The organism is Allobosea sp. Root483D1, from assembly GCF_001429505.1.
GTDB lineage: Bacteria > Pseudomonadota > Alphaproteobacteria > Rhizobiales > Beijerinckiaceae > Allobosea.
On the sequence record NZ_LMJW01000022.1, the window covers coordinates 1 to 56,388 of the forward strand.

Below are 56,388 nucleotides of genomic sequence, written 5' to 3' on the forward strand. Positions count from 1 at the left end.
TTCGTATTTGTGATCCCAGGAGATGATCGGAATGGACGGCGACGCAGACATTGCCCTCGCCGAGGTTGAAAGTGAGCGAGCCGCTACGCCGAGCGGCTCGCAACAGTTTTCGAGGTTGCGTCTGAACACATCATACTGAGCTGGAAGCCTGCAGTCCGTCTATTTCTTTCAATCGCCCGCGACATAAGTGGCACTCGTCGATGCCACCGGCGCGCCCTGGACACTGCGCGCAGCGCTGGTGAGAGGGTGAATAAGGCCGACTACGCGTCGACATCAGGTCATCATCTAATGCGGCTGTAGTCAGCACAATTTGCGCCAGGTGCGGACGCTGCACATCTGCCGGAAAGCGGACGCCGTTCGCTGTCCACATACTTCATTGGGACAAGCCCCGGACCAGCGCTGGCCCCGGGTATTCTTCGTTAAAATGCCAGACCGCACGCTTGGCGGATGGCGATCTGAACCGGCGATGGTGGTAGCGACGGATCGAACTCATCCCGCGGCAGCAGCGGCGACTGTGCCATGAAACGCGGCTGTTGACCTCGCTGAGACCGGGCTGCGTTGACGCGGAACGAATGGCAGCGATAGACCGTTCCCGCCGCGCCGGTCGCCAGATGGACAGGTCAATCTGCGGTCGTGGCGTAACCCTGGGCGGAGAGCTGGCGGAACGTCGCGCCATTCTCGCCATAGGGCAGCCGCTCTTTGGCGATCACAGCATGCGAGCCTCTCCGGCTTGCGGTTTCTTGTCGAAGCCGGATTGCGGCTTGGAGCATAGGCCGAGCCCGCCGAGGTCCCGCACAACCACAGTGTAGTTCCGCACCAGGTCGGCTGCGGCGCCCACATGTCGCCGCAGCCGTGCAGCAGCACGACAGCCGGCCCTTGGCCGCCGACACGGGTATGGATAATCGTACCGTTGGCCGCGATCTCCTGCGTCTTGAAGGAGGGAGGTCCGCGCCAGATCGACCTTCGCCAGCACAAATAGCCTATAGACTGCCGACTGCGTTTTTTTGCTTGCGGTCGGCGGGCCCCATCGATCCTCATGGTTCGTTCCCTTCCGGCCCGTAGCATCACCCGCAACCCGACTATTCCGAGAACCTCATCGGCAGCCAAAGAGCGATTTCGGGAAAGGCGAGCAGCAGGCCGATCAAGCAGAACATGCTGAGCACGAAGACCAGCGAACCAGCGATGACGTCCTGAATGCTGCCGCGGCCGCGGATCGCCTGGACGACATAGAGGTTGATGCCGACCGGCGGAGTGATCAGCGCCACTTCCAGCAGGATGATCAGGATCACGCCGAACCAAATCGGATCATAGCCGAGCCCGATCACGATTGGCGCGACCAAGGGCGTGATCGTCACCAGCATCGACAACGATTCGAGGAAGCAGCCGAGCACCACGAAGAAGGCGATGATCACCAGCATGGTCTGCAGCGGCGACAGGCCGAGCCCCGAGATGAAGCTGGTGAGCTGCTGCGACAGGCCGATCACCGACAGGACGAAGTTCAGGAAATAGGACGCGAGCACGATCAGCATGATCATCGCGGTGGCCTTCATCGCGCCGATGAAGCACTCATGCAGCAGCGCCAGCGACAGGCGGCCATACCACCAGGCGAGGCCCAACGCGAAGACGAGGCCGAGCGAAGCCGCCTCCGTGGGGGTGGCGAAGCCGGTATAGATCGAGCCGATCACGATCACAAAGAGCAGGATGATCGGGATGAGATCGGCGAGGCTGGCAAAGCGCTGGCGCCAGGTCGCCTTGATCGGCTCGCCGCCATAGCCGGGCTTCGCCAGGCAGATCACGACGATGATCAGCGAGAACAGCGCCGCCAGCAGCAGGCCGGGAATGGTCGCGGCGAGGTAGAGTTTCGGCACCGAGGTGTTGGTAATCATCCCGTAGATGATCAGGTGGATCGAGGGCGGGATCAGGATGCCGAGCGTGCCGCCGGCGGCGAGGCTGCCGAGGAACAGGCGTTCATTGTAGCCCCGGCGGCGGATCTCCGGCAGCGCCACGGTCCCGATCGTCGCCGCGGTCGCGACGCTCGAGCCCGACGTCGCCGAGAACAGGGTGGAGGCACCGATATTGGCGTGCAGCAATCCGCCGGGCAGCCGGTTGAGCCAGAGCGCGACGGCGCCATACATCCGCTCGGCGACGCCCGAGCGCAGCAGGATTTCGCCGAGAAGGACGAAGAGCGGGATGCTGGTCAGCGTGAACTCGGTCGAGACCTTCCAGAAGATTTCCGAGGCCGCGAGGAAGAGCGGCAGCGGCGAATAGACGAAGCTCAGGATCAGCGCGGTGATGATCAGCGTCGCCGCAATCGGCAGGCTGCTGCTGATGAAGAAGGCGAGAAGCAGGGAGGCGTTCGCGAGCATCAGCGCTTCTCCTCGCGCGGGCCGAGGGCTTCCTGCGCTTCCTCGGAGGCCGACATGATCCCGAAGCGGGCAGCAAGCTCACGGTGCCGCCCGGCAGCCAGGGCGATGCATGCCTGCAGCGACGAGACCGCCAGGCCGGCCAGAAAAACCACGATCCCTGCGAACCAGAGCAATTGCGGGATCACCAGCGGCACCTGCAGCACGCTGGCCGAGCGCGAGCTCATGCTCCAGGAACCGGAGACGACGAGCCAGCTGCTGAAGGCGAAGAAGGCGGCGGCAAAGCCCAGCGCCAGGATCGACAGCACGTCCGGAAGCGAGCGCAAGCCCAGCGGGGCCTTCTGGTAGAGGAAGTCGATCCTGACATGGCTGCGGGCGTAGAAGGCCTCGGCCAGCGACCAGGAAATCCCGATCGCGAAGATGTAGCCGGCGATCTCGTCGACGCCGCCGATGTTCTGGCCGATCGCATTGCGCGCGGCGACATCCACCGTGACCAAAAGGCCGAGCAGGAGCAGGCCCCAGCCCGCCGCCAGCAGCATTGCACGCGCGAGCCACCGGAGGGCATCGTCGGCCCGGTCCAGTACGCCGCGGTCTCGCCCTCCGGGGCGGGTCACGGGAACCATGCGTTGTCTTCCTCGTCCTGTGGTGATCTTGCGATGGCGGCCGCCCGGTCAGCGCGCCGCCGTGACGCCTGTAACCTTGCCGACGCTGGCGTTCCATTGCTCGACGCAGGCCTTGTCGCAGCGGGCCGCCCACTTCTTCAGGACGACCTCTTGCAGGATGCGCTTGCGCTCGGCCTCGTCGGCCACCGACGGCTCAGCCAGCGTCATCGTGGCAGGCGCGCCATAGGGGCAGGCGGCGCGGCCGGTATTGCAGTCGAGGCCGGCCTTGTCGTCGGAGGCGGCAAGAGCCCAGAGCTCGGCTTCGAGCGTGCCGACCGCCTTGCGGGTCGCCTCCTGGCGGTCTTTCGGCAGCGCGTCCCACTTGCCCTTGCTGGCGGCGATCAGGGTCAGTCCCCAGCCGAAGCGCATGCCATAGAGGTTCTTGGTCACCTCCGGCCATTTGAACGAATAGCCGGTCAGCGTGCCCGTGATACCGCAATCGACGACGCCGCGCTGCAGCGAGGGCACGACCTCGGCCAGCGGCACGCTGACACCGACGGCCCCCGCAGCCGAGATGAAATCGTTCATGCTGGCGCCGTAGAAGCGGACCTTGCGGCCCTTCAGGTCGGCGAGGCTGTTCACCGGCTCGCGGCAATAGAGCACCTGGCTCGGATTGGGATAGGCACCGAGCAGGACGAGATTGTGCTTCTTCAGCAGCGTCTCGGCGACGGCCGGGCGATAGGCGTCGAGCGCCTTCTGGCCGGTCGGGATGTCCTGGATCAGGGTCGAGAGCTCAAGGCCTTCGATGACCGGGTCGTCCGCCACCGAGTAGCCGACGACGATATGGGCGATGTCGAAGACGCCGAGCTTGGCGAGGCGCAGCAGCTCGACACCGGAAAGCCCGAGCTCGGAATAGGAGGTCACCTGGGCGGTGACCTGCCCGCCGGTGAGCTCGCCGAACGTCTTCGACCAGAAGGGCTGCTCGACCTTGCCATAGGCATTGAGGTTCGACCACGGCGCCACGACCTTGAGGCTGGTCTGCGCTGCGGCGTGGCCGCTGACGGCCACGGCCGCAGTGAGTAAGGCTCCTCCGAGCCAGTTCAGGACGGACATGACACGACCCCTCTTCTTGGTTGAAATCTTCCGAGCTTGGCGGAATACCCTGAATTTCCTGCAGTTTGTTCGTCAAATACCCAGTTCATATGCGATTATCACCCTGCACATATGATGCCGCGGAAAGCGGCGAACCGGCCGCGATTTACGCAGCCAGCCGCGGCCTCAGCGTAATATCGAGCCAGCCGAGCTCGTTGACGCTCAACCTGTCCCCATCATTCAGCACCACGGTCGTGGTCTCCGCCTCGACGATGGCCGGGCCCTCGACCTCGTTGCCCGGCCCCAGAGCCTCGAAGCGGAAGACCGGAACCTCGCGCCACTCGCCGAAGAAGGCGCGACGTGTCCCGCCGGCCTGCGGCGCCTGGTGGGCAACGGCCGTACGCGGCTCGTCGCGTGGCGGCTCGACGACGCCGATCGCCGCGACGCGGGCATTGACCAGCACGACCTCCTGGCCGGGCGAGCAATAGGTGTAGAGTTCCTCATGGCGCCGGTGGAAGCGCTCGACCAGCTCGGTCATCGCGTCCGCATCGTCGAGGTCGAGCCCGTCGAGCGGCACGTCGACCTCGAAGATCTGCTCGCCATAGCGCATCTCGGCTGAGCGCTCGATCCGCAGCGGTCCCTTGAACCAGGCCGTCAGATGCTCCGACGCCTCGCGCTCCAGCGCCTCGAATGCGGCCCGCAGCGTCTTGCCATCGAGCTGCGCCATGTCGCCGAGATGGCTGCGCGTCACCTCGTAGCGCAGGTCGCTGGCGAGCATGCCCCAGGCCGAGAGCACCGAGGCCACAGTCGGCACCACCACCCGGCGCATCTCCATCTCGCGCGCCACCTCGACGGCGTGCAGGCCCGCCGCTCCACCGAAGCTCAGCAGGGTATAGCCGCGCGGATCGACGCCGCGGCGCAGCGTCATCATCCGGATGCCGTCGGCCATCTTCAGGTTGATCAGCCGATAGATGCCAGCGGCACAGTGCATCCGGTCGATGCCGAGCCGGGCGGCGAGCCCATCGACCGCCGCTTCCGCCGCGGCGCTGTCGAGCTTGCGGCGCCCGCCCATGAAGGTCGCGGCCCCGAGATAACCGAGCAGCACGTTGGCATCGGTGACGGTCGGGTCCTGTCCGCCATTGCCATAACAGGCCGGCCCCGGAACCGAGCCGGCGCTGCGCGGGCCCACATGAAAGGTGCCGCCGCCATCGGCATAGGCGATTGAGCCGCCGCCGGCGCCGATGCTGGCGATGTCGAGGCTGCGCAGGGCGATGCGCTGGCCGGCGAGGCCACGCTCGGCCGAAAGCGCGATCTCGCCATCCTCGATCAGCGAGATGTCGGTGCTGGTCCCGCCCATGTCGAAGGGCACGAGATTGCGGGTCGCGATCAGCTCGGCGACGCGGCGCGAACCGGCGATGCCGCCGGCAGGTCCGGAGAGCACCGTCGCGGCGGCAAGGCGCGCAGCCTCCTGCAGCGGCGCCATGCCGCCATGCGAGAGGATGATGAAGAGGGAGCCTGTGAAGCCGGCCTTTTCCAGCCGCGCTTCCAGGCTCTGCAGGTATTTCCGCACAGCCGGCCCGACATAGGCGTTGACCACCGTGGTCGAGACCCGCTCATACTCCTTGATCTGCGGCAGCACCTCGCTCGACAGCGAGACGAAGGCGTCCGGCAGGGCCTCCGCGAGGGCGAGCGCGGTGTCTCGCTCATGCTGTGCATTGCGGTAGGAATGCAGGTAGCAGACTGCCACCGAAATGACGCCTTCCTGCCGCAGGCGCTCGATCTCCGCACTGAGCGAGTCCCGGTCGAGCGGCACCGCGACGCTGCCATCGAAGGCCACGCGCTCCTTGACGCCGCGCCGCAGATGACGCGGCGCCAGCGGCTCCGGCGACGGCAGCAAGAGGTTGTAGCGCTCCGGCTTCAGCCCCTCGCGCATTTCGAGGACGTCGCGGTGACCCTGCGTCGTCAGCAGGCCGACCTTGGCGCCCTTGCCTTCGAGCAGGGCGTTGGTCGCAACCGTGGTGCCGTGGACGATGCGCTCGATCGCCGCCAGGAAGCCCGGCAGGTCGAGGTCGAGCCGGCCAGCCAGATCGGCAAGGCCGTTGAGCACGCCGATCGACTGATCTTCCGGCGTCGAGGGCGATTTGGTGAAGGTGGTGACGCCTTCGCTGTCGATAGCGACGAGATCGGTGAAGGTTCCGCCGACATCGATGCCGACGCGAAAAAGCTTGGTCATGACGCGTGGGCTCCGCTCAGGCGCTCGTGAATTCGGTGTCGATGTCGCGCTGGCGCGCTTGCGCGGAACGCCGCTCCGGCGGGCCCCAGCCACCCCCGCCGGACGAGCGGATTTCGAGCCGGTCGCCGGCAGCGATCGCGATGCCGAACTCCTTGGTCTTCAGGGCGCGGCTGTTGTCGCCAGAGACGATCCTGTAGTCATGCGGCGCGCCGTCCTTGCCGCCGAGCATGCCGGCCGAGCCGTGCCTTGCGCCCTCGCCTGCTGTGTGTGCGTAGGCCGGGACCTCGACGACGAGGTCCATGCTCGACCCCAGCCCGCCGCGATGCTCGCCATCGCCGCCCGAATCGGGCCGGAACTCATGGCTCTCGAAGCGCAGCGGAAAGCGCGCCTCCGCTACCTCGATACTGCCGAACTTGATGCCGCCGACCGAGTGCCACTCGCCGGCGGCCGACCAGCCATCGCCGCGCGGCGAGCCGCCGCCACCCGGCCGGGCATGGAACATGTGCCAGATGAAGCGCTTGCCGGTCCGCGGATTGTCGCCGGTGATCGAGATCCGGAAGCGTCGGCCCCAGCCGCCCATCGCCCGGTCCGGGCAGGCCTGGCTCAGCGCCCGGATCACCGCCTCGACGATCTCGTTGGCCGGATGAGTGGTGCACAACGTCACCGGGACGTTGTCGTCGGCACAGACGATCGTTCCCGGCTTCAGCTTGACCGAAAGCGGCCGAAAGCAGCCCTCGTTCTTCGGGATCTCGGCATCGACGAGATAGGCGAAGGCCATTGCCACCGCCGCCTGGGTGTTGGCATGGGGCGAGTTGGCGAAGCTCTTCGACTGCGGGTCGCTCTCGGTCAGGTCGACCTCGAGATCGCTGCCGCGCTTGGTGACCGTCGCCACTACCTTGATGTCGGTGCGGCCCCTTCCGTCGTCGTCGAGCAGCGCCTCGCCGCGATAGACACCGTCCTTCCAGCCCGCGACGATGGCGCGGGACTGACGCTCGGCGCCGTCGAGAATGGCCTCGATCGCCTCCGACACCTGCTCGACCCCGACATCCGAGAACAGCCGCTCGATCCGCTTCTCGCCGAGATGGGCGGCGCCGATCATCGCGGCGAGATCGCCACGGAAGTCGCGGGCGAAGCGGACGTTCAGCGCCAGCATGTCGAGGATGTCCTCGCGCATGCGCCCGGCTTCCGCCAGGAGGATCGGCGGGATGCGCAGACCTTCCTGCCAGATCTCCGTCGCCTGCGGGTTGTAGGCGCCGTGCGTGGCGCCGCCGATATCGCCCATATGGGCGCGCACCACGCTCCACAGCAGGCGCCGGCCGCTGCCATAGACCGGCACGAAGGCGGTCACGTCAGGCAGATGGCTGCCGCCGCAATAGGGATCGTTGAGCAGATAGACGTCGCCCGGCTTGACGGCGTCGCCGAATTTTTCTTCGACCGCGCGCACCGCCCAGGTCAGGGCACCGACATGGATCGGGATATGGTCGGCCTGAGCAATCAGGCGGCTCTGCGGATCGCAGATGCCGATCGAGAAATCGCGGCTGGCGTTCAGTATCTGCGAGTAGGAGGTGCGGAGCATGGCCTCGCCCATTTCCTCGACGATGGAAATCAGGCGGTGCTGGACGACGGATCGGGTGATCGGATCTACGGAATTGCTCACGCCACGGCCTCTCATCGATGAAGGCGCGCGGATCGATATGATTATCGAGGCAACACCGACGGAATGAGGCTAGTTTGTGGCTCTGACCGCGGTCCAATATCGAGTTTCTATCCTATTATATCAGCGCGTGCATATCGCGCTGGCGGCTCGGGCTCACACTGGCGCCGGGTCGAGGTCGACGGCATGGGTGATGCGCGCCTCGTCGATCACCGCCAGCAACTCCTCGATCAGCACCGAATGCCGGTCCCGCGGCCAAGCCGCGTAGAGCTCGATCAGCGGGGTATCGTCGAGGATCGGGCGGAGCACGACCCGCTCGGGAGTGAGATGCCTCGCCGAGCGCGGCACCAGGGCGACGCCGATGCGTGCCGCGACCAGCGCCAGCATCGTCACCATCTGATGCGCCTCCTGGACGCGCCCGGGAAAGAAGCCGGCGCTCTGGCACAGATGCATGATCAGATCGCGGAAGCCTGGCGCCTCGTCGCGGTCGAAGATCACCAGCGCGGCGCCGTTCAGATCGGCGAGTCGGATCCCGGCTGAGCCCGCCAGCGGGTGATTATCCGGCAGCGCGGCCAGGAAGGGCTCCTGATGCACCAGGCGGATGCCGAGCGTGTCGTCGAGGATCGGCGGGCGGACGAAGCCGAGATGGATCTCGCCCTTCTCAAGCGCCAGGAGCTGAGCCGGCGAGGACATCTCGCGCAGCGACAGCGTCACCTCAGGCCAGCGCTCGTAGAAGGCCTCCAAGATGGGCGGCAGGAACTCGGCCGCCGCCGAACCGGTGACGCCGATGGCGAGGCTGCCTTCCTGGCCCCGGCCGACGCGCTTGGTCATCGCCTGGGCGCGCGACATCTGCTGCAGGATCTGGCGGGCCTCGCGCAGCAGCGTCTTGCCGGCTGGCGTCAACTCGATCGGGCGCACGCTGCGGTCGAACAGCGTGACCTGCAACTCCTCCTCCATCGCCTTGATCTGCTGCGACAGCGGCGGCTGCGCCATGTGCAGGATCTCGGCCGCGCGGCCGAAATGGCGCTGCTCGGCCAGCACGACAAAATAGCGCAGGTGCCTCAGTTCCATGGTTGGTTGATACAGCCCGCGATCCGAGGCGCCAAGCCGTTCAATTCAGCAGGCGCTGGCCGTTCGCTAATGCGCGAATTGCTGACGTTTCGACGTCCGATGCCTCGTTGGATCGCGGCTTCAGCGTGCCCGCTCCGTCACGTACTGCGAATGATGTTGATCAACGCCTGTCGCCTTCCCGATTGATGTCGCCGAACACTGGTTTCCTAGACTGTATCCGGTCGACACAAGAGTCCGTGCATGAGCCGCCCGGTACCTCTGATACGTCGTTTCACTCCCCATCCCGAACCACTATCAAGATACCGATGAACCGGGACCGCCGATAGTCCAGCGCGCCAGGAAGGTAGAACACGCCGGAAGCGTGGACCTCTCCCTCGGGGTTCAGGCGACGCCAGAGGTCCCGCAGCCTGCCCGTCTCGACGAGTTCGACAAACCGCTCCACCAGCGAGCGACCGCGCAACTCGATCTCTGGGAGAAGCAGCACGAAGTGAGCGTGATCGAAGGTGTCGCCAACGTGGCGAGCAAGCGGAGAGCGCTTGCTCGCGCCCTTGTAGCGCGGCTCGTCAACCGCGCCGAGCCCGAGAGGCTGGCGCTCGAAGTGACGGTAATAGCGGCTGCCGAAAAGCTCGCGAAGCAGAAAGCAGTAGAACTGCTCAAGATCGCCAATGAACGCTACCTTCGCATCTGAGGCAGGCATTGCCAGCGCCAGTCCACTGCGAACCTCGTTGCGGCTCGGTGACAAGTTCGTGTCGCTGCCATGAGGCAGGTAGTACTTACGATAGCGATCGAAAACCGGCGTGAGGAATACGAAGCGCCCAGGCTATAAAATTGATGGCTGGCATGCGCTTGCGGGCTACTCTAAAATCCTGACGACGTAGGTCAGACTGAGCGTTCTAGAAGTCGCCGCAGACACGATTGTTTCGTTCTTTCCGTTTGGCCAGTAACGGATCACGCTGCCATCCTCACGTAAAAGATAGGCACACAAGCCCGCACGCTGCGTTTGGTCGATCGCTCTGCGATGGAATTGCTCAAGTCTCTCTTCGATGACGCGGCTCACGTTGCGCTCCAGTGTTTTGTTGAAACGCTAGAGAGATGCAATCCGGCCCAAGGTATGCGGCACAGATCACAGAACGGAATGCGCGGGCCTTCACGCTCGATACCGTCCGTTACATGGCTGTCGGGCGAGGCGTAGCGAGCCTTGATGGGCGCAAGATGCTCCGGCTCTGACGATGACCCGCCGAAACTAAAAAATAAGCCAGTTTCGGCGGCATCCCCGCAGCCGCCCGGATCAGTCAACGCCTGCCCCATCGTTGTCGCTGACAGGCTTTCCGATCGACACAGTCCGACAATCGATCATCGACCGGAACGCACTTGGCAGTGATGCCGTCGATTTGGGAGCGCTCTTCACTCGCCGTCCGACCGCCTTCGTTCCCATCGGCCCCGCCGCAACGGTGAATCGCCTATGTGCGGCACCTCACAGACGAGGTCCCGTCGAGCCGCCACAACGCCGCAACACCGCCCGAGGAGGCGGCGAATAAAGCAATGGAGCGGCACCATGTATGCGCTGAGGGCCGATTTTTTCCATGACATCGATGACCTGACCGACACGCTGCGGCCTCGCACCAAGTCGGTGCTCGACCAGCTGGTCGGACGCATGGCGGTCGGGCAAATCCTCGGGGACCAGTTTCTCTATGAGGTCCACGGCCCCTTCGTCCCGCCTCATCGCAAGCCTGCCCGGCGCCCGCTTACGGCGAGGCTGATCGAGGCGCTGTCGGGACGGCTCCGCAGGATCGCCCTCGGGGTGCAGATCCGCCACGCGGCAAACGCATTGTCGGTTCTCGACGACAGGATGCTGAAGGATATCGGCATCAGCCGTTCGGAGATCGAGTTCAGCGTTCGGCGCGTCGATCTGCGGCCGTGACAGCTCACAGCCCGGCGCGAGGGCCTCCAAGGCGCCATGCCCCCATTCATCCGAGCTTACCGAGCAAACCCGATAAGGAGACACATCCAATGTCCACCATGCTTCAAGCCGCCGCCCCGCAGAAGATCGACCACGAGGCGATCAAGCTCCGCCAGCACGGTGCCTGGTCGTCCGGCGACTACGCCATCGTCGGAACGACGCTGCAGATCGTCGGCGAACGTCTGTGCGAGGCGCTCGATCTGCGCAGCGGCCAGGCCGTGCTCGATGTCGCTGCCGGAAACGGCAATGCCAGTCTCGCGGCGGCTCGCCGCTGGTGCGAGGTCACCAGCACGGACTATGTCGCAGCCTTGCTCGAGCGCGGCCGCGAGCGCGCCGCGGCAGAGCGGCTCGATATCTCCTTCCGCGAAGCCGATGCCGAAGCCTTGCCGTTCGCGGATGGCCATTTCGACGCGGTCATGTCGACCTTCGGGGTCATGTTCACGCCCCATCAGGAGCGCGCGGCCGCAGAGCTGCTGCGGGTCTGCAGGCATGGCGGCAAGATCGGCCTGGCCAATTGGACCCCGGACGGGTTCATCGGTCAGCTCTTCAAGACGATCGGGACATATGTCCCGCCGGCTCCCGGACTGCGTTCGCCCGCGCTCTGGGGCACAGAGGAGCGTTTGGCCGAGCTGTTCGGTTCGGCCGGCGCGTCGATCCAGACGATGCGGCGCGACTTCGTCTTCCGCTATCGCTCGCCGGAGCACTGGCTCCAAGTCTTCAGCAGCTATTATGGACCGGTGCTCAAGGTCTTTGGGGCGCTGGACCTGCCCGCCAAGGCGGTGTTGACACGGGATCTGATGGAGCTGGTGGACCGGTTCAACCGGTCGGGCGATACGACCATGGCGGTGCCCAGCAGCTATCTCGAGATCGTCATCACGCGACGTTGAGGGGTGAACAGACCGGCCCCGTCCTCACCATCCCAGAGCCTCTGACAGATACGCCGTGTCGCAAACGGGCTTCGCGACACGGCCCATGCCGCATGATACAAGGGTGCCGTGCAGGTTGGGCGCTATGCGACCTGCGGCGATGTCGGTCTGAAGGGGAAGGGCCGTGCATTTCATGCCCTGCTTCTTGCGCCAGGCGGCTCGTCTGACCCGGCGCGAGATCATTGCGCTTGGCGCTATCGTGACAGTGCCGCACTCGGTGCATGCGCAGCAAAAAGCCACGCCGGTCATCGGCTATCTCGGCTCGGAATCCCCCGAACCTTATGGCAGTCGCCTCGCCGCCTTTGCCGAGGGCCTCGCCGAAGCAGGCTATGTCGACGGCCGCAATGTCGCGATCGATTTTCGCTGGGCTGAAGGCCAATACAGCCGATTGCCGGCGCTCGCGATGGATCTTGCGGATCGTCAGGTCACCGTCATGGTCGCGCCCGGTGGCGCGGAGGTCGCGCTCGCCGCACGATCCGCGACCAAGACGATCCCGATTGTCTTCGAGTTGGGGGGCGACCCGGTCGCGTTGGGCCTGGTCGCCAGCCTGTCCCGGCCCGGCGGCAATCTCACCGGCGTGACCAGCTTGAGCGTGGAAGTCTCGCTCAAACGGCTGGAATTCATGAGCGACTTGTTTCCGGCCGCCAGGACCTTTGCTGTAGCCGTCAACCCGACAAGCCCGACCTCAGGTTCGCAATCGAGAAACCTGCTGGCCACCGCGAGCAGTCTTGGACTGGAGCTCCGCGTCTTCAATGCCAGCAGCGAGCCCGAACTGGATGCCATGTTCGCGGCCGTATCCCAGACGCAGCTGGCCGGGCTGGTCTTCACCTCCGATCCCTATTTCGCCTATCGAAGCCGGCGTCTCGCCGAGCTGGCGATCCGCTACAATGTGCCCGCCATTACTCAGGCGCGGGATTTCCCGAACGCCGGCGGGCTGATGAGCTATGGCGGCGACTTCCGGCAGTCGCACCGCCATACCGGAATCTATGCCGGGCGGATCATCAAGGGCGAGAAGCCATCCGACCTGCCGGTGCAGCGCGTTACGAAGGTCGAACTGTTCATCAATCTGAAGGCGGCCGGGCAGCTCGGGCTGACCATGCCGCCCTCGCTTCTGAGCAGCGCAGACGTGGTGATCGAATAACTTGGCCGGAAAACCGGCGCATGAGCTGTCACGGTGACTCAATCGCCATCCGCTCCACGGAGCTCGCTCTTCGCGAAGTATTTCATCGCGCTGTTCGCGGCGGTCGTCGTACCCCTTCTCGTTGCCGGTGGCAGCGAAGCCTGGTTTGGCCATCACGACCAGAGGGCCAGGCTGAACGACCTTCTCGAAGCGGAAGCCCGATCCGCCGCTGCGAAAATCCAGGACTTCCTGGATGGGATCCGCGATCAACTGGCGTGGACGGTTCAGCTGCCATGGTCTGACGGCGCCGACGAAAGGCGCAGGCTCGACGCCACTCGCCTGCTGCGCCAGGTACCTGCCGTTGTCAGCCTGACGCTGATTGATGCCAGCGGCCGCGAGCGCCTGTTCGTATCGCGCATCGGGCTCAACAAGATCGAGGGCGGCACGGACCACTCGGCTAGCCCAGCCTTCAAGGGTGTCCGTCCCGGCGCCGCCTGGTATGGCCCCGTTACCTTCCATGCCGGCTCCGAACCCTTCTTGACCATTGCTGTAGCCGGCACCCGCACGGCGGTCGGCGTGGCAGTCGCCGAGGTCAATCTCAAACTGATCTGGGACGTCATATCCGCGATCCGGGTCGGACGAACCGGGGAGGCGTTCGTTCTCGATCAACCAGGGCGCCTCGTCGCTCATCCCGACATCAGCCTCGTTCTGCGAGCCGACCAAACGGCAATACGGCCGCTCCAAGCTCTTAGGGCGAGGATTACGACGCGAAACGGCCAGGCAACCGAGGGACGCGACATCGGCGGGCATATGGTTCTCGCCGCAATGGCGCCGATACCGAGTGTCGACTGGAGTGTCGTCGTCAAGCAACCGGTCACCGAGGCCCTCGAGCCGATCTACACGGCCCTATGGCGTACGGGCGCCTTGCTCATTGGTGGAGCGGGCTTCGCGGCGGCGCTTGCCTACTGGCTCACACAACGCATGATCGAACCGATCCGCCTTCTGGAAGATGGCGTGGCGCGTATCGGGGCTGGGCAATTCGATCACCGGATCGACATTGCCACAGGCGACGAATTCGAGCGGCTCGCGACACGCTTCAACGAGATGGCCGGCGACCTGGCAGTATCGCAGGAACGCTCGGAACGGATTGGCCGGCTCAAGCGGTTTCTCGCACCACAGGTGGCCGAGCTGGTCGACCGGTCCGGCGACGACAGTGTGCTCGACGGTCGGCGCATCGAGGTGGTGGTCGTTTTCGGCGATCTGCGGGGTTTCACCGCCTTTTCGGCGCGCGCCGAGCCCGAAATCGTCATGAGTTTCCTCAGCGAATACTACGATGCTCTGGACAGGGTGGTGATCGACCACGGGGCCACGCTGACGCATTTTTCAGGTGATGGGATGATGGTCCTGATCAACGCCCCGGTGTCCCGTCCGGACCCGGCTTTGTGCGCCATCAATCTGGCGCGGGACATGCAGAAGACCGTCCAATTTCTTTTGCGCGATCGACAGGCGCTGGACCACCGACTTGGCTTCGGGGTCGGGCTCGCGATGGGGCCCGCGACCGTGGGGCGTATCGGCTCCGAAGGCCGGCTCGAATACACCGCGATCGGAACCGTGGTGAATCTCGCATCGCGCCTGTGCGCAAGCGCAGGTAATGCCGAAGTCCTGGTCGACATGGTCGCCGCGGAGGCCGTCGATGGGCGAGCGCCTCTGGTGGAATTGGATGCGCACGTTCTGAAGGGGTTCGACCAACCCGTTCGGGTTTTCGCTGTGGGCGAAGCGGCAGCCGGATAAGCGCTCGAGCTGCCGCAGTGTTTACTCCGCTGCTAGGCGACATCGACTTTTGCCAGGCGCCGCAAATCGTCGATGTCCTGGATCAGCAGTCGTCCTCGTCCCAAGGAAATGACGCCGCTGCGCTTCCAGGACTGGAGGTGGCGGTTGACGGTTTCGCGCGTCACGCCGGTGAGCGATGCCAGCTCCTCCTGAGATGCATGGACGTCCGTGCCGTAGTCGGCGGCGAGCACCAGAATGCGTCGCGCAAGCCGAATTGCGGAGGGAAGAAATGTCGTCTCTTCCAGGCGGCCAATGACATCGCGCAGCCGAGCGCACAGGAGCTCGATCAGTTGCAGCGCGATCGGCGGCTCGCGCTTCAGCAAGCTCAGGAACTCATGTCGCGGCAGGAAGAACATGTCGGTGTCCTCCATCGCCACCGCATCAGCGGTGCGGGATTGTCCGTCAAGCAGCGTGATTTCGCCGAAGACGTCGCCGCCGCCCAAGACATTCATCGTCATCTGCTGGCCGAGAGCATCGACTGACCCGATGCGGATCAGACCGCGGCGAATGGCATAAAGCCCGTCTCCCGGATCGCCCTTGAGGAACAGGATCTCCCGCGCGGCCAGGTGTCGCGGCCTGCAGATTGCCGCGATTTTCTCGAGCGCGTCCTGTTTGAAGCCCGCAAAAAATGGGTTCGTGGTCAGAATACTCACGATGCGACGAGAGGCATCATTCATCGAAAGCCCTCAGAATTTTGACCGGGCCGCCGCAGCTTCAACAGACTGGGGCGGCGCAGAAGCCAAGGCGATAGGCCACTGTATCCGCTTGCGACCAGCGCGGCCGATCGCAAGCGGAGCAAGACAATGTCGAATGGCTTGGTCCGTCACAACACGTTCGTGCGGCTATTAATTCCCACACTCTCGGGTTGACATCGCGCGCGATTTAATATAGGAATAATAACCTATATAGGCCCATAGTCACATGGAGTGCCAATGCCCGCCACGCTGCGCCTAGCTCTCCCGTTTCTGGCCGCCGGGCAGGCGCAGAAGCATGTCACCCATAACGACGCGCTGATGGATCTCGATGCGCTCGTACAGTTGCGGGTCGCGGCTCGCGATGCGCTCTCGCCGCCGCTTGCTCCGGTCGAGGGAGAGATCTGGCTGCTCGGCGCCGTGCCGCTCGGCGACTGGGCGGGGCAGGGCGGGCACCTCGCCGAACGGCGCGACGGCGGCTGGACCTTCCATGCGCCCCGCGCCGGCTGGATTGCCTGGGTCGCGGACGAGCAGGTGCTTCTCATCTTCGACGGCTCTGCCTGGCGCGGCGTTCTCGATGGCGGAGCGTTGGCTTTGCTGACGCGTTTCGGGCTCGGCACCACGCCCGATGCCACCAATCCGTTTGCGGCCAAGCTGAACAAGGCGCTTTGGACAGCGCGCGGGGTGGGCGAGGGCGGCGATGGCGATCTGCGCATCACCCTGAACAAGGAGGCCGCCGGCGGCGTGCTCTCGCTGCTCTTCCAGAGCGGCTATTCCGGGCGCGCCGAAATCGGCCTTGTCGGCGACAACGACCTGCAGTTCCGCGTCTCCGCCGACGGCTCCCTCTGGCAGGAGGGGTTGCGCATCGACGCCGCGACGGGCGCGCTGCGGCTGCGCGCCGGTTCCGCCGCCGCGCCGGCATTGTCTCCGGCTGGCGACAGCAATACCGGGCTGGTCTTCCCGGCGGCCGACACGGTCGCGATCTCGACCGGGGGGAGCGAGAACCTGCGCATCCTGCCGGGCCAGGTCCTGATCGGGACGCAGACCAGCCTAGATCCGAGCCAGGCGCCCTCGGCGCGCTTCCAGGTCGCTGGCACGGCCTCCGGCAATGCTTCGATGGCGCTCGGCCGCTATTCGGCAAATTCCGCCAGCGCCTCCTTCAACTTCGTCAAGTCGCGCGCGGCGCCCGGCGGCCATGCCGCCGTCGCGACTGGCGATCAGCTCGGGGCGATCCATTTCGACGGCGATACCGGGGCGGCCTTCGAGCTTGGCGCACGCATTTCCGCGAGCGCGGACGGGACGCCCGCGGCCGGCAGCATGCCGTCGCGCCTGAGTTTTGCGACGTCGCCGTCGGGCTCCGCGGCGCCGGTCGAGCGGCTGCGGATCGCCGCCGATGGGCGGGTGAGCTTCCCGAGTGTCGCTACCACGGCGGCGGCGGCCAATGCCGTGCTCGACAGCGCCACCGGCAACAGCCTGCTGCGCTCGACCTCGTCGCGCCGCTACAAGCGCGACGTCACGCCGCTCGATCCGGCCGCGGCAGAACGGGTCCTCGACCTCGTCCCGGTCCGCTACCGCTCGGCTGCGCCACAGGATCGCGCCGAATGGAGCTGGTACGGCCTGCTCGCCGAGGATGTGGCGGCGGTCGATCCGCGCCTCGTCCATTGGGGCTACCAGGACGACCAGTACGAGGCTCTGCCGGACGACAGCGCCGAGGCCGGCCGGCGGCGCTTGCTCCCGGATGCGCAGTTGCGGCCCGATGCCGTTCAGTATGACAGGCTGAGTGTTCTGCTGATCGATGTGGTGCGCCGTCAGCGCGCCGCGATCGCCGGGTTGGCGGCGCGCGTCGAGGCGCTGGAGCCGCAGGCTGGCCGCGGTTCCTGAGCGCCGCGACCGGCCTGCCACGCCGTCTCAATCCATGAAGACGACGGCCTTCTTGCCGTTGGGTAGCACGCGGTCCTCCAGATGGTAGCGCACCGCCCGCGCGAGCACGCGCCGCTCGATGTCGCGGCCCTTGCGGACGAGGTCGTCGGGTGTGTCGCGATGGCTGATGCGCTCGACGTCCTGCTCGATGATCGGCCCTTCGTCGAGATCGGAGGTGACATAGTGCGCGGTCGCGCCGATCAGCTTCACCCCGCGCTCATGCGCCTGGTGGTAGGGCTTGGCGCCCTTGAAGCCGGGCAGGAAAGAGTGGTGGATGTTGATGCAGCGCCCGGCGAGCTTGGCCGAGAGCCCGTCCGAGAGGACCTGCATGTAACGGGCGAGCACGACGAGATCGCTCCCAGTCTCCTGGATCAGGCGCCAGAGCTCGGCCTCCTGCTCCATCTTGGTCTGCCGGTTGATCGGCATGTGGTGGAAGGGGAGGTCGCCGAGATCGGTCGAGGCAATGTGCTCGCGGGCATGATTGGAGACGATTGCGGTGATCTCCATCGGCAATTCGCCGATGCGCCAGCGATAGATCAGGTCGGCCAGGCAGTGGTCGAATTTCGAGACCAGCAGCAGGACGCGCTTGCGGGCGGCCGCGTCGCGGAGCGAGACGGTCATCTTGAAGCGCGCCGCCAACTCGTCGACGAGGCCACGGATCTCGGCGGCGCTGCGCGCCCCCTCCAGCCGGTCGAACACGACCCGCATGAAGAAGCGGCCGGTTTCGAGGTCGTCGAATTGCTGCGCGTCGCGGATGTTGCAGCCGGCCTCGGCCAGCAGTGTCGAGACGGCGGCGACGATGCCCGGCCGGTCGGGGCAGGACAAAGCGAGGATCATCGGAGAATCGGACATGTGACGGATCGGCCCGCTCGCGCGGGTCCCTGAAAGACTTGAGGATCGGAAAGGTCGGCGGAAGGGATGGCGCGCAGCGCGCTGCCGTCAACCTCGGCCGGTGGAGCGGTCGATAGAGACCTGGCAGCCGAATTCAGCCGCGGAGGCGGCGAACCAGGACCAGAAGCTTCCTACCATGCTGCGCGCGACCATGATCTCGAACACGGATCCGTCCGGCTCGTCAGTGAGCCGCCAGAGATGCACACCGATATGAGCGATGCTTGTCAAGGCGGTATCGCCGACCGCAAAGGCGGCGGGGTGTAGATCGAGCATCACGCCCTTGGCCAAGGCGTCCCGGATTTGCGGACCGGACAGCCGCACGGCCGCGCGCGCATCGCTCTGCTCGCTGACGGCAGCTTGAACCGACAGCGCCTCCAGAAGTTCGGCGAAGCCGTCGTGCGTAGCGGCGCGCAGCAGCCATTGCTCGGGGCCGGACCAGATCGCGTCATGGGACGCGCCCGAGACGATTGTCGGTGTTGCCGGCAGGGTGATGCCGGTCCGGCTTTCGACGAGGCCCGACAAGGCCGGCGCCCCGCCCGGCGTGGCGATCAGTGTCGCCAGCCCGAAGCCGCCCTGCAAGATCGCGGTGACACCGGCCGGCCCGGCCGCACCGAGCTGGCCAGCCTGCGCGATGTCAGCCCAGGCGCCGTGCTGCGTCCAGGACACCGCTGTCGATGTGGTCGCTGTCTCAGCCATGGAGGCGGGCTCCTTCTGGATCGACGAAGACGGGCGAGCAGATTTCGACGACGACGTCGCCGTTGCGCACCGGGTCATAGGCGCGCACGCGCTCGCCGATGCGGGCGGCGCCGCCCTTGATCAGGCCGAGCCCCATCCAGTGCTTCAGATGCGGGGAGTAGGCGACCGAGGTCATGTAGCCCTCGTCGTTCTCCATCACCGCCTGCTGGCCGGTGCCGATGAAATGCGCGCCGGCGCGCAGGCGCTGGCCGGGCTCGACCGGCCTGAAGCCGACAAGGGCAGGACGCTCCTGCTCGACCAGGGCCTGCCGGCCTGCCATCAGCCGGCCGACAAAATCCTTCTTCGACGACATCATTCTGCCGAGACCGAGATCGCGCGCCGTGGTCTGGCCGTTGAGTTCGTTGCCGGCGACATGGCCCTTCTCGATGCGCATCACGCCGAGCGCCTCGGTGCCGTAGGGTGTGATGCCGAAGGACGCGCCTGCTTGCATCAGCGCCCGCATCATCGCGTCGCCATAGTCGGCCGGAACCGCCAGCTCATAGGCGAGCTCGCCCGAGAAGGAGATGCGGAAGAGCCGCGCCTGGATGCCGCCGCCGACCGTGACGGAGCGCGCCGCGAGATAGGGCAGCGCCTCGTTCGAGAGGACGTACTCGGGATCGACGACGCCGCGCAGGGTCTCGCGCGCCTTTGGCCCGGCGATGGCGACCTGCGCCCATTGCTCGGAGACCGAGACCATGCGGACATCGAGTTCCGGCCACAGCACCTGATGGCAGAATTCGAGATGCTGCATCACCTTGCCGGCATTGGCGGTGGTGGTCGTCATCAGGAAATGGCTGTCGCCGAGGCGCGAGGTCGTGCCGTCGTCCATGACGAAGCCGTCCTCGCGCAGCATCAGCCCGTAGCGCGCCTTGCCGACCGGCAGTGCCTTCCAGCCGTTGATGTAGACTCGCTCCAGGAACTCGGCCGCGTCGGCGCCCTGGATGTCGATCTTGCCGAGCGTCGAGACGTCGCAGATGCCGACGCTGGCGCGCACCGCCTTGACCTCGCGATTGACCGTCGTCAGCCAGTCGGCCTCGCCGGGACGCGGATAGTATTGCGCCCGCAGCCAAGGGCCGGACTCGACAAAGACGGCGCCTTGCTCCTTCGACCAGTCATGGGTCGGGGCGAGCCGGACCGGCCTGAACTCCTTGCCGCGATGATGGCCGGCGAGGGCGCCGATCGCGACCGGCGTATAAGGCGGGCGGAAGGTGGTGGTGCCGGTCTGCGGGATCGTCTTAGCCGTCTGCTCGGCCATGATCGCGAGGCCGGAGAGGTTCGAGGTCTTGCCCTGGTCGGTCGCCATGCCGAGCGTGGTGTAGCGCTTGAGATGCTCCACCGGCCGGAAGCCCTCGCGGGCGGCGAGTTCGACATCCTTGTCGGTGACGTCGTTCTGGTAGTCGACGAAGGCCTTGCCCTTGCCGCCCGATACCCGCCAGACCGGCGAAAGCCCGGTCGTCTCGGGATCGGTCGTCGGTGCCGGCTCGCTGGCCGTCGCGGCAAGGCCTGCCTCGGTGGCTGCCTGGCGTCCGAGTCTGGCACCGTCCTCCAACGCCTGCGCCAGCGTGAAGCGCCCGGCGGCGCTGCCCGCGACCGCAAGGTCGGCCGGCAAACTGCCGGGCACGAAGCACTGCAGCGTCTCATCCCAGGCCGGTTTGCCGTTCTGGTGCGAGGTCAGGTGCAGCGTCGGGTTCCAGCCATTCGAGACGGCGAGCAGGTCGCAGGAAAGCTCGGTCACCACTCCCGAGGCATCGCGGATCGTGACGCCGCTGAGCTGCCGCCCGCCGCGCGCGCCCATCACGGCGCCACCGGCGAAGAGCCGCGCACCGAGCTTGTCGGCGAGTGCCTTGCGCGCCGGATCGGCGGGTCGGGAATCGACGATCGCGGCGATCTTGCCGCCCGCCGCGGCGATGTCGCGGGCTGTCGTCCAGCCATCGTCGCCGGCGGTGAACAGCACGCTCTCGCGGCCGGGCAGGACGCCATGGCGGTTGACATAAGCCCGTACCGCCCCGGCCAGCATGACGCCCGGCCGGTCATTGCCCGCAAAGACGATCGGCCGCTCGAGCGCACCGGCGGCGAGGATCGCCCGCTTTGCGTGGATGCGCCAGCCGCGCTGGCGTGGCTGATGCGCCGGCGGCTCCGGCAGATGGTCGGCAACCCGCTCGACGGCGCCGTAGATGCCGTGGTCGTAGAGGCCGAACACGGTGGTGCGCGGCACGATCCGTACCTCCGGCAGGCTTTCCAGCTCGGCCAGGGTCGCGGCGAGCCATTCGGAGGCCGGCTTGCCGCCGATCTCGCGCTTCTCCGCCAGAAGCCGCCCGCCGAGCCGGAAATCCTCGTCGCAGAGGATGACGCGGGCGCCGCTGCGCCCGGCTGCCAAAGCTGCGGCGAGGCCGGCCGGCCCGCCGCCGATTACCAAGAGGTCGCAGAAGGCGAAGGCCTTCTCGTACTGGTCCGGGTCTTCCGCTCCGGCGGCACGGCCAAGCCCCGCGGCGCGCCGGATCAGCGGCTCGTAGAGTTTCTCCCAGAAGGAGGCCGGCCACATGAAGGTCTTGTAGTAGAAGCCGGCGACCAATGCCGGCGAGACCAGCCTGTTGATCGAGAGCAGGTCGAAGGCGAGCGAGGGCCAGCGGTTCTGGCTGGCTGCATCCAGCCCGGCGAAAAGCTCGACCACCGTGGCGCGGGTGTTGGGTTCCCGGCGTGCGCCGGAGCGCAATTCGACCAGCGCGTTCGGCTCCTCCGGCCCGGCCGAGAGGAAGCCGCGCGGGCGGTGATATTTGAAGGAGCGGCCGACCAAGCGCACGCCATTGGCGAGCAGGGCCGAGGCCAGCGTGTCGCCGGCATAACCCCCGTATGATTTTCCGTCGAAGCTGAAATCCAGCTGATGGCCGCGGTCGATCAGGCCGCCGGAGGCGAGGCGGAAAGGCTGGGCGCTCATGCCGTCGCTCCCGCCTTGCGCGCCTTCGCGGGTTCGACCGCGGTTATCGCGTGGGTGCGGGTATCGCGGCTCACGACCAGCCAGGCATGGCAGCCGGCACCGTGATACCAGAGCTCGCGATGGACGCCGGCCGGGTTGTCGCGCTGATAGACATAAGTCGCCATGGCGGCCTCGCTTGCCGCCATGCCTTCTGGCCGCTTGGGATCGGCGGCGCCGAGATAGCTGAATTCCTGGGCGTCGCGCGCGCCGCAATGGGGACAGGTGATGCGCATGATATCCTCGGCGGCGAGCTGTCAATGCAGGTTCGGCTGGGCGCCGGCGCCCTTCTCGTCGATCACGCGCCCGGTGGCGAAGCGGTCGAGCCGATAGGCGGTGGCGACCGGATGCGGCTGGCCCGTCGCGATCAGATGGGCGAAGCAGAAGCCCGAGGCCGGCGTCGCCTTGAAGCCGCCATAGCACCAGCCCGCATTGAGATAGAGGCCCTCCACCGGCGTCGTATCGATGATCGGCGAGCCGTCCATCGACATGTCCATCACGCCGCCCCAATGGCGCAACATGCGCACCCGGCCGAGGCCCGGCCACAGCGCCATCGCCGATTCCATCACGTCCTCGATCACCGGCAGGTTGCCGCGCTGGGCGTAGGAATTGTAGCCGTCGATGTCGCCGCCGAAGACGAGGCCGCCCTTGTCCGACTGGCTGATGTAGAAATGCCCGGCGCCGAAGGTAACGACGCCTTCGATCAGCGGCTTGAGGCCCTCCGAGACGAAGGCCTGCAGCACATGGGTCTCGATCGGCAGGCGCATCCCCGCCATCGCCGCGACCCGCGAGGAATTGCCGGCGACCGCCATGGCGATCTTCTTCGCCCGGATCGGCCCGCGCGAGGTCTCGACGCCGATGGCGCGTCCGCCCGCCATGGTGATGCCGGTGACCTCGCAATTCTGGATCATGTCGACGCCGCGGCTGTCGGCGGCACGCGCGAAGCCCCAGGCGACGGCATCGTGCCGGGCGGAACCGCCGCGGCGCTGCAGCAGTCCGCCTTGGATCGGGAAGCGGGCATTGTCGAAATCGAGATAGGGCAGCATCGGCCGGACCTGCTCGGTGCCGAGCAGTTCGGCATCGACCCCGGCGAGCCGCATCGCATTGCCGCGCCGGGCGAAGGCGTCGCGCTGCGCGTCGGAATGATAGAGGTTGAGCACGCCGCGCTGGCTGACCATGGCGTTGTAGTTGAGGTCCTGCTCCAGCCCCTCCCAGAGCTTCATCGAGAGCTCGTAGAACGGGGTGTTGCCGGGCAGCAGGTAGTTCGAGCGGATGATCGTGGTGTTGCGGCCGACATTGCCGGAGCCGAGATAGCCTTTCTCCAGCACCGCGACATTGCTGATGCCATGCCGGCTGGCGAGGTAATGCGCCGTCGCCAGACCGTGGCCGCCACCGCCGATGATGATGACATCGTATTCGGGCTTCGGCGCAGGATCGCGCCAGGCCGGGGTCCAGCCCTTGTGGCCCTGAAGGGTCTGCGACAGCAACGAGAAGATGGAATAGCGCATCGACGGGTCCGGACGGTCTTGTCATCAGGAGATTGACCGACATAGGCTCATCGACATGCTCGACAGCGACATCAGATTGACTGGTAGCGACGACAGCACGCCGACCCATGTCGGCTTCCTGCTGATCCCGGACTTCGCGCTGCTGCCTTACGCTTCGGCGATCGAGCCGCTGCGCGCCGCCAACCGGCTCTCGGGCCGGCCGCTCTATCGCTGGAGCCATGTCTCGATCGACGGCGCCCCGGCGCCGGCCTCCAACGGCGTCGCCATCGCCGCCGATGCCAGTGTCGGCGCCGAATTGCGGCTCGACTATCTCTTCGTCTGCGCCGGCGGCAATCCGGCGCTCTTTCATCACCAGCCGACCTTCGCCTGGCTGCGCCAGCTGGCGCGGCGCGGGGTCAGGATCGGCGGCGTCTCGGGCGGGCCTTATCTGCTGGCGCGCGCCAATCTGCTCTCCGGCTATCGCTTCACGATCCACTGGGAACACGCGCCGGCTTTCCTGGAGGAGTATCCTGATCTCGACTTGCGGCGCTCGCTCTACGAGATCGATCGCGACCGGCTGACCTGCAGCGGCGGCACCGCGCCGCTCGACATGCTGCACGGGGTGATCGCGCGCGAGCATGGCAGCGAGCTCGCGCTCGCGGTCAGCGAATGGTTCCTGCAGACCCATGTCAGGGAAGGGGCGGGGCCGCAGCGCATGCCGCTGCGCGAGCGGCTTGGCATCGCCCATGCGCCCCTGCTGCGCGTCATCGCCCGCATGGAACAGACCATCGAGACGCCCGAGCCGCGGGAGGAGCTCGCCCGCCTTGCCAATGTCTCGCTGCGCCAGCTCGAGCGCCTGTTCCGCCAGCATCTCGGCCGGTCACTCGGCGAGCACTATCTCGGCTTGCGGCTCGACCGCGCCCGCGACCTCTTGCGCCAGACCAGCCTCTCGATCCTGGAGACGGCGCTCGCCTGCGGCTTCGCCAGCGCCAGCCATTTCTCGCGCAGCTATCGCGAGCGCTTCGGCCACCCGCCGCGGGCCGAGCGGTTGCAGGAGACGCGCCCGGCTCGCCGCTGAGAGTCAAGAAAGCGTCGCACTGCGTCAAATCTGTGCGCCGATCCACCGGAAGCTAGGGCCACAATAAAACAAAGGGGATCGCGACCGATGAAACGACTGACCGCTCTGGCGTTCGCACTCGCCGCCACGCTCGCCGCCGCGCCGGCCTTCGCCCAGGACACGCTCGCCAAGATCAAGGAGAAGGGCGTCCTCACCGTCGGCGTCAAGAACGACTACAAGCCCTGGGGCTTCCTCGACCCGTCAGGCAAGATCGTCGGCCTCGAGATAGACCTCGCCCAGGAGGTCGCGAGCAAGATCGGCGTGAAGCTCGATATGGTGCCGGTCATTGCGGCCAACCGCATCGAGTTCCTGCGCCAGGGCCGCATCGACATGATCCTGGCGACGCTCGGCGATACGGCCGAGCGGCGCAAGCAGATCGGCATGATCGAGCCGAACTACTACGCCGGCGCCACCAATGTGCTCGCGCCCAAGAGCGCCGGCCTGAAGAAGTGGGAAGACCTCAAGGGCCGCAAGGTCTGCGCCGTGCAGGGCGCCTATTACAACCGCCGTGTCTCGCAGGTGTATTCGCCCGAGATGGTGGTGTTCCCCTCTGTTCCGGACGGGCTGAACGCGCTGCTGGGCAACAACTGCGTCGCCTTCCTGTTCGACGACACGCTGATCGTCTCGACCCTGTCGGGCGGCGATCCGAAATGGGCGAACTACGAGATGCCCCTGACCTCCGAGGACCCGCAGCTCTGGGCGATCGGCGTGCGCTTGGAGGATCTCGACGGCTCCTTCGGCAAGCTGGTCAAGGATATGTCGGTCGACTGGCACAAGAGCGGCAAGCTGCTCGCGCTCGAGACCAAATGGGGCATCAAGCAGAGCCCCTATCTGATCGAGACCAACAAGAAGCTGAAGGGCGGTTCATAGGCGAGGTGCATTGGTTACACCCGCGCCGTCGTCCCGGACGGAGCGCAGCGGAGATCCGGGATCCATGCCCGAGCCTCTTTCGCCTGCGCTGCGGCGTGGATCCCGGGTCTCCCTTCGGTCGCCCGGGATGACGGTGTGGCCAGCGATGGGCCGATGACACCATGATCGCCGCTTTCTTCGAGCGCCTGAACGAGGCTCACGGTCTCAATTTCTCGATCTTCTATGACGCCTTCGACCGCTCGCGCTTCCTGACCGGGTTGTGGACGACGAGCTATATCTGCGTCGTCTCGATCCTCGCCTCGCTCGCGATCGGACTGCTCGGCGTCTGGGTCGCCGGCAGCAATTCGCGGCTCGGCCGGCTTCTGGTGCGGGGTTACGTCCAGTTCTTCCGCAACACGCCGCCGCTGGTGCAGCTCTCCTTCTTCTATTTCGCCGTCGGGGGAATGCTGCCGACCGTCTCGGACGGTTTCGGCGGGCAGTCTCCGCTCGTCAGCGGCACCGGCTGGGCGATCATCGCCTTCTCGCTCTTTGCCGGCGCCTTCAATGTCGAGATCTTCCGCGCCGGTATCGAGGCGGTGCCGGAGACGATGGTCGAGGCGGCGGAATCGCTCGGCTATACCCGCTTCCAGCTCTGGCGCCAGATCGTGCTGCCGCTCGCCTTCCGCATCTGCCTGCCGGCGCTCAACAACAACCTCGTCAACCTCGTGAAGACCACGACGCTCGCCTACGCCATCGGCGTGCCCGAGCTGCTCTATGCGGCGTCGCAGATCTGGTCCGAGGTCTTCAACGTCCGCGAGATGATGAACGTGCTGCTCGTCGTCTATGTGCTGCTCGTCGCGGTGCTGGTCTGGGTGATGCATCGCTGGGAGCGGGCCATGCGCATTCCCGGATACATGCCATGAAGACAGGCGCCACCGATCTCCCGGTCCTGAAGCCGTTCCGCGCGTCGCCGATCGCGCCGAGCGGGTTCGCCGCGCCGGCCCTCCTAAGCGCGGGCCTCGTCGCCGGTGTCGCCATCGTCTTCGCCGCTTCGCTGGCCGTGGCGCAGGCGACAGGGCCGGCCGCGCGCGACGGCGCCGTCACCATCCTGCTGCGCTGGGCGCCGCTGATCTTCCAGGGCTTCCTGTTCAATCTGCTGATCAGCGTCCTCTCGATGGTGCTCGGCACGGCGGTCGGCGTGCTGTTCGGCATCGGCCAGGTCTCGCCCTCGGCCGCGCTGCGCCAGCCGTCCTGGGCGGCGACGCAGTTCTTCCGCAACGCGCCCTGGCTCGTCCTGCTGTTCTACGCGATGTTCCTGCTGCCGTTCGAGATCAGGCTCGGGCCGGTCACCATCGCCTTCCCGGCCTGGGTCAAGGCGATCATCGGCCTCGCGCTTCCGGTCGCGGCGAATGTCTCGGAGATCGTGCGCGGCGGCATCCGCTCGATCCCAACGGGCCAGTGGGAATCGGCCGAGGCGCTCGCCTTCACCCGCCGCCAGACGATGTGGATGATCATCCTGCCGCAGGCCGTCAAACGGATGCTGCCGCCCTGGATGAACCTCTACGCCATCCTGACCATGGCGACGACGCTGATCTCGGTCGTCGGCATCCAGGACGGGCTCACCATCACGCGCGCCGCCCTCGTCGCCGAGAGCCGGCCCGAGCTGATGCTGCCGATGTACGCGCTGCTGCTGCTGATGTTCTTCGCCTACTGCTACCCGATCGCGCGCCTGACCATGGCGCTCGAGCGCCGCTTCAACGTGAAGGGATGACCATGGCCGCCAGGAATCAACGTGGCGAGCATGAACTCGGCGAGCCGGTCGTCGTCGTCGAGGGTGTCGAGAAGGCGTTCGGCGCCTTCGTCGTGCTCAAGGATGTCGGCCTCACCATCCGCCGCGGCGAGACCGTCTGCATCATCGGCCCGTCCGGCTCGGGCAAGTCGACGCTGCTGCGCTGCATCAATGCGCTGGTGCCGATCAGCCGGGGCTCGATCACCGTCGCCGGGCGGCAGGTCAACGATCCCGCGCTGGACAAGCTGGCGTTGCGCCGCGACGTCGGCATCGTCTTCCAGCAGTACAACCTCTTCCCGCACAAGACGGCGCTGCAGAACGTGATGATGGCGCCGGTCCATGTGCTGAAGCAGGACCCTGCCGAGGTCGAGGAGCGCGCCAAGCGTCTGCTCGCCAAGGTCGGCCTGTCGCACAAGCACGACGCCTATCCCGGCGAACTCTCCGGCGGCCAGCAGCAGCGCGTCGCCATCGCTCGCTCCCTGGCGATGAACCCGAAGGTCATGCTCTTCGACGAGGTCACTGCCGCGCTTGACCCCGAGACCAAGAAGGAGGTGCTCGTCACCATCCGCGACCTCGCGGCCGAGGGCATGACCTGCATCCTCGTCACCCACGAGATGGGTTTCGCCCGCGAGGTCGCCGACCATGTCTACTTCACCGATGGCGGCGTCATCGTCGAACACGCGCCGCCGGCCGAGTTCTTCGGGGCCCCCCGCGAGACGCGTACCCGCGCCTTCCTCGAACAGGTGCTCTGAGCCGGGCGAGTATCCCAAGCCGGGATGTCGCGTCTGGGCGAACCGATGTCGCAAACCGGCCGGCTCCTTCAGGCGCTGGCGCCAAGAATGAACGCAGTCATTCGAGAGCGCAGCCCATGACCATCCCGGCCTCCGATCCCAAATCCGTCACCGGCAAGCCGCTCGCCATCGAAGAGAGCGTCGATGTCCTCGTCGTCGGCGCCGGTCCGGCCGGTCTGGAGGCTGCGATCGGCGCCGCCGCGCGCGGCCTGAATGTGCTGCTGGTCGACGAGAACCCGGTCCCGTTCAGGACAATGGGCGACGACGTCCCGCTGCATTTCGGCCAGGGCATGACCGCCAGCGCCCGCAACCGCAACGCCATGATGGAGGCCTTCGTCGCCTCCGAGCCGCGGATCGCCGAGGCGTTCGAGGCCGGCGTCGACCTCCGCCTCGGCACGGCCTGCTGGGGTCTCTATGCCAACGGCCCGGCGCTCGGCTGGATGCCCGGCCTGGTCGCCGGCCTCGCGGATGAGGAGCGCAGCATCCTCGTCCAGGCCAGGCATGTCATCCTCGCCTGCGGCCGCCGCGACATGGGCCTCGGCTTCCCCGGCTGGGAGAAGCCGGGCGTGATGGGCGCCACCGCCGCGCTCAGCCTCGCGACCCGCTACGATGCTTTTGGCCCGCGTCGGGTCGTCATCCTCGGCTCGGGCACCGAGGCTCTGACCACCGCGCTCGCCCTGCGCGAGGCGGGCGTCACGATCGCCGCCATCGTCGAGCAGGCGTCCCGGCCGATCGGCGACGCGGATTTGCTGGCGAGCCTTACGGCAGGCGGCGCCGAAATCCTGACCGGCCATGTCGTGCGCGAGACGACCGGCCGGGATGGCGTCGAAGTGGCGCTGATCGCGACGCTGGACGGGGAGGGCAAACCGGCCGGAGACGAGCGCGCCATCGCCTGCGACGGCATCGTCCTGGCGGTCGGCGCGACCCCGGTCATCGACCTCATCGACGCAGCCGGCTGCAAGGTCGCCTTCCAGGCCGAGCGCGGCGGCTACGCGCCCGTGCTCGACGCAAGCCAGCGCACCAGCCTCGCCAACGTCTTTGCCATCGGCGACTGCGCCGGTATCTGGGGGAACAAGACGCGTGACCGCGCGATCGCCGAGGCGGAAGCCGCCCGTGCCGTCGCAGCGCTCGGCGAAGATGCAGCCGAGTTGGCCGCCGCCGTACCGCCCGCGCCGGATTACGACATCTCCGCCTATCGCCTCGCCTGGGTTAGGGCGAGCGTGATCGAGGCGCGGGCCGAATTCCATGTCTGCCAATGCGAGGAGGTGACGGCGCGCGAGATCCTCGAAATCCGCCCACCGCGCTATCTCGACTGGCGGAACGAGCGCCGCAACGACCGTTCGCTCTCGGCGCTGCTCGGGGAGGGCCCGCCCAATCCCGACCAGGTCAAGCGCCTGACCCGCGCCGGCATGGGCCCCTGCCAGGGTCGCCGCTGCCGCGAGCAGGTCGCCGCTTTGCTGGCGCTCGGTGCTGCGCAGCCGCTCTCGGCGATCCCGCTCGCCGGCTATCGCGCACCGGTCCGGCCGATGTTGCTGGCGATGACGGCGCATGTGCCCGAGGCGCCCGAGCAGGCCGAGCATTGGGACACCTGGTTCGGCATGCACGCGCAATGGGTGCCGTTCTGGGAGGTGCCGGCGCGCTACACCGTCGCGACCAACGACGCGACCGGCCCGGTCGCGAGCGAGTGAGGCTGAAAGCTATGAGCGAGATCAAGGGAGCTTCGGTCGTCATAGTCGGTGGTGGCGTCACCGGCCTCTCCGCCGGCTGGTGGCTGGCGCGGGGCGGCGTCGACGTGCTGGTGCTGGAAAAGGGGCTGATCGGCTGGGAGGCGTCGGGCCGCAATGGCGGCGGCTGCTCGCACCACCATTCGCCGCTCTTCGCCGAGGAGCAGCGGCTCTGGCCGATCATGGACGATTTGCTCGGCTACCCGACCGAGTTCAGGGGCGAGCGCGTTCGCCTCGCATCGAGCGAGCATCAGATGGCGCTCTATGGCCGCGCCCTGCGCAACGCCGAACGGCAGGGCTTCCAATCGCAGGTGCTCGACCTCAAGCAGGCCAAGGAACTGGTGCCGCTGGCGGGCGACACGGTCGTCGGCGGTTATCACTACAAGTTCGGCGGCCATGCCAATCCCCACCGCACGCTGCAGGGCTATGCCTGGGCGATGCAGGACCATGGCGGGCGCCTCCTGCAGCACACCACCGTCACCGGCTTTCGGACCGAGGGCGGCCGCGTCATTGCGGTAGAGACCGATCGCGGCGAGGTCGGCTGCGACAGCCTCGTGCTCGCCGCCGGCCCGCAGACCGGTCGACTCTCCGCCATGCTCGGGCAGGAGGTGCCGGTGCAGTCGGCACGCTGCGAAATGATCGTGACCGAGCCGCTGCCGCTGATGCCGCTCGGCGGCGTCGATGGCTGCGGGCTCTATGGCCGCCAGACGCTGCGCGGCAATCTCGCCTATGGCGGCGGCCCGCATGAATGGCTGGCACTGGCCGAGGAGGGCACGCCGGGCAAGCCGACGACGCCGCTGATGCTGCACATGGGCAAGCGCCTCGCGCAATTGCTGCCCAAGGCAGCGCATGCCCGCATCATCCGCTCCTGGGCCGGCGTCATCGAGAATACCCCGGACGGACGGCCGGTGATCGACCGTCTCGCCTCCCAGGCCAATGTCGTGGTGGCGACGCTGTCGAGCGTCGGCTTCGGTCTCTCGCCGGCGAGCGGCCGGGCGATCCGCGACCTCGTCGTCGACGGCGTCTGCGGCTTCGCCGACCTGTCGAGCTTCAGGCTGGCGCGCTTCGCCGAGCTGGAGCCGAACTGGCGCGAATTGCAGGGCTGGCAGGTGACCGCCGCGACCGAGTCGCTGGCGGCCTGAGGCGGACGGGGGGCCTTCAGGCTCGGGTTTGTCCGAGGCTGCGGAACCACGACAGCCCCTCTCTCCCGGTACGGGGGAGAGATGGAGAGTGGGCCGGCGCTCCGTTCGACCAGCCTCGGCGCTGCCCCCTCCCAACCCTCCCCGTTCTGGGAGAGGGCTCCTGCGCATGCCTCTTGCGGCCGCCTGCGCCTTGCCCGGCAAGCATATTCAATCTGCAAATAATGGGCATTTCGGAACCGGGCTCACCGTGGAACGCCAATCGGACTATTCGGCATGATCGGAGCCAGTGGTCGGGCCGAGCCTGAAAGACCGCGGCGGACAGGGGAGGCCATCATGTCGACAGCCGTCACTCACGGAGCGGACATCTCCGAGAGCTCGCCATCACGACAATTGGATGCGGCTTTCAGTAAAGTTACCTGGCGTCTCATTCCGTTTCTGATGGTCCTCTGGATCCTCGCCTGGATCGACCGGGTCAATATCGGTTTCGCCAAGCTGCAGATGCTGAACGATCTCAAGTTCAGCGAAGCGATCTACGGCCTCGGAGCCGGCATCTTCTTCATCGGGTACTTCCTGTTCGAGGTGCCGAGCAATCTGCTCCTGGAGCGGATCGGGGCGCGCAAGACGATCGCCCGGATCACGATGCTCTGGGGCATCACCTGCGTCGCGATGATGTTCGTGACGACGCCGATGCAGTTCTATGTCCTGCGCTTCCTGCTCGGCGTCTTCGAAGCCGGCTTCTATCCCGGCATCATCCTCTATCTGACCTACTGGTATCCGACGGAGCGGCGCGCCAAGGCCTTCGGCCTGTTCATGTCCGCCTCGGCCCTGGCGGGCGTGCTCGGCGGCCCGCTGGCCGGCACGATCATGACCCAGCTCAACGGCAGCAATGGCTGGGCCGGCTGGCAATGGGTCTTCCTGATCGAGGGCATTCCCTCGGTGATCGCCGGCATCGTCACCCTGTTCTACATGACCGACAAGCCGGACAAGGCGAACTGGCTCACCGACAAGGAGAAGAGCCTGATCCTCGCCGATCTGGAGCGCGACCGCGCCGCGCTCGGCCCGCGCGAGCACAAGATCATGAAATCGCTGCGCGACCCGCGGGTCTGGCAGTTCATCGCGATCTACTTCTGCATCATCCTCGCGAACTCGACCCTGACCTTCTGGGGCCCGACCGCGGTGCGCGAGCTCGGCTTCACCAGCCCGGCCACCGTCGGCTGGATCATGGCCGCCTGCTATCTCTGCGGCGCGGCGGGCATGATCCTGATCGGCAGGAGCTCGGACCGTCACCGGGAGGCACGACTGCACTGCGGGATCGCCGCCCTGGTGGGCGCCGTGGCGATGGCGGCACTCGGCTTCCTGATCCCGCACGGCTCCTATTTCGCCCTGATCGCGCTGGCCTTCGCCATCATCGGCACGATGAGTGCCATCCCGGTGTTCTGGCAGATGCCCAACCTGTTCCTGTCGGGTTCGGCCGCTGCCGCCGGCGTCGCCCTGATCAACTCGGTGGCGAACCTCGCGGGGTTCGGAGCTCCCTTCGCGATGGGCGTGATCAAGGATGCCACGGGGCTGATGTCGCCCGGGCTCTGGCTGGTCGCCCTGTTCGAAGCGGCGACCGTGTTCTTGATCATCAAGTTCATCCCCGCGGCCAAGAAGGCCGGGCGATAGAGAGGCCGGGGGCGGCCGCAGAAGCCGCGAGCGTCGCAGGGCGCTATTCCACAGGAGCGCTTCCCGTCGCAGATGACGCGAGCCGCTCCGGCCAGATGGGCCGCCCGCACGGTGCAACGACCGGCGGGCGGCCGCTTTCGTTCACGAGGCGGTGCCGGGGCCCGGTTGGCCCGGGGCCGGGTCGCCGGGCAGGCGGTTGCGGGTCAGAACCTGGCGCAGCCAGTGATGGATCGGCGATTGCTGGGTGCGGTCGTGCCAGAGCTGGTAGAACCGCATGCGCGGGAACTCCAGCGGCGGCTCGACGATGGCCAGCGGCAGGATCGTGGTGAAATAGCGCGCGAAATGCCGGCTGGTGGTGAAGACCAGGTCGGTCCCGACCAGCATGTAGGGCGCCATTGCGAAATAGGAGATCACCAGGCGCCGCTCGCGGCTGATCCGCATCTTCGTCAGATGGGTTTCGACCACGCCGCGATGGGCGACTGAATACGGCGTCGGGGCGATGTGGTTCGCCGCCAGGAACTCCGCCCGCGACGGGGCCTCGCGCGCGAAGGGATGCTCGCGATCGACGAGGGAGACGACATCGTCCTCGAACAGCGTCGAGGTGCGCAGATAGGGCGGCGGCGACGGCCAGTTCCCGATGACGATGTCGACGGTGCCGGCCGCGAGCGCGCCCTCGAAATCGAAATCGGCGCCCAGCGAGCGCAAAGCGAGCCGGGCATGGGGCGCACGCTGGCGGAATTCGCGCACCGCTCCCGCGAGATAGGCCGGCGCGACATAGTCGGGCAGGGCGATCGTGAAGCTCTGATGGCTCGAGGCCGGATCGACCCGGTTCGGGTCGACCAGCAGATTGTCCAGCTCCTCCAGCGCCTTGATGGCGGTCTGATGCAGCGCGATCGCCCGCTCGGTCGGCACCATGCCGTCGCGGCCGCGCACCAGCAGCTGATCGCCGAAGATCTCGCGCAGGCGCTTCAGGGCAAGACTGGTGGCAGGCTGCGACAGGTTCAGCCGGGCGGCCGTCCTGGTGACGCTGCGCTCGGCCAGCAGGATGCAAAAGACCCGCAGGAGCTGGGCGTCGAGCGGGTTTTCGGGAGGCTGCATGGCCGACGACCTTGGCGACGGGGCGGCCCAAGCGGGCCGGCCCCCTCAAGCTCTATTCGGCTTTGCAAATAATGGGAATTGGGCGCGCCCGATCTCCATGTGGCGCGGCATGCGGTACATGCGAGGGAGCGATGGCGAGCCCTCGCGCCGGCCATGTTCCGAAGGACAGGAAACCGAGATGACGCCCTCTTCCAAAGCAGCGCAGCCGCCTTTCACCCTGGCGGCGATCAACGCCATGGATCGGCCGGGCTTCGTATCCGCATTCGGCGCGATCTTCGAGCATTCGCCCTGGGTGGCCGAGACAGCCTGGAACGCGCGCCCCTTCGCCAGCATCGATGCGATGCACGCGGCCATGATCGCCGCGGTCCGCGGCAGCGACGAGGCGAAGCTCGTCGCACTGCTCTGCGCCCATCCGGAGCTCGCCGGGCGCGAGGCGAAGCGGGGAGAGCTGACGCAGGCCTCGGACGTCGAGCAGGCCAGCGCCGGCCTCACCCGTCTGACCCCGGAAGAGGTCCGGCTGATCGACACGCTCAACCGCGCCTATCGCGAGCGTCACGGCTTTCCCTTCATCGCCTGCGTCCGGCACTACACCAAGGCCGGCATCTATGCCGAGTTGATGCGGCGCGCGGCGCGCGACACCGCCCCGGAGCGCGCGGAAGCGCTTGCCCAGATCAGCTTCATCACCCGCAGCCGCCTCGCGCAGGTGACCGATGAATCACAGGCCTCGCGCGCGGCCTGAGGCGGGTACGGCATCGGGTCGAAAACTGGAATCCATTTTCGAAAAAACCCGTTACCTGACAAAGAGATAGATCGCCTTGGCTGGGCTCGCTCAGTTGGCTTGTGCCTGCGCGGCCCATGGCGGCGGTTCCTGGGATCATTCCGGCATGGTGCGCGCGCTGGAGACGCTCGCGAATTTCGAGATCGGCCAGACCGGGAAAGCCTGAAGACTGCGATCGGGGTGGGCAGAGGCTCGCCAGGAGGGAAGCGCACCATGACGCTCATGCAGAACAGTTTCGATGACGATCGCTTCGCGGCGGCGCTGGACGGCCATGAGGTCATGCGCCGCCTCGACGAGCTGGCCCGCTTCTCCAGCGACCAGGACGCGCTGACGCGGCTCTTCCTGACCGTGGAGCATCGGCAGGCCATCGGCCAGGTCGAGGCCTGGATGCAGGAAGCGGGCCTTACGACCCATGTCGACGACATCGGCAACCTCGCCGGCCGCAGCGCCGGCCATAGCGAAGGCCTGCCGACCCTGCTGCTCGGCTCGCATATCGACACGGTCCGCAATGCCGGAAAATACGACGGCAATCTCGGCGTCGTCGCCGCGATCCAGGCCGTCAGGCGGCTGCGGGCGGAGGGGATCGAACTGCCCTTCGCGATCGAGGTGCTCGCCTTCGGCGACGAGGAGGGCGTGCGCTTCCCGGCGACGTTGAACGGCTCGCGCGCCGTCGCCGGCCGCTTCGATCCCGCCGTACTCGACGTCTGCGATTTCGATGGCGTCTCGCTGCGTCGGGCGCTAACCGGGTTCGGCTGCGACCCGGCGGAAATCCCCGGCATCCGGCGCGATCCGGCCGGGATCCTCGGCTATGTCGAAGTCCATATCGAGCAGGGGCCGGTGCTGGAGGAGCAGGGCCTGCCGGTCGGCGTCGTCACCGCGATCAGCGGCGCCAGCCGCTTCACCATCACCATCGACGGCGTCGCCGGCCATGCCGGCACGGTGCCGATGAACCTGCGCCGCGACGCCTGCGCCGCAGCGGCGGAGATGATCCTGGCGGTCGAGCGCGTCGCCTCGATGCGGCGCGATGTCGTCGCCACCGTCGGGCGCGTTGCCATCGCGCCGAGCGCCGTCAACGTCATCGCCTCGCGGGCGGAATTCTCGCTCGATTTGCGCAGTCCCTCGGACGAGGCGCGCCATGCCGCCGTCCGCGACCTCAAGCGCGCCTTCGAGGCGATTGCGGCCTATCGCAACGTGACCTCGACGATCGTCGCCTTCTACGAGGAGGACGCGGCCGTCTGCTCGCCGGAGATCGTCGCGGCGCTGGAGAAGTCTGTCGCGGCGCGGGGCATCGCGCCGCTGCGGCTGCCGAGCGGGGCAGGCCATGACGGCCTCGCCATCGCCAATCTCTGCCCGTTCGGCATGCTGTTCATGCGCTGCGCCGGCGGCATCAGCCACAATCCGGCGGAGGCGGTCGAGGCCGCCGACGTGCAGGTGGCGGTCGACGTGCTCGTCGACTTCCTGCGCACCGCCAATCCCGAAACCTTCAGGAACTGAGCAGGAGATTGCCATGAGCGTCGCCATCGACGGGACGACACTGACCGCGGAGCAGGTGGTGCGCGTCGCGCGCGCCGATGGCGGAGCCGGCTTCACTGCTGCGACGCTGGCGCCGGAGGCGCGCGAGCGCATCGCCGAGGCGCGCGACTATATCGATGCGAACTTCATGAACGACGACGCACCGTTCATGTACTCGTTCAACACCGGCGTCGGCCTGTTCAAGGACCAGCGCGTGCTGATGTCCGAGATGGCCGATTACCAGCGCAACACTGTCTATGCCCATGCGACCGGCATCGGCGAACCGCTGGCCGAGGATGCGACCCGCGCGACCATGCTGCTGCGCGCCAATGCCTTCGCCTCGAACTATTCCGGCCCGCGCGTCGAAGTGGTCGAGCGCCTGCTCGCATGCCTCAATGCCGGCCTGCACCCGGTGATCCCGTCCAAGGGCTCGGTCGGCGCCTCCGGCGACCTCGCGCCGCTCGCCCATATGTCGGGCGCGATCTGCGGCTTTCCGGAAGCCGAGATGGTCTACAAGGGCGTGCGCATGCCGGCCCGCGAGGCGCTGCAGCGCGCCGGGCTCTCGACCGAGTTTCCGCTCGCGGCCAAGGACGCCTCGGCGCTGATCAACGGCTCCACCGTCTCGCTCGCCGTCGGCGTGCTGGCGATGGAGGATGCGCGCCGGCTGCTGAAGCATGCCGACATCGCGCTCGCGCTCACCCTGGAATGCATCCGCGGCGAGCTCGCCGCCTTCGATCCGCGCGTCCACAAGGCGCGCCCGCATCCCGGCCAGGCGGCGACGGCGCGCAACATCCTGCGTATCGCCGGCGACTCCAAGCGCTGCGGCGAGGCGGCAAGGCAGCTCGTCTTCCCGGACGAAGCCCGCGCCCCCGGCAGCAAGGCGCCGCCGCGCGTGCAGGACGTCTATTCGATCCGCTGCGGCCCGCAGGTCCACGGGCCGGTGCGCGAGGCGATGGAGTTCGTCACCCGGGTGATGACCACCGAGATCAACTCCGCCACCGACAACCCGCTGATCTGCAAGGACGGCGACGGCTATGTCTGCATCTCGGCCGGCCATTTCCACGGCGCCTATGTCGCGCAGGCCATGGACCTGCTCGCCATCGCCGCCACCGATCTCGGCTCGATTTCCGAGCGCCGCCTGGCGCGCCTGATCGACCCGACCATGAGCTACGGCCTGCCGCGCAACCTGCTGGCGGGCAAGCGCGGGCTCAACACCGGCTACGCCACGGTGCAGTGCTCGATGTCGGCGCTGGTGATGGAGAACCGGCATCTCTCGGCGCCGGGCTCGGTCGATTCGATCCCCGGCAAGTCGAACGCCGAGGACCACGTCTCGAACTCGACCTGGTGCGCCCGCAAGGCCCGCACGGTGGTCGAGAACGTCGAGCAGATCCTCGCCTGCGAGATCCTGATGGCGGCGCAGGCGCTCAGCCTCGTCGACGATCTCGCCAGGGACTATCCGATCGCCAAGGGCAGCCGCGCTGCGCTCGATGCGGTGCGCTCGGTCATCGCGCCCGCTCTCCACGGCGACCGCTGGTATGCGACGGAGATCAACCAGGCGCTGGCGCTGCTGCGCTCCGGCGCGATCGTCGAGGCGGTCGAGCGCGCGGTCGGCGTGCTGGACTGACGATGGGACGCGCCCGGCTTCCGGCCGGGCGCCGTTCATTTTCGATTTGAAAGCAAGGGCCGGAGAGCGATCGGCCGCCCGGATTTTCTAGTCTCGCCCAACACTCAGTTTCGAGGATTGGAACGATGAACGAGATCATCCGCTTTGCCTGGGGGATCAGCGCCCTCGGCGACTTCCTGGTCGCGATCTCCGACAAGGGGATCGTGGCCGTCGAGTTCAACGCCGACCATGCCGCCATGGAGAATGCGCTGCAGGCCCGCTTTCCGGACGCCGTTGTGGAGCATAGCCATGACGGGTTGGCTGAGCTCGCGACGACCGTGGCGGGCGTGATCGACGATCCGGCCGCCGCTTGCGATCTGCCGCTCGACCTGCGCGGCACGGCCTATGAGCTGAAGGTCTGGCAGATGCTCCGCGAGATCCCGCCCGGCCAGACCACGACCTATGGCGCGCTGGCGGCCAGGCTCGGCACCCGCGATGCGCGTGACGTGACGCAGGCGATCGCCAACAACGCCGTCGCGGTCATCGTTCCCTGCCATCGCGTCATCAAGAAGGACGGCTCGATCTCGGGCTATCGCTGGGGTGTCGGGCGCAAGCGGGCGCTGCTCGCGCGTGAGCAGGTCTCGCAGGCGCATTGACCGGCAGTTGCCGTGCCGCATCAGAGCAACGCGGCAACCGACTGGAAACAAAATTGAAATAGCCCCCGGCCGTCAAATTGCCGGGGGCTCTCTTATGTCGGTGATCGCATCGAACGGGCCGATGCCTGCCCTCAACGCGCATCGTGGAAGATGATGCCGAGCGTGTGGCGTCTGCCGGAGCGGACACGGCTGACGCCATGGCGCAGGTTGACGCGATAATTCCCTTTCGAGCCCTGCACCGGCCGGTTGTGGACGGCGAAGGCGACCGCATCGCCCTGGCGCAGCGGCACGACCTCGACGCGGCTCTGCATGCGCGGCCTTTGCTCGGTCAGGGCGAACTCGCCGCCGGTGAAGTCGCGTCCCGGTTCGGAGAGCAGGATGGCGACCTGGATCGGAAAGGCGAGGTCGCCATAGAGGTCCTGGTGCAGGCAGTTGAAGTCGCCCGGGACGTATTGCAGTAGCAGCGGCGTCGGCCGCCCCTGGCCGGCCTCGTGGCATTGCCGCAGGAACGCGGCATGAGCATCGGGATAGCGTTCGTCGATCCCCATGCGGACGTTCCAGGCATTGGCGACGCCGGCAAGATGCGGATAGAGCGCCGTCCGCAAACCGCCGATCAGGTCGGGAAGCGGGTACCTGAAATAGCGGTACTCACCCTTGCCGAAGCCGTGCCGCGCCATGACGATATGGCTGCGGAAATGGCTCTCGTCGGGATAGAGCGCAGCGACCCCGCGACACTCTTCCGGCGTCAGCAACCCGGGTAGGACGGCGCAGCCGAAGCCGTCGAGCTCGCCGGCGAGCGCGGTCCAGTCGTAAGCGGCGACCCGTGCCTCCGCGGAAGCGTCCGCAGTGGCGCGGGCAAGCGTGACCATTTTGTTCATGCGATGGCTTCCTTCTCGATGAGAGCGCGCTTGCGCTCGAGGCCCCAGCGATAGCCGGCGAGGTCGCCGTCGCTGCGGACGACGCGGTGGCAGGGGATGGCCAGGGCGATCGGATTGGCCGCGCAGGCGCTGCCGACGGCGCGCGGATTGGCGAGCGGGCTGATCCAGAGGGCGAGTTCGCGATAGCTCACCGTCCGTCCGGCCGGGATCGCCCTCAACTTCTCCCAGACGCGGCGCTGGAACGGCGTGCCGCGCATGTCGAGCGCAAGATCAAGCCCTTCGGCCGGGTTCTCGATGTAGCGGCGCACCTTGGCCAGATCGTCCCTGATCGCGGCCTCGCTGGCGAGCAGCGTGGCCTGGGGGAAGCGGGCGGCAAGATCCGCCGCCAGTTCCTTGGCGCTGTCGCCGAGCAGGATCGCGCAGATGCCCTTGCCGCTGCGGGCGATCAGCACCTGGCCGAGCGCGGACCTGGCGGTTGCGTAGAGAAGGATGTCGAGCGGCTTCGCTTCGCGGGCGGTCCGGAAATTGTCGTTTGTGATCATGAGGTTCATCGTCGTGCTCCCTGTTCGGTCCTCATGATCGAAAACTAGGTGGGGCGGCGGGCTCCCGAACTCCGATCCTTGCGGTCAAATCGAATGCTGGCCGGCGCGGCGCAAAACGACGAAGGCCGGATGGGCGTTCAGGCGAGCCGCAGGATCGTCGTCTCTGCCAGCAGATAGATCTCGCCGGAGGCGAAGCTGACTTCGATCTCGCCATTGTCGCGCCTCTCCCAGGCGGCGAAGCCATTCGCGACGAGCTGGCCGATATGGGCCATGACCAGCGCCTTATCGGGATTTTCGCGGGCGAGCGCGACCAGCTCACCGATGGCCGCCTGCGTTCCGGGCAAGCGGTTTCGGCTGGCCTTGGCGTCGAACCCGCCGCGCGAAAACATGATCGCGGTTTCCCCTTCAGCCGTTGCGCGCTTCCCGGTCGAGCAGGGCCCGCTTGCGCTCGACGCCCCAGGCATAGCCCGAGAGCGCGCCATCGTTGCGGACCACGCGATGGCAGGGGATGGCGACGGCGAGCGTGTTCGCCGCGCAGGCCCCTGCGACGGCGCGCACCGAATTCGGCGAGCCGATGCGGCGGGCGATCTCGGAGTAGGATACGCGCCCGCCGACCGGGATCTCCTGCAGCGCCTGCCAGACGCGGCGCTGGAAGGCGGTGCCGCGCACATCGAGCGGCAGGTCGAGGCCGAGGCCGGGATTTTCGACGAAGCCGACGACGCGGGCGATCAGTGCCTCGTAGTCCCGGTCGGCGCCGATCAGGCGCGCCTTCGGGAAACGGTCCTGGAGATTGCGCACGAGCGCATCTGGATCGTCGCCGAGCAGGATCGAGGCGACGCCCTTCCTGCTCGATGCGACCAGGATGGCGCCAAGGACGCTCTGGCCGACCGCGAACTTGATCTCCTCGTCGGCTCCGCCGTCGCGATATCGTGTCGGCGTCATGCCGAGCATGCCGGTCGACTTCTCGTAGAAGCGGCCGCTCGAATTGAAGCCGGCATCGTAGATCGCCTCGGTGACGCTGCTGCCGGCGTCGAGACCCTCGCGGACCTTCCTTGCCCGCTCGGCCGCCGCGTAATCCTTCGGCGTCAGGCCAGTCGAGGCCTTGAAGAGGCGGTGGAAATAGCTCGGACTGCGGCCGATCGCCCCCGCCAGCGCCTCCAGGGAGGGCTCCTCCTCGCTGTCCGCGATGAACCGGCAGGCTCTGGCGACCAGGGTCGCGTTCTCGCAGTCGAGCGAAGGGCCGTCCGGATTGCAGCGCCGGCAGGGTCGGAAACCCGTCGCCCGCGCGCTCTCCAGCGTGTCGTGCAGCGCGACATTCCTGGGGTTGGCTGCGCGCGACGGGCAGGACGGGCGGCAATAGACCCCCGTCGTCGCGACCGAATACCAGAGCTCGCCATCGGCGCTCTTGTCGCGGGCGACGATGCGCGCCCAGCGCGGATCGTCCGCGACGAGCGGGAGCGGCGGCCTCTGATCCGTTGCGGGCCTTGTCGTGATCGTCATCGTCGTCATCTCGCATCGTCCTTGTTCGACCGTGCCTGCGACCAACGCTCGTCACACTCCGATCCTTGCTGGCGAATTCGATCGCCGGCCACCCGATTTCCGCTCGGCCGCAACAGGTGAGGGCCCGCGCTGGTAGCGCGAGCCCCTGCCCAGCTCTGGACCCGCCTGCCGATCAGGCGGCCTTGACGAGGCCGAGTTGCGTCATCGCGGTCAGGCCGTCATCCAGGCCGATCTCCTCGACGATCCTGCCGTGGACCACCTTCAGAACGGTCGTGCCGGTGAAATGCATCGTGCGGCCGGACGCGGCGGGGAGGGCCTCATAGCCGACCAGGAAATCGTCGAAGGCCGCGCCCGTATGCGTGCCGCCGCCTTCCCATTGGCCGACGACATAGTCGCCTTCGGCGATCAGATCGGCGGTGCCCCAGAAATTGAGATCGGGGAACGCGGCGCGGAAGTCGGTCATGAACGCCTTGATGTCGGCATGACCCCGGCGCGGCTCGTGCAGCGAGTATTTCAGCAGCATGTCGGGCGCCGCGATCTCGTCGACCACAGCGAGATTGACCTCCTTGCCCCAGAACTCGGTGAACCAGCGCACCACCACGGCTTTGTTGTCGTCTTCCTTGCTCATTGGAACAGGCCCTCTCATCGATCTCTGGCAGCCATCGAAACCGCTCGATGACCTCGATCGAAAGGCTAGGGAGGCGCCGGTTCGGCCAAACTCCGTTTCTTGCCGTCGAACCGGAAATGCTGTCCGAAGGCGGTTCCTGAGCCTCGAGAGCAGTGCGTTCGCCACTTCGAAACGTCTTGCTACGATCATGGCGCGAGCCGTCCGGAGAAGCCGCGTGGAAACCTCGCTCTACCCGCCCGTCAAGCGCTTCCTCGAGGAACTCGGCTATGCCGTGAAGGGCGAAATCGGCCGTTGCGACCTCGTGGGCCTCCGGGAGGACGATCCCACGGTGGTGGTGATCGGCGAGCTGAAGCTGGCGTTCAATCTGGAGCTCATCCTGCAGGGCGTCGACCGGCTGCGCCTCGGCGATGAGATCTGGCTGGCGGCGCAGCTCTCGGCCAGGGGCAAGGGACGCGAGAGCGATCCGCGCTATCGCGATCTCTGCCGGCGCCTCGGCTTCGGCCTGCTCGGCGTCACCAGCACCGGCCGCGTCGAGGTGCTGGTCTCGCCGACCGCGCCGACGCCGCGCAAGAACCCGAAGGCGCGCTCGCGGCTGGTCGACGAGCACCGGCGGCGCAAGGGGGATCCGGCGGCCGGCGGCAGCACGCGCCGGCCGATCATGACCGCCTATCGCCAGCAGGCGCTCGCCTGCGCGGCGGCGATGAGCGCGGCGCCGCAGCGCCCGCGCGATCTCAAGCCGTCATGCCCGGATGCCCAGAAGATCCTGCACCGCAACGTCTATGGCTGGTTCGAGCGCGCCGATCGCGGCGTCTACGGGCTGACCGAGGCCGGCCGCAGCGCGCTGGCGCAATGGCAGATGCCGCCGTCCCCGACACCCGCTGAACGCGCTGAAGCCGGCTCGCTGGCGCGGACGGGCGCCGTTCTGTAAGCGGTATGCTAGGGCAGGGGCAGGGCGCGCGACGCGGCAGACTGTGGCAGGGGAGCAGAAGCACCTTCTGAGATTGGCGCTCGGCACGGGCGATGCAGGCTATGCCGGCACGCTTGTGCTCATCCTCTGCGCCACTGCTCTGGCCGGGCTGATCGTCTGGTTCGCGCCGCTGGAGAGCGTCTCGGCGATCTACATGCTGCCGGTGCTGGTTGCCGCGATCCGTTACGGCACCGGCCCGGCGATCGCCGCCGCCCTGCTCGGCGCGGTCATGACCTCGCTGTTCTATCCGCCGCTGTTCAGCGTGCTGGTGTTCCGGCCGGCGCAGCTCATCGACCTCGTCACCTCGCTGGTCGTGGCGCTGACTTTGGGCTGGCTCGCCGGTCATCTGCGTACCGAAATGGTCAAGGTCCGCGAGGAGGAACGCCGCACCCGCCAGCTTTACCGCCTGAGCAGCGAGATCGCCGGCGCGGTCGATGTCGCAGCGATCTACGACATCGTCGCCGCCCATATGGCCGACCTGTTCGGGCGCGAGGTTGCGCTCTTCGTCGCGGCCGATGGCCGCTCCTGGCGCACGATCCGCGCCCCAGCGGCAGGGGCGCCCGTCGAAGCGCTCGGGCGCGCGGTCGAGAGCTTCAGCACCCGGACCGGCGACGCCGGAGGGCCGGAGGTCGAGGTGCTGGCGCTCGGTTCGCAGGCGCATTGGCTGCTCTGCAATCTCAGCGGTCCGGACCGGCCGAAGGCGGTCCTCGCGGTATCGCTGGGCGGCGCTGACGTCGGCGCGGCTGACGCGGTGGTTGCCCAGGCCCGTTCCATCCTCGCCGAGGGCGAAAAATCGCTGGAGCGGCTCGGCCTCACCCGCGCGCTGGAAGAGCGGCAGTTGCGCCAGCGCAGCGACGCCCTGCGCGATATCCTGATCGAGGCTGTCTCGCATGAGCTGCGCACGCCCGTCGCCAGCATCCTCGGCTCGGCCAGCGTGCTGTTGACGGCCGAGCCGGTCGCTTCAGAGCCGCGCCTGCACGACCTGTCCGCTGCGATCGGCTCCGAAGCCGCACGGCTCGACCGGCGCATCCAGAACCTGCTCGACGTCACCCGTATCCGGGCCGGCGCTCTGCAGCCGCGTTTCGACGAGCTCGACCTCGCCGATATCGTCAATGCCGCGCTGGACAGCGTCGCGGAGCGATTGGGTGGCCGCAAGGTCGTGCTCGCTCTCGGGCGGGACCTGCCTTTCGTCCGGGTCGATCCGGTGCTGGTCGAGCAGGCGCTGGTCAACATCCTGGAGAATGCCGCCAAGTTTGCGCCGGACGCGGCGCCGATCGCCATCAGCGCCCGCCTGCGCGACGGCAAGCTGGCGGTCGAGGTCCGTGACGAGGGGCCGGGGCTCGACCGGCACGAGGCCGAGCGGATATTCGAGCGCTTCCATCGCGGCGAACGTCATGCCGATATTGCCGGCGGCAGCGGCCTCGGGCTGACCATCGCCAAGACCTTCGTCGAGGCGAATGGCGGCAGCATCGAGCCGCTGAGCGAGGGGCCGGGCACGGGCACGACGATGCGGATATGGCTGCCGCTCGCGCCGGAACGGCGCCTGGAGGAGGGGGATGATGACTGAACCGCGGCAGCAGGCCGGCCCGCTCGTCCTCGTGGTCGACGACGAGCCGCAGATCCGGCGCTTCCTCAAGGCCGGCTTCGAGATGCAGGGCTTCCGCATCGCCGAGGCCGAGACGGCAAAGCAGGCGCTCGAGCTCGCGGTGATGCGCCGGCCGGACCTCGTCATGCTCGATCTCGGCCTGCCCGATGCCGATGGCGCGAGTGTGCTGGAGGCGCTGCGCGGCTGGTTCCAGGGCGCGGTCATCGTCCTCTCTGTCCGCAGTTCGGAGGAGGAGAAGGTCGCGCTGCTGGAGAAAGGCGCCGACGATTACGTCGTCAAGCCCTTCGGCATGGCCGAGCTCCTGGCCCGCGCCCGCGTCGTGCTCCGGCGCGTCGCCCAGCCTGGCGCCGCCGAGCCGGTGCTGCGTGTCGGCAGGCTGACGGTCGATCTCGCCAGGCGCCTGGTCGGGCTCGACGGCGTCCCCATCGTGCTGTCGCCGAAGCAGTTCGCGCTTCTCAGGGTGCTTGGCGCGCATCACGGCAAGGTCCTGACCCACCGCCAGCTGATGAAGGAACTCTGGCCGCAGGACCCGGACGAGGACGTGCAGTATCTGCGCATCCTGATGAAGAAGCTGCGCGACAAGATCGAGCCCGATCCGGCCCGGCCGGCCTATCTCGTGACCGAGCTCGCCATCGGCTACCGCCTGCGGACGCAGGAGCAGCTCGACGCGGTCGGCTATGCGCCGGCTATGCGCTAGGCCGGTTGCCGACATGGAACGGCTAAGCGCGTAGCTGCTAGCGACGGATTCCGAGAAGCGCGCGGGGACGCGCCCGGAGCCGGGAACGCATTATATGTTCAAACTCTGGTTGGCGCTCGCCACGGTGGGCGGCATGGCCGCTATCGTCTGGCTGGCCTGGACCTTTTGCCGTCAGCTCATGCCGCTGGCGCGGGCGATCGACCGGCTCGGCAGCTCGCTTGGCGTGATCGCGAGCTGGCTCGTCCTGCTCGCTTGCCTGATCAGCGCCGGCAACGCGACGATCCGCTATCTCTTCTCCACCAGCTCCAACGCCTGGCTCGAGCTGCAATGGTACATGTTCGCCGGCATGGTGCTGCTCGGCTCGGCCTATACGGTGCGGGTCAACGAGCATGTCCGCGTCGACCTGTTCTACGGCATCGTCTCCGACCGGACCCGGCACTGGATCGACCTCGTCGGCGGGGCGGTGTTCCTGCTGCCGATGTGCCTGGTGATGATCTGGTTCACCTGGCCCTGGTTCGTGCAGTCCTGGGTTCTGAACGAGTCCTCCAGCAATGCCGGCGGCTTGATCCGCTGGCCGGTCATCCTGCTCCTGCCGGTCGGTTTCACCCTGATCCTGCTGCAGGGCGTCTCGGAGATGATCAAGCGTGCGGCGGCGCTGCGCGGCTTCCACCAGCACGAATACGCTTACGAGAAGCCGCTGCAATGATCGACGCTATCCGCGCCAATCTCGGCCCCATGATGTTCGGGGGCCTGGTCGCCTTCCTGCTGATCGGTTATCCGGCTGCCTTCTCGCTGGCGGCGGTCGGGCTGTTCTTCAGCTTCATCGCGATCGAGATGGGAGTGATCGCGCCCCAGTACATGGGCAATCTCACCTTTCAGCTCTATTCGATCATCTCGAACGACCTTCTGCTCTCGATCCCGTTCTTCACCTTCATGGGCGCGGTGCTCGAGCGCTGCGGCCTCGCCGAGGACCTGCTCGATTCGATCGGCCAGCTCTTCGGCAGTGTCCGCGGCGGCCTGTCCTATGCCGTCATCTTCGTCGGCGCGATCCTCGGCGCCATCACCGGCACGGTCGCCGCTTCGGTCATCGCCATGGGCGTGATCTCGCTGCCGGTGATGATGCGCTATGGCTACAACATGCAGCATGCGACCGGCGTCATCGCGGCGTCGGGCACGATCACCCAGCTGATCCCGCCCTCGCTGGTGCTGGTCGTCCTCGCCGACGTGATGGGCAAGTCGGTCGGCGACATGTATGCCGGCGCGATCGGCCCCAGCATCGTCCAGGTCGTGCTGTTCTGTATCTGGGTCGCGATCCTCGGCATCCTCAAGCCGGCTCATATCCCGGCGCTGCCGCCGGAGGCGCGCACGCTCAAGGGCTGGGCGCTCGCGATCAAATGCATCCGCGGGATCGTGCCCTCGGCGGCGCTGATCTTCCTGGTGCTCGGCACGATCTTCATGGGCCTCGCCACGCCGACGGAAGCAGGCGCGATGGGCGCGGTCGGCGCGCTCGGGCTGGCGGCGCTCTACGGCACGCTGACCAGGAAGCTGACCTATCAGGCGATGTCCTCGACCATGCGCATCACCGCCATGGTGACGATGATCCTGATCGGCGCGCGCGTCTTCAGCCTGGTCTTCCAGGGCGTCGACGGGGGCTTGTGGATCGAGCACATGCTGACCGGATTGCCCGGCGGTCAGGTCGGTTTTCTGGCCTTCATCATGGTCTTCGTCTTCTTCATCGCCTTCTTCCTGGACTTCTTCGAGATCGCCTTCATCATCATCCCGCTGCTGACACCGGCGGCGGCGAAGCTCGACATCAACCTGATCTGGTTCGGCCTCCTGATCTGCGCCAACATCCAGACCTCGTTCATGCACCCGCCCTTCGGCTTCGCGCTGTTCTATCTGCGCGGCATCGCGCCGCCGACGGTGAAGAGCCGCGACATCTATCTCGGCTCGATCCCCTGGATCGTGCTGCAGCTCATCCTGGTCGCGCTGATGATCGCCTTCCCGGAGATGGTGACCTACTGGCTCGACAACCCGGTGACGCTTGACCCGGCGGCGCTCGAGAAGCAGCTCAACAACATGCCGGGCCTCGGCAACATGCCGGGCCTCGAGCTCGACGGCTTAAGCCCGCCCAAGCCCTGAGCGACGGCAGCGCCGAAGCGCTCAGGGGTCGAGTCCGGCGAGTCTGCGCGTCAGCTCGGCCGAGGACATCGCCTTGGCGAGCGGGAAGGCCTGGCCGGCCCAGAGCAGGGTGAAATCGTCACGGCCCGCTGCCTCGGCGGCGCTGCGCAGCGGCCCCAGCGCCGTGCCGGCGGTGGGGAAGGCCGGGGCGAGCTCGGAGAGTGGTCCGAGCTCCGCCATCGCCCGGTTGACGATGCCGCGCGCCGGCCTGCCGGTGAACAGGTTGGTGATCGCAGTCGGACGCTCGCTCATGCCGAGCGCCCTGCGATAGATCGGCGAGATGCTGGCTTCGGGCGTGAACAGATAGGCGGTGCCGACCTGGACCGCCGCTGCACCGAGGGCGAAGGCAGCCTCCACCCCGCGCCGGTCGGTGACGCCGCCGGCGGCGATCACCGGGATGGAGACCGCGTCGACCACCTGCGGCACCAGCGCGAAGGTGCCGACCTGCTCGGAAATGCGGTCGTTGAGGAAGATGCCGCGATGGCCGCCGGCCTCGGCGCCCATGGCGATGACGGCATCGACGCCGTGCTCGGCCAGCCAGCGCGCCTCGGGCACAGTGGTGGCGGAGGCGATGACCTTGGCCCCGGTGCGCTTGACCCGCTCGAACAGCTCGGGCGCGGGCAGGCCGAAATGGAAGCTGACGACCTCCGGCCGGTACTCCTCCAGGACGGTCGCGAGGGTTGCGTCGAAGGGCGTGCGGCCGCTCGGCGTCTTCGGCATGTCCGGATCGAGCCCGGCTTCGGCATAGTAGCCGTCGAGGTGCTTCAGCCACGCCGCCTGGCGGGCCGGATCGTCCGCCGGCGGCGTATGGCAGAAGAAGTTGAGGTTGATCGGCCGGCGCGTGCCGGCGCGTACCTTGTCCAGCGCCGCCCTGAGGCCCGCCTCGTTGTATTGCGCGCCGGCCAGCGAGCCGAGGCCGCCGGCTTCGCTGACAGCGATCGCCATCTCCGGTGTCGACGCCAGGGCCATCGGCCCCTGGATGATCGGCAATTCGATGCCGAACAGGTCGAGCAGTCGCGCTTGTGCGGTGCTGGTCATGATCGTTCCTCGCGGGGGCGAATGGGGCTGCGGTGGCCAGTGTCCGCCGCAGCCCCGTGATTTCAAAGGCGAAGGTCAGCGCATCCGAAGTGCAGGATTGAGCGAGTCCTGGGTCCCGCTGACGGCGAGACTAGCTCGCCGCGCGCCGCTTGCGGTATTCCGGGACGGGCAGACCACCCCAGCCCCAATTGTCGAGCGCGACCTCCTCGATCACGACGAAGGTCGCCTCAACCGGCTTGTTGAGCACGTCGAGCAGGAGCTGGCTGGCGCCGGCAATGAGCCTCGCCTTCTCCTCAGACGTGACCGAGGAACGGCCCGGGCCGGAGCCCTCGCGGGTGACCTGGATGGTGACGATCGGCATGGAAACCTCCTGCTGGTCCGGTTGCGGGTCAGTGGCCGGCGCTCTGGCCGCCGTCGACGTGGAGGATCTCGCCGGTGACGAAACCGGCGTTTTCTAGGAAGAGCACGGCGTCGACGATGTCGCGGACCTCGCCCATCCGCTTGACCGGGTGCAGATTGGCCAGGAATTCATGCGTCTGCGGCGCGTGCATCGGCGTCTTGATGATGCCGGGGGAGACAGCGTTCACCCGGATGCCCTGGGTGGCGTATTCGATCGCCAGCGCCTTGGTCGCCGAGTTGATGCCGCCCTTGGTCAGGTTGGCGAGCACGGTCGGAACGCCCGCGACCGCATGGTCGGTCAGGCTGGTGGTGATGCTGACGATATGGCCGGAACCCTGCTTCAGCATGGCGGCCACGGCCTGCTGGGTGATGTGGAAGAAGCCGGCGAGATTGGTCGCGATCTTTCTCTGGAAATCCTCCGCCGTGTAGTCGGTGAAGGGCTTGGCGATGAAGATGCCGGCATTGTTGACCAGCGTGTCGACGCGTCCGAAGCGGGCAATCGCCTCGCGGACGACCGCCTCGGCGGTCGCCGGATCGGCGATGTCACCGGGGACCGCCAGAATGTCTGGGTCGCTGCCCTGCGTGATCGAGCGTGACGTCGCGACGATCCGGTAATTGCGGTCGCGGAAACCCTTGACCAGCGCAGCGCCAATGCCCTGCGAGGCGCCGGTGACGATGGCGACCTTCCGTTCGTTGCTCATGATGATCCTCGTTGCTTCGGCAGCGAGCGGATGTGCCGCTGCCCGGCCCAGGGCCTGATGACGAGGAATTTGGAGTGTTTCGCGCTGTGGCTGAATGCCTTCTGTTCGGCAGTCATTCCTCCGTAGCGCGGAAGAATGGGCAGTTCAGGAGCGCATCACGCCCGACTCGGCCGAGAGCCGTGCGAAGTCGGCGCGCAGGCGCGGCACGGCGAAGTCGAGGAAGGCCCGGACCTTGGGGACGTTCGAGCGGCCCTGCGGCATGATCAGGTTGACGGGCCGGCCCGGCGGCTCGGCATCTCGCAGCAGGAGCTCGAGCGAACCATCCTGCACGCGCTCGGCGACGTGGTAGGCGAACAGCCGCGTGACGCCGAGCCCGCCGACCGCAGCCCCCAATGCCGCCCTGACACTGTTGACGGTGAGCCGTGGCTTGAACTGGACGGAGCGGGACACGGAGCCGCCCTTCACGGGCGGGAAGACCCAGGCATCGCGCCCGAAATCGGTGCAGGCGATGATGTTGTGTCTGGCCAGGTCCCCCGGCTCGTCGATACGCGGGTGCTGATTGAGATAGCGCGGCGAGGCCACGATCACCGGCCGGACCTCGCCGCCGATGCGGATCGCCGTCATCGCCGAATCCGGCAGGTCGAGGATACGCAGGGCGATGTCGATGCCTTCCTCGACCAGGTTGGCACCACGCGAGAGCAGGACGAGGTTGACCGAGACGGCCGGAAACGCCTCGATGAAGGCATCGACGATCGGCCGCAGGATCTCCTCGCCGCTGATCGGCGGCGCCGTGATGGTCAAGGTGCCGCGCGGGGCGGCTTGCTCGCTGGCGCCGACCGCGTCGAGCTCCTGCAGGTCGGCGAGGACGCGGCGGCAGGCCGCGGCATAGCGCTCGCCGGTCTCGCTCAGCCGGATCGAGCGGGTCGTACGGTGCAACAAGGGAGCACCGGCTTGCTGTTCGAGGAAGGCGACAGCCCGGCTCACCGCTGCCGGAGAGCGGCCGAGCAGGCGTCCCGCCCCGGCGAGGCTACCCTCGTCCAGTGCGGCGATGAACACTTTCATCGCGTCGATGCGATCCATGATGCCCCCGAGCCTCGGGCCTTAAGCTCGGTCAAACCGGCAGGCTGTCAAGCGCACGCGGCGCCGGTCCAGGCCGTGCCGTATCAGGCCGGCTTGTGCGGCAGAGCGAGGCCGTAGCGCTCGTCGGCGGGCTGCTCCTCGGCCTTGCGCAGCCTAGTCTCGCTGAGTTCGTCGGCGGCTTCCAGGATCGGATAGGCGATCGAGGTGATGTGGCCGTGGATGCGCTTCAGGTCGCGCAGCACGTCGAGATGGATCGACGAGGTCTCGAGCGACTCGGTCACGCCGCTGCGCAGGCGCTCGTAATGCTTCTCGGTCGCCATGCGTTCGGCGACGCGCATCGCGCTCTTCTCGTCGAAGAGCTGGCGGGCAAGGGTGATGTCGCGCGAGGCGAGCACGTTGAGCGAAAGCTGCAGGCTGTGGCTGACCCGCGTGTGGAAGTCGCGGATCTCGGCGAGACCTTCCTCGGAGAAGCGGTAGCGCTTGCGGATCTTTTTCTCCGCGAGCTCCCGCAGGTTCTTGTCGATGATGTCGCCGATATGCTCGAGATTGGTGGTCGCCGTGATGATCTCGAACAGGCGCCGGCTGTCCTCCTCGCAGAGCGGACGGCGCGAGAGCTGGACGAGATAGAGCTTGATCGCCTCGTGGATCGTATCGACGCCGTCATCGGCCGCGGCGATCTCGCGCGAGAGCGCGAGCTTGTCCTGCTCCAGCAGGATCAGCAGGTCCTTCAGCATGGCGCTGACGCGGTCGCCCAGATGCAGCGTCTCGCGCATCGCGCTGGCAAGGGCTTCCGGCGGGCTGTCGAGCAGGCTGGGGTCGAGATAGAGCGGCCGCGTGCGCTGCTCCGTCTCGGGCGCAGCCGGGGTCAGGCGCGTGATCAGCGCGGCGATCGGGCCGGTGAAGGGCAGGAAGGCGAGGGCGCCGACGATGTTCAGCGCCAGATGGATTTCGACCGCGAGACGCGCGGGATTCGGCGACAGCTGTGAGAACCACCCTGCCAGCGGCTTGGCGAACGGGATGACGACGAGCGCGATGATGATGCGCGTCAAGAGGTTGGCGAGCGCGACGCGGCGCTGCGCGACCGGCGCGCCGAGCTGGTCGATCACCGGGACCAGCGCGTTGCCGAGATTGGCGCCGACGATCAGGATCAGCGCGGTCGGGGCCGGGAACAGCCCGCCGGCCCAGAACGAGGCAATCAGCAGGACGATGGCGAGGCTGGAATGGGTCAGCCAGGTCGCCGCGACCGTGATCGCGATGGCGAGGAGGGGCTCGCTGGCCAGGGCCTCGAACGCCATGCGGAAGACCGGCGACTGCGCCAGCGGTGCCGAGGCGGTCTTGAGCTCGGCGAGCGAGAGCAGGATCAGCCCGATGCCGACGATCAGGCGGCCGATATTGCGGGCCCGGTTCATCGCCTCGTTGGCGAGATAGAGCGTCACGCCGACGGCAAGGCACGCCCCCCAGATCCAGCCGAGCTCGAACGAGACCAGGAAGGCGGCGAGCGCAGTGCCGACATTCGCGCCGAGCAGCACGGCAAAGGCCATGGGCAGGCCGATCAGCGCCTGGCCGGCAAAGGAGGAGAGCAGCAGCGTCGTCGCCGTCGAGCTCTGCAGGATCAGCGTTACGACTGCCCCGCTCGCCATGGCCGAGACGCGATTGCCGGTGAAGCGCGCGATCGCCTGCCGCAGCGACGATCCGAAGGCCCGCGTCGCGCCCGTCCGTACCAGCCTGACCGCCCAGATCAGCAGCGCCACCGAACCGGCGAGGTGGATCAGGATGGCGGTGGTGCTCTCGGCGGCGTTCATCGTGGGGAGGGCGCTCCTTCAGCGGGAATCGGAGGAATGAAGCGGCGGATTATGCCGTCAAATTCATTAGCCGTCTTATAAAATCTGCGGCGGAAATGGTCTACTTCTCTCGTATGCGCTCCAGAATGGAAAACGGTCGTCGCACGCTCAAAAGCGCAATAGCCAGCGGCCGTGGCGATCCACGGCAACGCTGGCGAAGCCGTCTTGGTAGCTGGTCAGTGTGGAAGAATTGAGGTCAGGGCCTGCGCCGCAGCGACGACTACCCAGCCGGAGCAGGCTTCGGCTGGGATTTGCTCGAAAGCGCCGCGCGCTCGGCCGCCATCGCCGTGATCAGGCGCGGATACGCCTCCTGCATCGCCGCGCGGAAGGCCTCGAACGGCATCTCGTCATGGTCGCCGCGGTCGAGCACATAGTCCATGTGCTGGCGGCCTGCCGCGTCGAAGGGCTGGAAGATCGAATCCGCGCTGCCGTCGAAGTCGAGCGGTTCGACGCCGAAGCGAGCGCAGAAGGCAAGGTCGAAGGCCGGCGTCGCCTTGACCCAGCGGCCGTCGAGGAAGAGCAGCGTATAGGCGTGCCAGCGGAAGACGTCGCTGCCCATCAATTCGAGGATGCGCGGCGATGCCAGGTGGTTGCGCACATCGGCGAAACCGACGCGGGCCGGAATGCCGGCGGCGCGGGCGGCCGCGGCGAGCGTCACCGCCTTGGGCACGCAGAACGAGCCCTTCGCTTCCAGGCAGCGCGAGGCGACGAAGATGTCGCGCTCGATCCCGAAATAGCGGAGGTCGTAGGGGATGGCGTCGCGGACGGCGTAGTAGAGCCGCACCGCGCGATAGCGGTCCGGGCCGGTGCCGGCATGCGCTTCGACGAAAGCGCGGATCACCGGCGCGTTGGCGTCGATGAAGGGCGTGGCCTGCAGCGCCCCGGCGAGCCTGTCGTCGCTCATCGCACCCTCCCGTTCATGCCCTGCCACGCGGATGCTGCAGCCGCCAGGCGATCTGCGGCAGGCGGTCGGCGCCGAAGAAGCTCTCGCCATCCAGTGTCACGAAGGGCACGCCGATCAGGTTCGCGGCGCAGGCTTCGTCTATTGTCTCGCCGAGGCGCTGGCGGCCCTCGCTGCCGTCGATCATGGCGCGGATCGCCTCGGGCGTCTCACCCGCCAGGCAGGGCAGGGCGGCGAGCACGGCCGGGTCGGCGATATTCTCAGCCCTGGCAAAGAAGGCCTCGAAGATCTCGCTCGCCAGTCGCAGCCCATCCTGCGGCCGTGTCGCGGTCCAGGCATGATAGAGCCGGCCGGCAAGATGGGCCGAGATCTGCAGCGGCTCAGGAATACGAAACGGCAGGCCGAAGAATTCGGCCGAGCGGGTCACGTCCTCGAGGAAGTAGCGCCGCCGCGCCGGCGTCTCCAGCGGGTTGACGACGCCCTGCTGCTTGAACACAGCCCAGAGCAGGATCGGCCGGAGCTCCAGCGCCCGGCCATGCTCCTCGGCCAACCGCGCCAACGGGCCGAGCGCGAAATAGGAATAGGGCGAGGCGAAATCGAGATAAAAGCGAAGCGGTCCCGGCATGGCCATCAGAACCTGAAGACGCCGTAGCCGGGCTCGCCGAGCGGGGCGTTGAGCGAGGCCGAGATCGCCACGCCGAGCGCGTTGCGGGTGTCGAGCGGGTCGATGATGCCGTCGTCCCAGAGTTCCGAGGTCGAGTAATAGGCCGAGAGCTGCTCCTGATAGGCTTTTCGCGTCTCGTCCCAGAGCTTGTCGATCTCGCCTTTGTCGACTGCGCCGCCATTGCGCTTCATCTGGTTGGCCTTGACCTCGGCCAGCGTGTTCGCCGCCTGGTCGCCGCCCATCACGCCGATCTGGTGGTTCGGCCAGGAGAACAGGAAGCGCCCGTCGAAGGCGCGCCCGCACATGCCGTAATTGCCAGCGCCGAACGAGCCGTTGCACATCACGGTGAACTTCGGCACCCGCGAGCAGCTCTGCGCCATGATCATCTTGGCGCCGTCCTTGGTGATGCCGCGGCGCTCATATTCGCGCCCGACCATGTAGCCGGTGATGTTCTGCAGGAAGACCAGCGGCGTGTTGTTCTGGTTGCAGAGTTCTATGAAATGGGCGCCCTTGATCGACGAGTCGTTGAAGAGCACGCCGTTATTGGCGAGGATTCCGACCTTGAAGCCCCAGATATTGGCGAAGCCGCAGACCAAAGTTGTGCCATAGGCCGGCTTGTATTCGTGGAAGCGGCTGCCATCGACGATGCGGGCGATGATCTCGCGCATGTCGAAGGCTTTCTTGATGTCGTCGGGCACGATCCCGTAGATCTCGGCGGGATCGTAGAACGGCTCCTCCGGCGCCTCGCGCTGCGCCTCCCAGCGCGGCAGCCGGTCCCATTGCGAGACGATGTCGCGGCCGATCTCGATGGCGTGCTCCTCGCTGTCGGCGGGGTAGTCGCAGGTCCCGGAGACGCTGGTATGCATCTCGGCGCCGCCGAGCTCCTCGACCGTGACGTCCTCGCCCGTCGCCGCCTTCACCAAGGGCGGCCCGCCGAGGAAGACCGCGCCGGTGCCGCGCACGATGACGCTGTAGTCGGAGAGGCCGGGGATATAGGCGCCGCCCGCTGTGCAATGTCCGAAGACCAAGGCGAGCTGCTTCACGCCCATCTTCGATAGCATCGACTGGTTGCGGAAGATCCGCCCGCCCATGTAGCGATCCGGAAACAGCTCCGACTGGAGCTGCAGGAAGCCGCCGGCGGAATCGCAGAGATGTACGACCGGCAGCCGGTTCTCCATGGCGATATCGAGGGCGCGGACGATCTTCTTGACCGTCAGCGGATACCAGGCGCCGCCCTTCACGGTCGGATCGTCGGCGCGGATCATGACCTCGCGGCCGGAGACCATGCCGATGCCGACGATCGAGCTGGCCGAGGGCGATTCCCCGCCATAGGCCATGTTGCCCGCGAGCGAGGACAGCTCGAGGAAGGGCGTGCCGGGGTCGAGCAGCATCTCGATGCGCTTGCGCTGCGGCATCTTCTGCTGGCGGGCAAGGCGTTCGAGGTCGCGCTGCGGCCGGCTGTGGCGCGCCGCCTCCTGCTTCGCCCTGAATTCGGCGACGAGGCGGCGGTTATGAGCCTCGTTGCGGCGGAAATCGGCGGAAGCGGTGTTGATCGAAGATTGCAGTCTGGACATCGGGTCAGCCTTCCGCCGGAGCCGCGAGACGGGCGAGCACGGCGTCCTTGTCGAAGCCCTCGCCTTCTCGCGCCGCGATCTCGGCGATCTCGCCGTCACGCGGCGCATCGAGCTTCATCTGAAGCTTCATGCTTTCGATCGTGACGATGGTCTCGCCGCGCTGGACGCTGTCGCCGACGCGCTTGTGAACCACGATCACGGTGCCCGGCATTGGCGCGCGCACAACGTTGGCACCGCCGCCGGCGGCGGAGGCGTCCGCCGCCGCATCGCGCCGGCGCAGCGCGAAGCTGCGTCCACCCAACCGGACGATGACGCCATCGGCGCTGCCGGCGCGGGCGAAGGCGACGGGTTCGCCGTCGAGCGTCAGCGCGCGGCTGCCGTCGCCGGCTTCGTCGAGGCCTTCGACGACATGCCGGCGACCATCGATCGAGAGCACGAGATGCGGGCGGCGCGCCAGGATGGTGACGTTATGCACTGTGCCGTCGAGATCGAGCTTGAGGACCATGCTCAGTTCCTCCAGTGCCCGATCGAGGCATGCGGTTCGGGCACGCCGAGGACGAGGTCGCGGAAGTCGCGCAGGCCGAGTGCCGCGGCGATCAGCACGGTGTCGCGTGTCGCTTCATCAGGTTCTGCGGCGGTGAGTTCGGCCTTGTGCTGGACGACGAAGCCGGTGTGCAATTCGCCGGCGGCGAAGGCAGGGTGGCCGAGTACCCGGGCGAGATAGTCGATATTGGTCTTGATCCCGAGCAGCGCGAGCTCGTGCAGCGCCGCAATGGCGCGCTCTGTCGCCACGGCGCGATCCGGCCCATGGACGACGAGCTTGGCCAGCATCGGATCGAAATCGGCGGTGACGCGCTGGCCGCGATCGAGCGCATTCTCGAAACGCAGATGGGGAGCCTGCGGCACGCCAACATGCAGGA

At 67.2% G+C, this 56,388-nt stretch carries 53 protein-coding genes (1 of these 53 only partly in view); 23 read left to right on the plus strand and 30 right to left on the minus strand.

All coding sequences use genetic code 11. The features are described from left to right. Positions 1–1,079: 1,079 nt before the first annotated feature. The 8 genes from ASE66_RS22855 to ASE66_RS32210 form a co-directional block, all read right to left on the minus strand. Positions 1,080–2,366 (minus strand): TRAP transporter large permease, encoded by a 1,287-nt coding sequence (locus ASE66_RS22855; RefSeq protein ID WP_057192075.1) that lies wholly within the window; start codon positions 2,364–2,366, stop codon positions 1,080–1,082. Beyond that, positions 2,366–2,986 (minus strand): TRAP transporter small permease, encoded by a 621-nt coding sequence (locus ASE66_RS22860; protein ID WP_082613674.1) that lies wholly within the window; start codon positions 2,984–2,986, stop codon positions 2,366–2,368. Before ASE66_RS22860 ends, ASE66_RS22855 begins: the two co-directional genes overlap by 1 nt. A gap of 48 nt (positions 2,987–3,034) precedes the next feature. After that, positions 3,035–4,078, minus strand: a complete 1,044-nt coding sequence (locus ASE66_RS22865; protein ID WP_057192077.1) for a TRAP transporter substrate-binding protein — start codon at positions 4,076–4,078, stop codon at positions 3,035–3,037. Between the two features lie 145 nt (positions 4,079–4,223). After that, positions 4,224–6,290: a hydantoinase/oxoprolinase family protein gene (locus tag ASE66_RS22870; RefSeq protein WP_057192078.1), complete on the minus strand. Its 2,067-nt coding sequence runs from the start codon at positions 6,288–6,290 to the stop codon at positions 4,224–4,226. A 16-nt stretch (positions 6,291–6,306) separates the two neighbouring features. Beyond that, a complete protein-coding gene (locus ASE66_RS22875; RefSeq protein WP_156412291.1) occupies positions 6,307–7,947 on the minus strand; it encodes a hydantoinase B/oxoprolinase family protein in 1,641 nt (546 codons plus the stop codon). Positions 7,948–8,100: 153 nt separating this feature from the next. Further along, complete coding sequence (locus tag ASE66_RS22880; protein WP_057192080.1) at positions 8,101–9,015, minus strand: LysR family transcriptional regulator; 915 nt, start codon at positions 9,013–9,015, stop codon at positions 8,101–8,103. 271 nt (positions 9,016–9,286) lie between these two features. Continuing rightward, positions 9,287–9,757 carry a hypothetical protein gene (locus ASE66_RS22885; protein ID WP_156412292.1) on the minus strand — a complete coding sequence of 157 codons (471 nt, stop codon included), beginning with the start codon at positions 9,755–9,757 and terminating at the stop codon, positions 9,287–9,289. A 111-nt stretch (positions 9,758–9,868) separates the two neighbouring features. Continuing rightward, positions 9,869–10,072 (minus strand): hypothetical protein, encoded by a 204-nt coding sequence (locus ASE66_RS32210; protein ID WP_156412293.1) that lies wholly within the window; start codon positions 10,070–10,072, stop codon positions 9,869–9,871. A 498-nt stretch (positions 10,073–10,570) separates the two neighbouring features. On the opposite strand from ASE66_RS32210, the gene ASE66_RS22890 reads away from it, so the two are divergent. From ASE66_RS22890 to ASE66_RS22905, 4 genes are all read left to right on the plus strand, one after another. Next, complete coding sequence (locus ASE66_RS22890; protein ID WP_057192082.1) at positions 10,571–10,936, plus strand: DUF1127 domain-containing protein; 366 nt, start codon at positions 10,571–10,573, stop codon at positions 10,934–10,936. 89 nt (positions 10,937–11,025) lie between these two features. Beyond that, positions 11,026–11,862, plus strand: coding sequence for a class I SAM-dependent methyltransferase (locus ASE66_RS22895; protein ID WP_057192083.1), 837 nt, complete (start codon positions 11,026–11,028; stop codon positions 11,860–11,862). A 172-nt stretch (positions 11,863–12,034) separates the two neighbouring features. Beyond that, positions 12,035–13,042: an ABC transporter substrate-binding protein gene (locus ASE66_RS22900; protein WP_200964645.1), complete on the plus strand. Its 1,008-nt coding sequence runs from the start codon at positions 12,035–12,037 to the stop codon at positions 13,040–13,042. Positions 13,043–13,075: 33 nt separating this feature from the next. Further along, positions 13,076–14,812, plus strand: coding sequence for a cache domain-containing protein (locus tag ASE66_RS22905; protein WP_057192084.1), 1,737 nt, complete (start codon positions 13,076–13,078; stop codon positions 14,810–14,812). A gap of 32 nt (positions 14,813–14,844) precedes the next feature. Here ASE66_RS22905 and ASE66_RS22910 read toward each other — a convergent pair whose 3' ends face one another. After that, complete coding sequence (locus ASE66_RS22910) at positions 14,845–15,528, minus strand: Crp/Fnr family transcriptional regulator (RefSeq protein ID WP_057192085.1); 684 nt, start codon at positions 15,526–15,528, stop codon at positions 14,845–14,847. A gap of 255 nt (positions 15,529–15,783) precedes the next feature. On the opposite strand from ASE66_RS22910, the gene ASE66_RS22915 reads away from it, so the two are divergent. Continuing rightward, on the plus strand, positions 15,784–17,424 hold the full coding sequence (locus ASE66_RS22915) for a DUF2793 domain-containing protein (protein ID WP_057192086.1): 1,641 nt from the start codon (positions 15,784–15,786) through the stop codon (positions 17,422–17,424). A gap of 27 nt (positions 17,425–17,451) precedes the next feature. Here the strand turns inward: ASE66_RS22915 and purU are convergent, their stop codons facing one another. The 5 genes from purU to ASE66_RS22940 form a co-directional block, all read right to left on the minus strand. Next, the gene (gene purU, locus ASE66_RS22920) at positions 17,452–18,315 is read right to left on the minus strand and encodes a formyltetrahydrofolate deformylase (RefSeq protein ID WP_057192087.1); all 864 of its coding nucleotides are present in this window, start codon (positions 18,313–18,315) and stop codon (positions 17,452–17,454) included. A gap of 87 nt (positions 18,316–18,402) precedes the next feature. Next, positions 18,403–19,050 (minus strand): sarcosine oxidase subunit gamma, encoded by a 648-nt coding sequence (locus tag ASE66_RS22925; protein ID WP_057192088.1) that lies wholly within the window; start codon positions 19,048–19,050, stop codon positions 18,403–18,405. After that, a complete protein-coding gene (locus ASE66_RS22930) occupies positions 19,043–22,024 on the minus strand; it encodes a sarcosine oxidase subunit alpha family protein (protein ID WP_057192089.1) in 2,982 nt (993 codons plus the stop codon). The genes ASE66_RS22925 and ASE66_RS22930 overlap by 8 nt, the downstream gene beginning before the upstream one ends. Further along, a complete protein-coding gene (locus ASE66_RS22935) occupies positions 22,021–22,296 on the minus strand; it encodes a sarcosine oxidase subunit delta (RefSeq protein ID WP_057192090.1) in 276 nt (91 codons plus the stop codon). Before ASE66_RS22935 ends, ASE66_RS22930 begins: the two co-directional genes overlap by 4 nt. A 21-nt stretch (positions 22,297–22,317) precedes the next feature. After that, positions 22,318–23,568, minus strand: coding sequence for a sarcosine oxidase subunit beta family protein (locus ASE66_RS22940; protein ID WP_057192091.1), 1,251 nt, complete (start codon positions 23,566–23,568; stop codon positions 22,318–22,320). A gap of 55 nt (positions 23,569–23,623) precedes the next feature. On the opposite strand from ASE66_RS22940, the gene ASE66_RS22945 reads away from it, so the two are divergent. From ASE66_RS22945 to ASE66_RS22980, 8 genes are all read left to right on the plus strand, one after another. Then, entirely contained in the window at positions 23,624–24,625 is a 1,002-nt protein-coding gene (locus tag ASE66_RS22945) for a GlxA family transcriptional regulator (protein WP_057192092.1), read from the plus strand. An 87-nt stretch (positions 24,626–24,712) separates the two neighbouring features. Then, entirely contained in the window at positions 24,713–25,534 is an 822-nt protein-coding gene (locus tag ASE66_RS22950) for a transporter substrate-binding domain-containing protein (RefSeq protein ID WP_057192093.1), read from the plus strand. A 161-nt stretch (positions 25,535–25,695) separates the two neighbouring features. After that, on the plus strand, positions 25,696–26,436 hold the full coding sequence (locus ASE66_RS22955) for an amino acid ABC transporter permease (RefSeq protein WP_057192094.1): 741 nt from the start codon (positions 25,696–25,698) through the stop codon (positions 26,434–26,436). Then, positions 26,433–27,284, plus strand: a complete 852-nt coding sequence (locus ASE66_RS22960; protein WP_057192095.1) for an amino acid ABC transporter permease — start codon at positions 26,433–26,435, stop codon at positions 27,282–27,284. The genes ASE66_RS22955 and ASE66_RS22960 overlap by 4 nt, the downstream gene beginning before the upstream one ends. Next, a complete protein-coding gene (locus ASE66_RS22965) occupies positions 27,281–28,054 on the plus strand; it encodes an amino acid ABC transporter ATP-binding protein (protein ID WP_057192096.1) in 774 nt (257 codons plus the stop codon). Before ASE66_RS22960 ends, ASE66_RS22965 begins: the two co-directional genes overlap by 4 nt. 116 nt (positions 28,055–28,170) lie before the next feature. Further along, entirely contained in the window at positions 28,171–29,781 is a 1,611-nt protein-coding gene (locus tag ASE66_RS22970) for an FAD-dependent oxidoreductase (protein ID WP_057192097.1), read from the plus strand. Positions 29,782–29,792: 11 nt separating this feature from the next. Continuing rightward, positions 29,793–30,959, plus strand: coding sequence for an NAD(P)/FAD-dependent oxidoreductase (locus ASE66_RS22975; RefSeq protein ID WP_057192098.1), 1,167 nt, complete (start codon positions 29,793–29,795; stop codon positions 30,957–30,959). 438 nt (positions 30,960–31,397) lie between these two features. After that, a complete protein-coding gene (locus tag ASE66_RS22980) occupies positions 31,398–32,624 on the plus strand; it encodes an MFS transporter (RefSeq protein WP_244495034.1) in 1,227 nt (408 codons plus the stop codon). Positions 32,625–32,765: 141 nt separating this feature from the next. On the opposite strand, the gene ASE66_RS22985 is transcribed toward ASE66_RS22980, so the two are convergent. After that, positions 32,766–33,722 (minus strand): LysR family transcriptional regulator, encoded by a 957-nt coding sequence (locus tag ASE66_RS22985; protein WP_057192100.1) that lies wholly within the window; start codon positions 33,720–33,722, stop codon positions 32,766–32,768. 178 nt (positions 33,723–33,900) lie between these two features. On the opposite strand from ASE66_RS22985, the gene uraD reads away from it, so the two are divergent. The 5 genes from uraD to ASE66_RS23005 all read left to right on the plus strand — a co-directional run bounded on the left by uraD (position 33,901) and on the right by ASE66_RS23005 (position 38,271). Next, the gene (gene uraD, locus ASE66_RS22990) at positions 33,901–34,461 is read left to right on the plus strand and encodes a 2-oxo-4-hydroxy-4-carboxy-5-ureidoimidazoline decarboxylase (RefSeq protein WP_057192101.1); all 561 of its coding nucleotides are present in this window, start codon (positions 33,901–33,903) and stop codon (positions 34,459–34,461) included. Between the two features lie 76 nt (positions 34,462–34,537). Beyond that, a complete protein-coding gene (locus ASE66_RS32215) occupies positions 34,538–34,666 on the plus strand; it encodes a hypothetical protein (RefSeq protein ID WP_413814286.1) in 129 nt (42 codons plus the stop codon). A gap of 47 nt (positions 34,667–34,713) precedes the next feature. Beyond that, positions 34,714–35,994, plus strand: a complete 1,281-nt coding sequence (locus ASE66_RS22995; RefSeq protein WP_244495035.1) for an allantoate amidohydrolase — start codon at positions 34,714–34,716, stop codon at positions 35,992–35,994. 13 nt (positions 35,995–36,007) lie between these two features. Then, complete coding sequence (locus ASE66_RS23000; protein ID WP_057192102.1) at positions 36,008–37,636, plus strand: HAL/PAL/TAL family ammonia-lyase; 1,629 nt, start codon at positions 36,008–36,010, stop codon at positions 37,634–37,636. Between the two features lie 125 nt (positions 37,637–37,761). Then, positions 37,762–38,271: a methylated-DNA--[protein]-cysteine S-methyltransferase gene (locus ASE66_RS23005; protein WP_057192103.1), complete on the plus strand. Its 510-nt coding sequence runs from the start codon at positions 37,762–37,764 to the stop codon at positions 38,269–38,271. Between the two features lie 131 nt (positions 38,272–38,402). Here the strand turns inward: ASE66_RS23005 and ASE66_RS23010 are convergent, their stop codons facing one another. The 5 genes from ASE66_RS23010 to ASE66_RS23030 form a co-directional block, all read right to left on the minus strand. Further along, positions 38,403–39,140, minus strand: a complete 738-nt coding sequence (locus ASE66_RS23010; RefSeq protein WP_156412368.1) for a 2OG-Fe(II) oxygenase — start codon at positions 39,138–39,140, stop codon at positions 38,403–38,405. 5 nt (positions 39,141–39,145) lie between these two features. Then, positions 39,146–39,700 carry a methylated-DNA--[protein]-cysteine S-methyltransferase gene (locus ASE66_RS23015; RefSeq protein ID WP_057192105.1) on the minus strand — a complete coding sequence of 185 codons (555 nt, stop codon included), beginning with the start codon at positions 39,698–39,700 and terminating at the stop codon, positions 39,146–39,148. Between the two features lie 128 nt (positions 39,701–39,828). Next, complete coding sequence (locus ASE66_RS23020; protein WP_057192106.1) at positions 39,829–40,080, minus strand: hypothetical protein; 252 nt, start codon at positions 40,078–40,080, stop codon at positions 39,829–39,831. A 16-nt stretch (positions 40,081–40,096) separates the two neighbouring features. After that, a complete protein-coding gene (gene ada, locus ASE66_RS23025; RefSeq protein ID WP_057193289.1) occupies positions 40,097–41,191 on the minus strand; it encodes a bifunctional DNA-binding transcriptional regulator/O6-methylguanine-DNA methyltransferase Ada in 1,095 nt (364 codons plus the stop codon). Between the two features lie 172 nt (positions 41,192–41,363). Beyond that, complete coding sequence (locus ASE66_RS23030) at positions 41,364–41,819, minus strand: ester cyclase (protein WP_057192107.1); 456 nt, start codon at positions 41,817–41,819, stop codon at positions 41,364–41,366. 214 nt (positions 41,820–42,033) lie between these two features. Here ASE66_RS23030 and ASE66_RS23035 point away from each other — a divergent pair, with 214 nt between their 5' ends. The 5 genes from ASE66_RS23035 to ASE66_RS23055 all read left to right on the plus strand — a co-directional run bounded on the left by ASE66_RS23035 (position 42,034) and on the right by ASE66_RS23055 (position 47,231). Continuing rightward, the gene (locus tag ASE66_RS23035) at positions 42,034–42,747 is read left to right on the plus strand and encodes a DUF2161 domain-containing phosphodiesterase (RefSeq protein ID WP_057192108.1); all 714 of its coding nucleotides are present in this window, start codon (positions 42,034–42,036) and stop codon (positions 42,745–42,747) included. Positions 42,748–42,820: 73 nt separating this feature from the next. Then, positions 42,821–44,353 (plus strand): ATP-binding protein, encoded by a 1,533-nt coding sequence (locus ASE66_RS23040; protein ID WP_057192109.1) that lies wholly within the window; start codon positions 42,821–42,823, stop codon positions 44,351–44,353. Beyond that, complete coding sequence (locus tag ASE66_RS23045) at positions 44,346–45,089, plus strand: response regulator (protein WP_057192110.1); 744 nt, start codon at positions 44,346–44,348, stop codon at positions 45,087–45,089. Before ASE66_RS23040 ends, ASE66_RS23045 begins: the two co-directional genes overlap by 8 nt. Before the next feature lie 133 nt (positions 45,090–45,222). Continuing rightward, positions 45,223–45,795 (plus strand): TRAP transporter small permease subunit, encoded by a 573-nt coding sequence (locus ASE66_RS23050; protein WP_057193291.1) that lies wholly within the window; start codon positions 45,223–45,225, stop codon positions 45,793–45,795. Next, on the plus strand, positions 45,792–47,231 hold the full coding sequence (locus ASE66_RS23055; RefSeq protein ID WP_057192111.1) for a TRAP transporter large permease: 1,440 nt from the start codon (positions 45,792–45,794) through the stop codon (positions 47,229–47,231). Before ASE66_RS23050 ends, ASE66_RS23055 begins: the two co-directional genes overlap by 4 nt. Before the next feature lie 21 nt (positions 47,232–47,252). On the opposite strand, the gene ASE66_RS23060 is transcribed toward ASE66_RS23055, so the two are convergent. The 10 genes from ASE66_RS23060 to ASE66_RS23105 all read right to left on the minus strand — a co-directional run. Further along, a complete protein-coding gene (locus ASE66_RS23060; RefSeq protein WP_057192112.1) occupies positions 47,253–48,308 on the minus strand; it encodes an NAD(P)H-dependent flavin oxidoreductase in 1,056 nt (351 codons plus the stop codon). Between the two features lie 130 nt (positions 48,309–48,438). Then, entirely contained in the window at positions 48,439–48,669 is a 231-nt protein-coding gene (locus ASE66_RS23065; RefSeq protein ID WP_057192113.1) for a tautomerase family protein, read from the minus strand. 28 nt (positions 48,670–48,697) lie between these two features. Beyond that, a complete protein-coding gene (locus ASE66_RS23070) occupies positions 48,698–49,408 on the minus strand; it encodes an SDR family NAD(P)-dependent oxidoreductase (RefSeq protein ID WP_057192114.1) in 711 nt (236 codons plus the stop codon). A gap of 144 nt (positions 49,409–49,552) precedes the next feature. Further along, entirely contained in the window at positions 49,553–50,488 is a 936-nt protein-coding gene (locus ASE66_RS23075) for a LysR family transcriptional regulator (protein WP_057192115.1), read from the minus strand. An 83-nt stretch (positions 50,489–50,571) separates the two neighbouring features. Then, positions 50,572–52,290 carry a Na/Pi cotransporter family protein gene (locus ASE66_RS23080; RefSeq protein ID WP_057192116.1) on the minus strand — a complete coding sequence of 573 codons (1,719 nt, stop codon included), beginning with the start codon at positions 52,288–52,290 and terminating at the stop codon, positions 50,572–50,574. A gap of 259 nt (positions 52,291–52,549) precedes the next feature. Next, positions 52,550–53,233, minus strand: coding sequence for a transglutaminase domain-containing protein (locus ASE66_RS23085; protein ID WP_082613678.1), 684 nt, complete (start codon positions 53,231–53,233; stop codon positions 52,550–52,552). A 13-nt stretch (positions 53,234–53,246) separates the two neighbouring features. Then, positions 53,247–53,855 carry a 2-hydroxychromene-2-carboxylate isomerase gene (locus tag ASE66_RS23090; protein WP_162262527.1) on the minus strand — a complete coding sequence of 203 codons (609 nt, stop codon included), beginning with the start codon at positions 53,853–53,855 and terminating at the stop codon, positions 53,247–53,249. 5 nt (positions 53,856–53,860) lie between these two features. Then, positions 53,861–55,468, minus strand: a complete 1,608-nt coding sequence (locus tag ASE66_RS23095) for an acyl-CoA carboxylase subunit beta (RefSeq protein ID WP_057192118.1) — start codon at positions 55,466–55,468, stop codon at positions 53,861–53,863. 4 nt (positions 55,469–55,472) lie between these two features. Further along, complete coding sequence (locus ASE66_RS23100) at positions 55,473–55,973, minus strand: biotin/lipoyl-containing protein (RefSeq protein WP_057192119.1); 501 nt, start codon at positions 55,971–55,973, stop codon at positions 55,473–55,475. A 2-nt stretch (positions 55,974–55,975) separates the two neighbouring features. Continuing rightward, positions 55,976–56,388, minus strand: partial view of an acetyl/propionyl/methylcrotonyl-CoA carboxylase subunit alpha gene (locus ASE66_RS23105; RefSeq protein ID WP_057192120.1) — the final stretch only. 1,087 nt of this gene lie beyond the right edge of the window; only the last 413 of its 1,500 coding nucleotides appear in the window; its start codon lies off the right edge, out of view; the stop codon is at positions 55,976–55,978.

Excerpts from the sequence above, each read along its gene's own strand:
- ASE66_RS22855 (WP_057192075.1), bottom strand. The coding sequence starts at position 2,366 with ATGCTCGCGAACGCCTCCCTGCTTCTCGCCTTCTTCATCAGCAGCAGC.
- ASE66_RS22860 (WP_082613674.1), bottom strand. The coding sequence starts at position 2,986 with ATGGTTCCCGTGACCCGCCCCGGAGGGCGAGACCGCGGCGTACTGGAC.
- ASE66_RS22865 (WP_057192077.1), bottom strand. The coding sequence starts at position 4,078 with ATGTCCGTCCTGAACTGGCTCGGAGGAGCCTTACTCACTGCGGCCGTG.
- ASE66_RS22870 (WP_057192078.1), bottom strand. The coding sequence starts at position 6,290 with ATGACCAAGCTTTTTCGCGTCGGCATCGATGTCGGCGGAACCTTCACC.
- ASE66_RS22880 (WP_057192080.1), bottom strand. The coding sequence starts at position 9,015 with ATGGAACTGAGGCACCTGCGCTATTTTGTCGTGCTGGCCGAGCAGCGC.
- ASE66_RS22890 (WP_057192082.1), top strand. The coding sequence starts at position 10,571 with ATGTATGCGCTGAGGGCCGATTTTTTCCATGACATCGATGACCTGACC.
- ASE66_RS22895 (WP_057192083.1), top strand. The coding sequence starts at position 11,026 with ATGTCCACCATGCTTCAAGCCGCCGCCCCGCAGAAGATCGACCACGAG.
- ASE66_RS22900 (WP_200964645.1), top strand. The coding sequence starts at position 12,035 with ATGCCCTGCTTCTTGCGCCAGGCGGCTCGTCTGACCCGGCGCGAGATC.
- ASE66_RS22910 (WP_057192085.1), bottom strand. The coding sequence starts at position 15,528 with ATGAATGATGCCTCTCGTCGCATCGTGAGTATTCTGACCACGAACCCA.
- ASE66_RS22915 (WP_057192086.1), top strand. The coding sequence starts at position 15,784 with ATGCCCGCCACGCTGCGCCTAGCTCTCCCGTTTCTGGCCGCCGGGCAG.
- purU (WP_057192087.1), bottom strand. The coding sequence starts at position 18,315 with ATGTCCGATTCTCCGATGATCCTCGCTTTGTCCTGCCCCGACCGGCCG.
- ASE66_RS22925 (WP_057192088.1), bottom strand. The coding sequence starts at position 19,050 with ATGGCTGAGACAGCGACCACATCGACAGCGGTGTCCTGGACGCAGCAC.
- ASE66_RS22930 (WP_057192089.1), bottom strand. The coding sequence starts at position 22,024 with ATGAGCGCCCAGCCTTTCCGCCTCGCCTCCGGCGGCCTGATCGACCGC.
- ASE66_RS22935 (WP_057192090.1), bottom strand. The coding sequence starts at position 22,296 with ATGCGCATCACCTGTCCCCATTGCGGCGCGCGCGACGCCCAGGAATTC.
- ASE66_RS22940 (WP_057192091.1), bottom strand. The coding sequence starts at position 23,568 with ATGCGCTATTCCATCTTCTCGTTGCTGTCGCAGACCCTTCAGGGCCAC.
- ASE66_RS22945 (WP_057192092.1), top strand. The coding sequence starts at position 23,624 with ATGCTCGACAGCGACATCAGATTGACTGGTAGCGACGACAGCACGCCG.
- ASE66_RS22950 (WP_057192093.1), top strand. The coding sequence starts at position 24,713 with ATGAAACGACTGACCGCTCTGGCGTTCGCACTCGCCGCCACGCTCGCC.
- ASE66_RS22955 (WP_057192094.1), top strand. The coding sequence starts at position 25,696 with ATGATCGCCGCTTTCTTCGAGCGCCTGAACGAGGCTCACGGTCTCAAT.
- ASE66_RS22960 (WP_057192095.1), top strand. The coding sequence starts at position 26,433 with ATGAAGACAGGCGCCACCGATCTCCCGGTCCTGAAGCCGTTCCGCGCG.
- ASE66_RS22965 (WP_057192096.1), top strand. The coding sequence starts at position 27,281 with ATGACCATGGCCGCCAGGAATCAACGTGGCGAGCATGAACTCGGCGAG.
- ASE66_RS22970 (WP_057192097.1), top strand. The coding sequence starts at position 28,171 with ATGACCATCCCGGCCTCCGATCCCAAATCCGTCACCGGCAAGCCGCTC.
- ASE66_RS22975 (WP_057192098.1), top strand. The coding sequence starts at position 29,793 with ATGAGCGAGATCAAGGGAGCTTCGGTCGTCATAGTCGGTGGTGGCGTC.
- ASE66_RS22980 (WP_244495034.1), top strand. The coding sequence starts at position 31,398 with ATGGTCCTCTGGATCCTCGCCTGGATCGACCGGGTCAATATCGGTTTC.
- ASE66_RS22985 (WP_057192100.1), bottom strand. The coding sequence starts at position 33,722 with ATGCAGCCTCCCGAAAACCCGCTCGACGCCCAGCTCCTGCGGGTCTTT.
- uraD (WP_057192101.1), top strand. The coding sequence starts at position 33,901 with ATGACGCCCTCTTCCAAAGCAGCGCAGCCGCCTTTCACCCTGGCGGCG.
- ASE66_RS22995 (WP_244495035.1), top strand. The coding sequence starts at position 34,714 with ATGACGCTCATGCAGAACAGTTTCGATGACGATCGCTTCGCGGCGGCG.
- ASE66_RS23000 (WP_057192102.1), top strand. The coding sequence starts at position 36,008 with ATGAGCGTCGCCATCGACGGGACGACACTGACCGCGGAGCAGGTGGTG.
- ASE66_RS23005 (WP_057192103.1), top strand. The coding sequence starts at position 37,762 with ATGAACGAGATCATCCGCTTTGCCTGGGGGATCAGCGCCCTCGGCGAC.
- ASE66_RS23010 (WP_156412368.1), bottom strand. The coding sequence starts at position 39,140 with ATGGTCACGCTTGCCCGCGCCACTGCGGACGCTTCCGCGGAGGCACGG.
- ASE66_RS23015 (WP_057192105.1), bottom strand. The coding sequence starts at position 39,700 with ATGAACCTCATGATCACAAACGACAATTTCCGGACCGCCCGCGAAGCG.
- ASE66_RS23020 (WP_057192106.1), bottom strand. The coding sequence starts at position 40,080 with ATGTTTTCGCGCGGCGGGTTCGACGCCAAGGCCAGCCGAAACCGCTTG.
- ada (WP_057193289.1), bottom strand. The coding sequence starts at position 41,191 with ATGACGATCACGACAAGGCCCGCAACGGATCAGAGGCCGCCGCTCCCG.
- ASE66_RS23030 (WP_057192107.1), bottom strand. The coding sequence starts at position 41,819 with ATGAGCAAGGAAGACGACAACAAAGCCGTGGTGGTGCGCTGGTTCACC.
- ASE66_RS23045 (WP_057192110.1), top strand. The coding sequence starts at position 44,346 with ATGACTGAACCGCGGCAGCAGGCCGGCCCGCTCGTCCTCGTGGTCGAC.
- ASE66_RS23050 (WP_057193291.1), top strand. The coding sequence starts at position 45,223 with ATGGCCGCTATCGTCTGGCTGGCCTGGACCTTTTGCCGTCAGCTCATG.
- ASE66_RS23055 (WP_057192111.1), top strand. The coding sequence starts at position 45,792 with ATGATCGACGCTATCCGCGCCAATCTCGGCCCCATGATGTTCGGGGGC.
- ASE66_RS23060 (WP_057192112.1), bottom strand. The coding sequence starts at position 48,308 with ATGACCAGCACCGCACAAGCGCGACTGCTCGACCTGTTCGGCATCGAA.
- ASE66_RS23065 (WP_057192113.1), bottom strand. The coding sequence starts at position 48,669 with ATGCCGATCGTCACCATCCAGGTCACCCGCGAGGGCTCCGGCCCGGGC.
- ASE66_RS23070 (WP_057192114.1), bottom strand. The coding sequence starts at position 49,408 with ATGAGCAACGAACGGAAGGTCGCCATCGTCACCGGCGCCTCGCAGGGC.
- ASE66_RS23075 (WP_057192115.1), bottom strand. The coding sequence starts at position 50,488 with ATGGATCGCATCGACGCGATGAAAGTGTTCATCGCCGCACTGGACGAG.
- ASE66_RS23080 (WP_057192116.1), bottom strand. The coding sequence starts at position 52,290 with ATGAACGCCGCCGAGAGCACCACCGCCATCCTGATCCACCTCGCCGGT.
- ASE66_RS23085 (WP_082613678.1), bottom strand. The coding sequence starts at position 53,233 with ATGAGCGACGACAGGCTCGCCGGGGCGCTGCAGGCCACGCCCTTCATC.
- ASE66_RS23090 (WP_162262527.1), bottom strand. The coding sequence starts at position 53,855 with ATGCCGGGACCGCTTCGCTTTTATCTCGATTTCGCCTCGCCCTATTCC.
- ASE66_RS23095 (WP_057192118.1), bottom strand. The coding sequence starts at position 55,468 with ATGTCCAGACTGCAATCTTCGATCAACACCGCTTCCGCCGATTTCCGC.
- ASE66_RS23100 (WP_057192119.1), bottom strand. The coding sequence starts at position 55,973 with ATGGTCCTCAAGCTCGATCTCGACGGCACAGTGCATAACGTCACCATC.